General features: G+C 60.5%; 47 protein-coding genes and 9 pseudogenes (2 of these 56 running past the window's edge). 30 read left to right on the forward strand and 26 right to left on the reverse strand.

Annotated features, from left to right (window positions below; genetic code table 11):
• The 6 genes from AC3WS4_RS24390 to AC3WS4_RS24415 all read right to left on the reverse strand — a co-directional run.
• Positions 1-761 carry the 5' portion of a TraB/VirB10 family protein gene (locus AC3WS4_RS24390; protein WP_039575483.1) on the reverse strand. 532 nt of this gene lie to the left of the window's left edge, so the window shows 761 of its 1,293 coding nt (coding positions 1-761); the start codon lies at positions 759-761; its stop codon lies beyond the left edge, outside the window.
• Positions 758-1,522, reverse strand: a complete 765-nt coding sequence (locus tag AC3WS4_RS24395) for a type-F conjugative transfer system secretin TraK (protein ID WP_039575481.1) — start codon at positions 1,520-1,522, stop codon at positions 758-760. The genes AC3WS4_RS24390 and AC3WS4_RS24395 overlap by 4 nt, the downstream gene beginning before the upstream one ends.
• Positions 1,506-2,147 carry a TraE/TraK family type IV conjugative transfer system protein gene (locus AC3WS4_RS24400; RefSeq protein WP_039575480.1) on the reverse strand — a complete coding sequence of 214 codons (642 nt, stop codon included), beginning with the start codon at positions 2,145-2,147 and terminating at the stop codon, positions 1,506-1,508. Before AC3WS4_RS24400 ends, AC3WS4_RS24395 begins: the two co-directional genes overlap by 17 nt.
• 8 nt (positions 2,148-2,155) lie before the next feature.
• Complete coding sequence (locus AC3WS4_RS24405) at positions 2,156-2,422, reverse strand: type IV conjugative transfer system protein TraL (RefSeq protein ID WP_039575478.1); 267 nt, start codon at positions 2,420-2,422, stop codon at positions 2,156-2,158.
• 137 nt (positions 2,423-2,559) lie between these two features.
• Positions 2,560-2,874: a hypothetical protein gene (locus tag AC3WS4_RS24410; protein ID WP_039575476.1), complete on the reverse strand. Its 315-nt coding sequence runs from the start codon at positions 2,872-2,874 to the stop codon at positions 2,560-2,562.
• Positions 2,875-3,058: 184 nt separating this feature from the next.
• A complete protein-coding gene (locus AC3WS4_RS24415) occupies positions 3,059-3,895 on the reverse strand; it encodes a DsbC family protein (protein ID WP_081997359.1) in 837 nt (278 codons plus the stop codon).
• Positions 3,896-4,259: 364 nt separating this feature from the next.
• Between AC3WS4_RS24415 and AC3WS4_RS24420 the strand changes: the two genes are divergently transcribed.
• Positions 4,260-4,736 (forward strand): helix-turn-helix domain-containing protein, encoded by a 477-nt coding sequence (locus tag AC3WS4_RS24420; RefSeq protein WP_081997358.1) that lies wholly within the window; start codon positions 4,260-4,262, stop codon positions 4,734-4,736.
• 197 nt (positions 4,737-4,933) lie between these two features.
• Here the strand turns inward: AC3WS4_RS24420 and AC3WS4_RS24425 are convergent.
• Positions 4,934-5,282: pseudogene (locus AC3WS4_RS24425) on the reverse strand (integrase core domain-containing protein); the annotation flags it as partial.
• A 6-nt stretch (positions 5,283-5,288) separates the two neighbouring features.
• On the opposite strand from AC3WS4_RS24425, the pseudogene AC3WS4_RS24430 reads away from it, so the two are divergent.
• From AC3WS4_RS24430 to tnpC (AC3WS4_RS24445), 4 genes and pseudogenes are all read left to right on the forward strand, one after another.
• Positions 5,289-5,627: pseudogene (locus AC3WS4_RS24430) on the forward strand (transposase family protein); the annotation flags it as partial.
• An 84-nt stretch (positions 5,628-5,711) separates the two neighbouring features.
• On the forward strand, positions 5,712-6,116 hold the full coding sequence (tnpA, locus tag AC3WS4_RS24435; protein ID WP_081997356.1) for an IS66-like element accessory protein TnpA: 405 nt from the start codon (positions 5,712-5,714) through the stop codon (positions 6,114-6,116).
• The gene (gene tnpB / locus AC3WS4_RS24440) at positions 6,113-6,466 is read left to right on the forward strand and encodes an IS66 family insertion sequence element accessory protein TnpB (protein WP_039575474.1); all 354 of its coding nucleotides are present in this window, start codon (positions 6,113-6,115) and stop codon (positions 6,464-6,466) included. Before tnpA (AC3WS4_RS24435) ends, tnpB (AC3WS4_RS24440) begins: the two co-directional genes overlap by 4 nt.
• A gap of 70 nt (positions 6,467-6,536) precedes the next feature.
• A pseudogene (gene tnpC / locus AC3WS4_RS24445) lies at positions 6,537-8,119 on the forward strand (IS66 family transposase).
• A 335-nt stretch (positions 8,120-8,454) separates the two neighbouring features.
• On the opposite strand, the pseudogene AC3WS4_RS24450 reads toward tnpC (AC3WS4_RS24445), so the two are convergent.
• Positions 8,455-9,763: pseudogene (locus AC3WS4_RS24450) on the reverse strand (IS110 family RNA-guided transposase).
• 153 nt (positions 9,764-9,916) lie between these two features.
• Here AC3WS4_RS24450 and AC3WS4_RS24455 point away from each other — a divergent pair.
• A pseudogene (locus AC3WS4_RS24455) lies at positions 9,917-10,282 on the forward strand (integrase core domain-containing protein); the annotation flags it as partial.
• Between the two features lie 246 nt (positions 10,283-10,528).
• Here the strand turns inward: AC3WS4_RS24455 and AC3WS4_RS24460 are convergent.
• The gene (locus tag AC3WS4_RS24460; protein ID WP_039575467.1) at positions 10,529-13,465 is read right to left on the reverse strand and encodes a TonB-dependent receptor; all 2,937 of its coding nucleotides are present in this window, start codon (positions 13,463-13,465) and stop codon (positions 10,529-10,531) included.
• Positions 13,466-14,152: 687 nt separating this feature from the next.
• Between AC3WS4_RS24460 and AC3WS4_RS24465 the strand changes: the two genes are divergently transcribed.
• A complete protein-coding gene (locus tag AC3WS4_RS24465; RefSeq protein ID WP_039575466.1) occupies positions 14,153-15,475 on the forward strand; it encodes an Ivy family c-type lysozyme inhibitor in 1,323 nt (440 codons plus the stop codon).
• A gap of 413 nt (positions 15,476-15,888) precedes the next feature.
• Here AC3WS4_RS24465 and AC3WS4_RS24470 read toward each other — a convergent pair.
• A pseudogene (locus AC3WS4_RS24470) lies at positions 15,889-16,146 on the reverse strand (transposase); the annotation flags it as partial.
• Between AC3WS4_RS24470 and AC3WS4_RS24475 the strand changes: the two are divergent.
• Positions 16,051-16,287, forward strand: a complete 237-nt coding sequence (locus AC3WS4_RS24475; protein ID WP_310311254.1) for a hypothetical protein — start codon at positions 16,051-16,053, stop codon at positions 16,285-16,287. The pseudogene AC3WS4_RS24470 and the gene AC3WS4_RS24475 overlap by 96 nt on opposite strands.
• A gap of 101 nt (positions 16,288-16,388) precedes the next feature.
• Here the strand turns inward: AC3WS4_RS24475 and AC3WS4_RS24480 are convergent.
• The 4 genes from AC3WS4_RS24480 to AC3WS4_RS24495 form a co-directional block, all read right to left on the reverse strand.
• Positions 16,389-17,149 (reverse strand): IS5 family transposase gene (locus AC3WS4_RS24480; RefSeq protein WP_148309125.1). Its coding sequence is split into 2 segments (ribosomal slippage): positions 16,389-16,825 and positions 16,825-17,149, totalling 762 coding nucleotides; the frame shifts between segments, so codons are not numbered across the junction.
• 220 nt (positions 17,150-17,369) lie between these two features.
• On the reverse strand, positions 17,370-18,140 hold the full coding sequence (locus tag AC3WS4_RS24485; RefSeq protein WP_039581010.1) for an NUDIX hydrolase: 771 nt from the start codon (positions 18,138-18,140) through the stop codon (positions 17,370-17,372).
• A 64-nt stretch (positions 18,141-18,204) separates the two neighbouring features.
• The gene (locus AC3WS4_RS24490) at positions 18,205-19,794 is read right to left on the reverse strand and encodes an ABC1 kinase family protein (protein ID WP_039575416.1); all 1,590 of its coding nucleotides are present in this window, start codon (positions 19,792-19,794) and stop codon (positions 18,205-18,207) included.
• Between the two features lie 5 nt (positions 19,795-19,799).
• The gene (locus tag AC3WS4_RS24495; protein WP_052208277.1) at positions 19,800-20,288 is read right to left on the reverse strand and encodes a MarR family winged helix-turn-helix transcriptional regulator; all 489 of its coding nucleotides are present in this window, start codon (positions 20,286-20,288) and stop codon (positions 19,800-19,802) included.
• A 131-nt stretch (positions 20,289-20,419) separates the two neighbouring features.
• On the opposite strand from AC3WS4_RS24495, the gene AC3WS4_RS24500 reads away from it, so the two are divergent.
• The 7 genes from AC3WS4_RS24500 (at position 20,420) to AC3WS4_RS24530 (ending at position 28,322) form a co-directional block, all read left to right on the forward strand.
• A complete protein-coding gene (locus AC3WS4_RS24500; RefSeq protein ID WP_039581006.1) occupies positions 20,420-21,547 on the forward strand; it encodes an HlyD family secretion protein in 1,128 nt (375 codons plus the stop codon).
• Positions 21,544-23,115, forward strand: a complete 1,572-nt coding sequence (locus AC3WS4_RS24505; protein WP_148309124.1) for an MDR family MFS transporter — start codon at positions 21,544-21,546, stop codon at positions 23,113-23,115. The genes AC3WS4_RS24500 and AC3WS4_RS24505 overlap by 4 nt, the downstream gene beginning before the upstream one ends.
• Before the next feature lie 7 nt (positions 23,116-23,122).
• Complete coding sequence (locus tag AC3WS4_RS24510) at positions 23,123-24,586, forward strand: efflux transporter outer membrane subunit (protein WP_492740780.1); 1,464 nt, start codon at positions 23,123-23,125, stop codon at positions 24,584-24,586.
• Positions 24,587-24,941: 355 nt separating this feature from the next.
• Complete coding sequence (locus AC3WS4_RS24515) at positions 24,942-26,042, forward strand: MlaE family ABC transporter permease (protein ID WP_039575411.1); 1,101 nt, start codon at positions 24,942-24,944, stop codon at positions 26,040-26,042.
• On the forward strand, positions 26,039-26,806 hold the full coding sequence (locus AC3WS4_RS24520) for an ABC transporter ATP-binding protein (protein WP_039575408.1): 768 nt from the start codon (positions 26,039-26,041) through the stop codon (positions 26,804-26,806). The genes AC3WS4_RS24515 and AC3WS4_RS24520 overlap by 4 nt, the downstream gene beginning before the upstream one ends.
• On the forward strand, positions 26,806-27,714 hold the full coding sequence (locus tag AC3WS4_RS24525; RefSeq protein ID WP_039575405.1) for an MlaD family protein: 909 nt from the start codon (positions 26,806-26,808) through the stop codon (positions 27,712-27,714). The genes AC3WS4_RS24520 and AC3WS4_RS24525 overlap by 1 nt, the downstream gene beginning before the upstream one ends.
• Positions 27,711-28,322 (forward strand): ABC-type transport auxiliary lipoprotein family protein, encoded by a 612-nt coding sequence (locus tag AC3WS4_RS24530; RefSeq protein ID WP_081997347.1) that lies wholly within the window; start codon positions 27,711-27,713, stop codon positions 28,320-28,322. The genes AC3WS4_RS24525 and AC3WS4_RS24530 overlap by 4 nt, the downstream gene beginning before the upstream one ends.
• Before the next feature lie 18 nt (positions 28,323-28,340).
• On the opposite strand, the pseudogene AC3WS4_RS24535 reads toward AC3WS4_RS24530, so the two are convergent.
• The 8 genes and pseudogenes from AC3WS4_RS24535 to AC3WS4_RS24570 form a co-directional block, all read right to left on the reverse strand.
• Positions 28,341-28,613: pseudogene (locus AC3WS4_RS24535) on the reverse strand (integrase core domain-containing protein); the annotation flags it as partial.
• 12 nt (positions 28,614-28,625) lie between these two features.
• Positions 28,626-30,143 (reverse strand): IS66 family transposase, encoded by a 1,518-nt coding sequence (gene tnpC / locus AC3WS4_RS24540; RefSeq protein WP_039575396.1) that lies wholly within the window; start codon positions 30,141-30,143, stop codon positions 28,626-28,628.
• Positions 30,144-30,174: 31 nt separating this feature from the next.
• Positions 30,175-30,531, reverse strand: coding sequence for an IS66 family insertion sequence element accessory protein TnpB (gene tnpB / locus AC3WS4_RS24545; protein WP_039575394.1), 357 nt, complete (start codon positions 30,529-30,531; stop codon positions 30,175-30,177).
• On the reverse strand, positions 30,528-30,971 hold the full coding sequence (tnpA, locus tag AC3WS4_RS24550; protein ID WP_052208271.1) for an IS66-like element accessory protein TnpA: 444 nt from the start codon (positions 30,969-30,971) through the stop codon (positions 30,528-30,530). The genes tnpB (AC3WS4_RS24545) and tnpA (AC3WS4_RS24550) overlap by 4 nt, the downstream gene beginning before the upstream one ends.
• An 86-nt stretch (positions 30,972-31,057) precedes the next feature.
• Positions 31,058-31,744: pseudogene (locus AC3WS4_RS24555) on the reverse strand (DDE-type integrase/transposase/recombinase); the annotation flags it as partial.
• A gap of 98 nt (positions 31,745-31,842) precedes the next feature.
• On the reverse strand, positions 31,843-32,520 hold the full coding sequence (locus AC3WS4_RS24560) for a TetR/AcrR family transcriptional regulator (RefSeq protein WP_039575391.1): 678 nt from the start codon (positions 32,518-32,520) through the stop codon (positions 31,843-31,845).
• 171 nt (positions 32,521-32,691) lie between these two features.
• Positions 32,692-34,305, reverse strand: coding sequence for a long-chain fatty acid--CoA ligase (locus tag AC3WS4_RS24565; RefSeq protein ID WP_492740781.1), 1,614 nt, complete (start codon positions 34,303-34,305; stop codon positions 32,692-32,694).
• A gap of 214 nt (positions 34,306-34,519) precedes the next feature.
• Positions 34,520-35,533 (reverse strand): serine hydrolase domain-containing protein, encoded by a 1,014-nt coding sequence (locus AC3WS4_RS24570; protein WP_052208266.1) that lies wholly within the window; start codon positions 35,531-35,533, stop codon positions 34,520-34,522.
• A 133-nt stretch (positions 35,534-35,666) separates the two neighbouring features.
• Here AC3WS4_RS24570 and AC3WS4_RS24575 point away from each other — a divergent pair, with 133 nt between their 5' ends.
• The 5 genes from AC3WS4_RS24575 to AC3WS4_RS24595 all read left to right on the forward strand — a co-directional run bounded on the left by AC3WS4_RS24575 (position 35,667) and on the right by AC3WS4_RS24595 (position 42,949).
• A complete protein-coding gene (locus AC3WS4_RS24575) occupies positions 35,667-36,407 on the forward strand; it encodes a GntR family transcriptional regulator (RefSeq protein ID WP_052208263.1) in 741 nt (246 codons plus the stop codon).
• Positions 36,404-37,708 (forward strand): hypothetical protein, encoded by a 1,305-nt coding sequence (locus tag AC3WS4_RS24580; RefSeq protein ID WP_052208261.1) that lies wholly within the window; start codon positions 36,404-36,406, stop codon positions 37,706-37,708. Before AC3WS4_RS24575 ends, AC3WS4_RS24580 begins: the two co-directional genes overlap by 4 nt.
• Before the next feature lie 241 nt (positions 37,709-37,949).
• Positions 37,950-40,052 (forward strand): TonB-dependent receptor, encoded by a 2,103-nt coding sequence (locus AC3WS4_RS24585; protein WP_160292414.1) that lies wholly within the window; start codon positions 37,950-37,952, stop codon positions 40,050-40,052.
• A gap of 55 nt (positions 40,053-40,107) precedes the next feature.
• Positions 40,108-41,655 carry a carboxylesterase/lipase family protein gene (locus tag AC3WS4_RS24590; RefSeq protein ID WP_081997344.1) on the forward strand — a complete coding sequence of 516 codons (1,548 nt, stop codon included), beginning with the start codon at positions 40,108-40,110 and terminating at the stop codon, positions 41,653-41,655.
• 61 nt (positions 41,656-41,716) lie between these two features.
• Positions 41,717-42,949 carry a serine hydrolase domain-containing protein gene (locus tag AC3WS4_RS24595; protein ID WP_228383642.1) on the forward strand — a complete coding sequence of 411 codons (1,233 nt, stop codon included), beginning with the start codon at positions 41,717-41,719 and terminating at the stop codon, positions 42,947-42,949.
• A gap of 285 nt (positions 42,950-43,234) precedes the next feature.
• On the opposite strand, the gene AC3WS4_RS24600 is transcribed toward AC3WS4_RS24595, so the two are convergent.
• Positions 43,235-43,645 (reverse strand): hotdog fold thioesterase, encoded by a 411-nt coding sequence (locus tag AC3WS4_RS24600; protein ID WP_039575381.1) that lies wholly within the window; start codon positions 43,643-43,645, stop codon positions 43,235-43,237.
• On the reverse strand, positions 43,642-44,520 hold the full coding sequence (locus AC3WS4_RS24605) for an alpha/beta fold hydrolase (protein WP_039575377.1): 879 nt from the start codon (positions 44,518-44,520) through the stop codon (positions 43,642-43,644). The genes AC3WS4_RS24600 and AC3WS4_RS24605 overlap by 4 nt, the downstream gene beginning before the upstream one ends.
• 68 nt (positions 44,521-44,588) lie before the next feature.
• On the opposite strand from AC3WS4_RS24605, the gene AC3WS4_RS24610 reads away from it, so the two are divergent.
• Both AC3WS4_RS24610 and AC3WS4_RS24615 read left to right on the forward strand, forming a co-directional pair.
• A complete protein-coding gene (locus AC3WS4_RS24610; protein WP_228383640.1) occupies positions 44,589-45,086 on the forward strand; it encodes a MarR family winged helix-turn-helix transcriptional regulator in 498 nt (165 codons plus the stop codon).
• Between the two features lie 490 nt (positions 45,087-45,576).
• A pseudogene (locus AC3WS4_RS24615) lies at positions 45,577-46,559 on the forward strand (helix-turn-helix domain-containing protein); the annotation flags it as partial.
• Between the two features lie 197 nt (positions 46,560-46,756).
• Here the strand turns inward: AC3WS4_RS24615 and AC3WS4_RS24620 are convergent.
• Positions 46,757-47,083 carry a 2Fe-2S iron-sulfur cluster-binding protein gene (locus AC3WS4_RS24620; RefSeq protein ID WP_039580993.1) on the reverse strand — a complete coding sequence of 109 codons (327 nt, stop codon included), beginning with the start codon at positions 47,081-47,083 and terminating at the stop codon, positions 46,757-46,759.
• Between the two features lie 29 nt (positions 47,084-47,112).
• Entirely contained in the window at positions 47,113-48,375 is a 1,263-nt protein-coding gene (locus AC3WS4_RS24625; protein WP_039575372.1) for a cytochrome P450, read from the reverse strand.
• Between the two features lie 190 nt (positions 48,376-48,565).
• Between AC3WS4_RS24625 and AC3WS4_RS24630 the strand changes: the two genes are divergently transcribed.
• The 8 genes in view from AC3WS4_RS24630 to AC3WS4_RS24665 are tightly spaced (at most 57 nt apart) and all read left to right on the forward strand, a layout consistent with a single transcriptional unit that may run on beyond the window.
• A complete protein-coding gene (locus AC3WS4_RS24630) occupies positions 48,566-49,306 on the forward strand; it encodes a FadR/GntR family transcriptional regulator (protein WP_039575369.1) in 741 nt (246 codons plus the stop codon).
• Between the two features lie 44 nt (positions 49,307-49,350).
• The gene (locus tag AC3WS4_RS24635; RefSeq protein ID WP_039575366.1) at positions 49,351-50,493 is read left to right on the forward strand and encodes an NAD(P)H-dependent flavin oxidoreductase; all 1,143 of its coding nucleotides are present in this window, start codon (positions 49,351-49,353) and stop codon (positions 50,491-50,493) included.
• 24 nt (positions 50,494-50,517) lie between these two features.
• Positions 50,518-51,708 (forward strand): thiolase C-terminal domain-containing protein, encoded by a 1,191-nt coding sequence (locus AC3WS4_RS24640; RefSeq protein ID WP_039575363.1) that lies wholly within the window; start codon positions 50,518-50,520, stop codon positions 51,706-51,708.
• Positions 51,705-52,166: a Zn-ribbon domain-containing OB-fold protein gene (locus tag AC3WS4_RS24645; RefSeq protein WP_039575361.1), complete on the forward strand. Its 462-nt coding sequence runs from the start codon at positions 51,705-51,707 to the stop codon at positions 52,164-52,166. Before AC3WS4_RS24640 ends, AC3WS4_RS24645 begins: the two co-directional genes overlap by 4 nt.
• Positions 52,167-52,173: 7 nt before the next feature.
• A complete protein-coding gene (locus tag AC3WS4_RS24650; RefSeq protein WP_039575359.1) occupies positions 52,174-53,394 on the forward strand; it encodes an acyl-CoA dehydrogenase family protein in 1,221 nt (406 codons plus the stop codon).
• Entirely contained in the window at positions 53,394-54,485 is a 1,092-nt protein-coding gene (locus AC3WS4_RS24655; protein ID WP_039575356.1) for an acyl-CoA dehydrogenase family protein, read from the forward strand. Before AC3WS4_RS24650 ends, AC3WS4_RS24655 begins: the two co-directional genes overlap by 1 nt.
• Positions 54,486-54,542: 57 nt before the next feature.
• Positions 54,543-56,156 carry an acyl-CoA synthetase gene (locus AC3WS4_RS24660; RefSeq protein WP_039575354.1) on the forward strand — a complete coding sequence of 538 codons (1,614 nt, stop codon included), beginning with the start codon at positions 54,543-54,545 and terminating at the stop codon, positions 56,154-56,156.
• Positions 56,153-56,845, forward strand: the 5' end (the start) of a protein-coding gene (locus AC3WS4_RS24665) for a flavin-containing monooxygenase (RefSeq protein WP_039575352.1). It continues 942 nt past the right edge of the window; 693 of the gene's 1,635 nt are visible here — the first part of the coding sequence; the start codon lies at positions 56,153-56,155; its stop codon lies off the right edge, out of view. Before AC3WS4_RS24660 ends, AC3WS4_RS24665 begins: the two co-directional genes overlap by 4 nt.

Here is a 56,845-nt window from a genome sequence, read left to right on the forward strand (position 1 = left end):
TGGACGCGCGCAATCAGCGGTTCGGGGTTCGAGGTAGCATCGCGGCTCGCGAGCGCGTCGATCCCGGTCAGCAGCCGCGCTTTCATGAAACCAGGCGGCAAATAGATCGTCCGGGTCTTTTTTTTAGCGCCAGACTGTGCATTCTTGCCGTCGGCTGCGGCGCTTGTCCCGAGAGCGGTCACCGCGGTGCCGATCCCGCCGACGGCCTTTTCAACCGGGGGCGCAGGAGGAGCAGGGGGCGCCGCCGGTGGTGAAGGAGGTGGCGGGATCTCGCCTGTCGCGATTTCGGCATCGCCGGGCGCGGGTGGATAATCTGGTATCGCGCCCGGCAGAGCCGGGGGAAGCCCGGGGTCGCCGTCGGGAGGTGCGCCTGGCTTGCTGCCGGGCACGACCTTGCCCTCCTCGATCGCGGTGACGCGGTCGCCGAGCAAGGTCTGGCCATCGAGGATCTTCTTCAGGTCGCCTCGCAGCTTGGTCTCGAGGCTGTCGCCGCGCAGACCGGCGCCCATGTCGAGCTTGGTCGCCGCTGGCGCCTCGGGCGCCTTCTCATCTCCGCCTGTACTCGCCGTGTAGAGACCGGTTCCGAGCATCGCGACGACGCCCGCGACACCCAACTGCTTGGCGCGCAGCTTCTGTTTCGAACTCAGCGTCGCCCAGCGGTCCTTGAATGCGAGAAGAGCGGGGCCGCGAGTGGCCTCGGGCGGAAGCGGTTTGCCGACCTCGCCGAGATCGAGCGGCTCTTGTTCGGGCGTGTCGTTCATTCGCCGTCTTCCCGGCGGATCACGATCAGCCGCGCGTCTTCGCCCGCCTTGAGGCTCAGTCGGTCGAGCGTGACCGCGAAGATGTCGGTGCCGAGGGCGCGGTCTAAGAACTGCCGTTCCTCGAGAACGGCGTCGCTATCGCTGGCGAGACGATACTCGGAGACGGAAAGGCCGGAGCCTTCAATCGCGAGACGGCGCCGCTCGACCAGCTGCGCCGAAGGGATGGCGGCAATCGTGATCGTCCCCGACCGCGGCGCTATCTCGGTGAAGCTCGCCGGCACGCGGTCCTGAAGCATTGCCAGCGTGACCGACACCGCCCGCTCTTCTTCGACGAGCGGACCAAGCAGTTCCTCGTTCGCCCGCGCGAGCTGCGGCCGTCCGGGCGTAAGCGTGACCGTTTGCGCGGGAATCTCCGCGGGTTCGGCATAGAGCGGATAGATGGCGCCGTTGCAGTTGATGAAGAACTCCGAGGGCGTCGTCACATAGCTGCGCGTTACCATTCCCATGTCGTCGACCTCCTTGACGAGGAACTTGACCCATGCGTCGGAGCCCGCCCGCTCGACCGCGATCGCCTTTTCGGCCGAGAATTTCACATCCTCGATCTCGCCGCCGACGCAGACGATATGATTGACGTCGCGGTTTGAGAGGCGGATCGTGCTCATCTGGTCGGGAAGGACGGTGATGGCTTGCGCCGATGCGGGCGCGGGCAACAGCAGCGCGGCAACGGGCAGCGCCGCCGCGAGCCTAGCGAGGCTGGACATCGAATTTCTCCTCGGTGAGCGCGACGAGCCAGAAGCGGCCATTTTCGACGGCGTAGCGAATGCGAAGATCGCCGCGGAACTTGCGGATGACGCCGCCGATCACGCGAACCTTCTCGATTGGCACCAGGATGTCGCGGTCGGTCCACTGCACGGGCTGGTCGGGGCGGATGTAGGTCGCGATTGACAGCGTCGGATTGTTCGCGAGATCGTCCAATATGCTGTTCAGGCTGTCGCGCATGCTGTTGTACGCCGATGGGTGGACGATCGAGAGCAGTTCCTGGAACTGCCGGTCGGCCGAGTAGGCCGAATAGGTCCCGGCGAGCGCGACGATATTGCGCGTCATCGTGCGGATATAGGCGGCCGATGGCTTCGAGCCGGTCACATAGAGATCGCCGCCCGAACCGAACGGCACGACCACCGTGCGCTCTTTCTGGTCCGAGCTGTAAATCACCGCGCCAAGCACCGCGGTAATGCCGAACAGCCCGACGATCGCGAACTTGAGCAGCCGGTTCTCTTCGAAGAGGTTCGATGAGCCCTGAATGTAACGATGGATCCCGAAGCTGGCGGGTTTACCGAGCAGCGGGTCGACCGGCGCGCTTCGGGGTTTGCGATGACGCGAGAACATCTGCGGCCTCACTCGTAAAATCGGGTTTGGGTCGGACCCGGATAATGGCGAAAGTGAAGCATCCCCCAGCGCCATGCGAGATGGGCGAGGAAACCGCGCGGCTGCGCGCGCTTCCATGGCAGGAAAAGGAGAAGGGCCGCGATGAACGCCCAACCGACCAGTCCGCCGACGATGACGGCGACGAAGATGGTGGTGACCACCAACACGAACTCGTCCGATCCGAACCACAGGATCTGAACCGGCTTGTGCAGATATTGGGGCAAGCGTTCGTCCATCGACCCTTCTCCTCCTGCTACGGTCCTCACCAGCGAAGCAAATCGAAAGCGAGGACGAGGGTCCGGGAGCACTTCCTCCCGGTGACCGGAACGTGGGCGAGCGTGGAACCCGAATGCTTGCCCACGTTCCGATGCCGTCAGATCACCATGCCGAAGGTCTGAAGGATGCTGTCCGCCTTGATGAGGCAGACGGCAGCGACGATCGTCGGGATGCCGATCATGATATTGCTGAACAGTCGCGACACGCCGAACAGGAAGGCGGCGACACCCCCGACGAAGCCGAGCGGGCCTTTGACACCCTGGTTCACGACAATGTCGTAGATGTCGTAGCCGAGATCCCCCGCCACGGGCGCGGTAAAGGCGTGGACGCTTGCCGCGAGGAGCGACAGAAGCAGGACCGGTACGCCGACATCGGCGGCCGAAAGTACGGTTCTGGTAAGTTTTTTGACCATGGATGATTGCTTTCTTGGGCATTGGGCCGCCCTGAACTCTGCCTGCCGGCATCGATGGTGATCGTTGTCGGCCGACGGCGGTGCTGGACGGCCCGAAGGGGCGTCGCCGCCGGCATTCCGGTGCGTTGGGACCGAGAGCGATGATGCTCTCTGCGTCCGAGCAGCCGCCATGAAGAGATGGAATTCAGCGAGAAACACGGTTGGTCTTCGCCGAGGATAGGAATGCCTCGATCTCGGCCTGCTGAAATCCTGAGATGAGCTTGCCCCCCACGATCAAGGTCGGCGTCCCGCTGACGCCAGCGGCGCTGACCACTTTGGCGTGAGCTTCGACCTTTCCGCGGCCTTCAGCGCAGGTTCGCAGCGCTGTCGGGGCGGCACCCGAATAGATGGCTTTAAAGGCTACCGCCTTATCGACTGAGCACAGGATGTGCTCGGACTTTGCCGCGGCTTCCGGATGGATGCCGCTCACGAAGAATATGAGACGCCGGACCGGTTTTCCCTCGGCGGCCTTCGCTGCCCAATATCGATTAAGCGCGCGACAATAGGGGCAGTCGGGATCGGTAAATTCGATCACCGTCGGCGCATCCTTGGGGCCGATTTCAAGCGCCTGTGAGGAGTCTATCGATTTCAGACGGTTGGAGATGCCGGCTTCCTGCGCGAGGGCTGTCAGATTGACGCCGTTCTTGTCGAAGATCGACGCGAACAAGAGATGCTCGCTCTCGGGCGCATAATAGACGATCCGGCCGCCAGCACTCGCTTGATAGATCGCGCCTTTCACCGGCGCCGGTTCGAAATCATCGAACTGGAGATTTGTGAAGGTTTGCTTGAGTTGCTGCTCCGCCTCCGCTGCGGCTTTTGCCAGCAACACCTTCTCCGTCTTCTCTTGTGCACTAACGACCGGCGAGGCGAGAAGTGCGGCCGCCGCCAGTAAGACGGCAGGTTTCTTGAAGGGGCCGTTCGCCGATAATGACGATAACCGGAATCGAGGCGCAGCACGATCGTTCGCGGAATCGCATGACATGAGTCCTCCCTGGCGCGACGGCGCCCGTTCGATGTGGGTTGCGTGAACGTCCGATGAGGCAGCCAGTGATAAGTCAGCCGGTCGGAACGGAGGGATAGATGGACGCGCTGTGAGCCAGCGGCAATCGTGAGGGCAGGCGCGTTCCCCAAGGCGGCACGATTGTGCCGCAGCCGAGCATCGTGATTCCAACTTTCATATTGGAATCAATGAATTGAAGGGAATTGCGTCAGGCGCGACACAGACTGAAATCGTTGAAGATGAACGAAGCTAATAGACTGAAAGCATCTCTACTTGCTGTGTCGCTCAGCGATAGCCAGCCTCGCATGGAGCGCTAGCGCACCACATACTATTCGGACGGAAGCTCATGTCGGACACCAGGACATGCGAGAAGGGCGGCGTCGCTTCGCTGGATCAGCTCAAGGAGTTCTCTGGGCGGCGCATCGAAAGCGAGCGTCTTCGCCGTCGCTTGAGTCAGGAGCATCTTGCCCGCAGAGTTGGATTGAGCGTTCGTTGGCTACGAGAGATCGAGAGCGGTAACCCGGCCGTGGCGCTCGATGACCATTTACGTTGCGCAGCGGCGCTCCGTCTCGCGCCCGCGTTCGTCCTTCTTCCCTTGTTGGACCCTGACTACAGCCAAGCTTCGTCGATCGATCCAGCGCCATTCGAATGGGCCGACATCGAATATCTGATCTGGACTCATATCGGCAGACGAGCAGGATGGGCTGCACACCGCGGCGAATTTGAACGCGCCCAGGAACCTCTGCGCGCCGAGGTTCGAGTCCCTGCTGAAAATCAGTCAAGAACAGCACAATCTTTACCTGCTACTCAGGATAGGAGCTAAAATTGCTACTTCTGAAAATTTGTCAAGTGAACCAGGGACAAGGATTTGCGTACCCGAGTTGCATTGCGATCAGAACGACGAAGTTTGGGGCAAACCGACATCCCAGGATCGTCCAGAACTTGCCAAGATACTCGATGGCTTCTGAGCTGCTACCCGTTTCTGGACCGCCCTGCTGGCAGCCTTCCAGCGTGCTGACATCAGGGCGGGCCATGTGCCGCTGATGCCAACATGAGCGATATCGGTGATTTGTTCTCGATCGCGCTGTGCGGTCGTACCTCGTTGTAGTCCCTACGCCAAGCCTCGCATTTTCGCACCGCGTCATCCAGGCTCATGAACCAGTGGGCGTTAAGGCATTCCTTGCCGTTGAAGCTCTCGATGAACGCGTTGTCGGTGGGCTTGCCAGGCCGCGAGAAGTCGAGCGTCACGCCCTTCATGTAGGCCCACAGATCGAGCTCGCGGGAGATAAAATTCGCTGCCATTGTCAGCCCTGATCGAGGCGGGATAACCCACTTGCGCGCAGCCCCGTTCCAGCACCTCGAACACATCCGGTGTCCGGTGCAGGCGCGATTGCCGCTCGACGACGTGTTCATCGCGCTGAAGGACGTGATCCCACACCTGACACGCTCGTCGCTGCACCGTTGCCTGCAACGCCACGGGATCAGTCGGTTGCCCAAAGCCGATCGGGAGAAGCCGAAGAAGTTCAAGAAATATGAGATTGGCTACTTCCACGTCGATATCGCGGAACTGCGCTATGAAGGCGGAAGAGGCTTCCTCTATGTCGAAGTGGACCGCACCTCGAAGCTGGTGTTCGCCCGCATCTATCGCCGGGCGACCAAGCTTGCCGCGGCAGCCTTCCTGCGCGTGCTTATCAAGACGGTGCCATACAGGATCCGTAAGCGCTAATTTACCCCCACATTTTCGAATGTTCTGAGATCGTTATGTTGCGCGCCTTCTGTATCGGGAGCGTAACTAGCGATGGGCGATGTAACGACGTTCGAAAGTAGCTTCGAAAGCAACGGGAACGGTCGTGCTCGCCCGATGGAGGTGATCCCGGCGGGTCGCGAGCGTCGGCAGTGGACGCCGGAAGCGAAGGCCCGGATCATCGCCGAGAGTATGGCGCCGCGGGCGAACGTCGCGGATATCGCGCGCCGGAACGATATCCTGCCGCAGCAGCTCTACGCCTGGCGCCGGGAAGCGCGCGAACGGATGGAATCGGACGACGCGCCGGCCTTCGTTCCGGCGATGGTCGAGGAGCCGAAGGCGCAGGGCAGCGGCGCCGAGATCCGCATCAACATCAAGGGCATGACGATCCGCATTCCCGACGGCGTGACGGCCGACCATATCGAGCGGGTGCTGCTGGCTGTGCAGGTGTCGACATGATCATCCCGCCGGGACCGCTCAAGGTGCTGGCGGCGGTGAAGCCGGTCGACTTCCGCAAGGGAATGGTGGGCCTGGCGTCGCTCGTGCAGCACGAGCTGAACCGCGACCCCTTCTCCGGAATCATGTTCGTGTTCCGCTGCAAGCGCGCCGATCGGATCAAGCTGCTGCTATGGGACGGGACCGGCCTGGTGCTGGTGACGAAGCGGCTCGAGACGGGCACGTTCCGCTGGCCGCGCTTCGGCGACGGGGTGATGAGCCTTACCGCGGCGCAGGCTTCGGCGCTGATCGAAGGGCTCGACTGGGCGCGTGTTCATGCCCCGCGTGTGGCGCGTCCGGTCATGGCGTTATAGGCCGTGAAAATGACTCGTCTTGCCGCACAAAACGGGCAGAAAACCGCGAAATAATGTATCCATCCGCACCATGAGCGAGGGGGTGGAAGAGCTGCCCGACGACGTCGAGGCACTAAAGGCGATGATCATCGCCGAACGGCTCCGCTCCGCCCGGCTCCAGCACCTTCTTGATGTCCTCAATCGCATGCACTTCGGCAAGCGGTCGGAGAAGATCGACAGCGGCCAGCTCGCGCTGGCGCTCGAAGATCGCGACGTATCGATGGCCGAAGCTGAACTGCTGGTCGAACAGGGCGAGGAAGCCACCGGCATCGCGCCGCCGCGGCGCAAGCGTGCGGCGGACGAACCCGCGCCTCGCTGCCGGCGCATCTTCCGCGTCACGAGATCGAGATCGCGCCGGAGGCCGGCTGCTGCGCGGGCTGCGGCGGTGCGCTGCACCGGATCGGCGAGGATCGGTCCGAACGACTCGACATCATCCCCGCCCAATATCGCGTCATCGTGACGGTGCGGCCGAGGATGGTGTGCCGATCGTGCGGCGATAGCGTCGCGCAGGCGAAGGCTCCCGCGCATGTGGTGCCGGGCGGCCTGCCGAGGGAAGCGCTGCTCGCCGATATCCTCGTCAAGAAATACGCTGATCACCTTCCGCTCTACCGGCAGGCGCAGATGTTGGCGCGCCAGGGCGTGACGATCGATCGCGCGACGCTCGCGGGCTGGGTCGGCCGCGCGGCGGGCTATCTGAAGCCGATCGTCGACCGGCAGAAGGCGGAGCTTCTGAAGAGCGATCGCCTGTTCGTCGACGAGACCACCGCGAAGGTGCTGGCGCCGAGCAGCGGCAAGACGAAGACGGGCTACCTGTGGGCGATGGTCCGCGACGACCGCCCGCATGGCGGGGTCGATCCACCCGCGATCGTTTACAGCTACATGCCGGGCCGGGGCGGCATGTGGGCGGCGAAGCTCCTCGGCGAGTATCACGGCATCCTGCAGGTCGATGGCTATGAAGCCTATGGCTAGTTTGGCAAGGCGGGCCGTCCCGGCGGACCCTCGGTGCTGGCCTATTGCTGGGCGCATGTTCGCCGCGGCTTCTTCGACGCCGGCGGCAAGGGCGATGGCGCGCCGATCGCCACCGAAGCGCTGCACCGGATCGGGCTGCTCTACAACATCGAGCGCGAGATCCACGGTCGCACGCCCGAGGAGCGCCTTGCCGTCCGCTAGGCGCGGGCCAGCCCGATCGTCGACGAGCTGCATGACTGGCTCGACGCCAAGCGCCGGCGCATGTTCAGCGGCTCGCCGACCCTCAAGGCGATCAACTATGCACTGAGCCACTGGGCCGGGCTCGTCCGGTTCCTCGACGATGGCCGGATCGACATCGACAACAACCCGGTGGAGCGGTCGATGCGGCCGATCGCACTCCAACGGAAAAATGCGTTGTTCGCGGGCCACGAACTGGGCGCCGAGAACTGGGCGGCGATCGCGTCGCTGATCGAGACCTGCAAGCTGGGTGCGATCAACCCCGCCGCCTACCTGGCCGACGTCCTTGCCCGCATCGTCACCCGCGGCGACGGCGAGCCCATCGATGACCTGCTACCTGGGAACTGGGTCGATACAAAGGCCGCCGAAATGACGTTCGAAACGAGTGCCACCGCCAACGCCGCCTGAGCAAAGCACGATCGAAATTAGATACAACGAAATTAGGCGCCAGCTTCTAATCGAAGCCCGCGCCCGTCCGCCCCGCGTGGGGGAAAATTATCGCTTACCAGGATCCACACCATCCTGACAGATAACGTCCTATGTTAGGAAGGCGTAGCGGAAAAAGGCCAGCAGATCTCGTTGCGCCGAGGGTGATCGGCGCTGGTGATTTTATGATCCAGATGGCTTCCATCGTCAAGGAAAGCACTCTCGGCCATAGCAAACACAGGATCCATCGATTGTCGAGGTCGTGGTCCTCACCGTCCTTAAGATGAGATGCGCATGCCAGATGGAAGGCCCAAACATTATCTACAGGGTCGCGCCAAGAGATCTTGGCACGCCCTCACGGCACAGCAGAGAGGGGTCCTTCCATCTGGTGTCCGCCCGTTCAACGAACGGACGGTACTCGGTTCCCGTCTTGATGACGGCGTGCACGACGCGGGCCATCTTGGCGGTGAGAGCGGTCATCGCCTTGCGGCGTCGATCAGGATCGTCGGCATGCCCGGCAACATAGCGCCCGAGCTTGTCGCGGAAGCTGTTGTTGGGCTGCCGGATCGCAACCTGGGTCGCCATCCAGAAGGTGCGTCGCAATCGGGCGCTGCCGTACTTCGACAGCTTGGTTCGTCCGCGGAACAGGCCTGACTGTCGGGTGGCGAGATCGAGGCCGCAGAACTTTAGAAACTGGCGATGGTGGCCGAAACGGCGCAGGTCGCCGGCTTCCGCCAGGATCGTCAGGGCATTGATCGGGCCGATCCCCGGGATCATGCGCAGGAGTTGATAGTCGCGGTTCGCGGCCAGCGCATCATGGGCGATCCGCTCGATCTCGTTGCGCTGCCGAATAAGGGTGCGTGCCTGAGCGATGACCATGCGGAACATTTTGACGGCGGTGGAATCTTCGTCGATCGGCAGCGCCATCGACGCGCAGGCCGTCTCGTAAATGTCGTTGACCACCCGGGCCTTGGAAACCTTGCGACCGATCAGCGGCCAGACCTGTTCGGTGAAATCCTCGCGCCCGATCGAGGCGATGCTGCCCGGAGTCGGAAAGCGCTCGATCATTGCCAGGAACCAATCTGATCGGCTGTTCCCCGCGAAGCGCTCGATCTCCGGAAAATACAGCGGCAGATAATGCGTCAGAATCCGGTACCATGTCTGGGTCTTCGCCTTGGAAATGGCTTCGTGTGTCTTCGACATCTCCTGCAGATCGTTGATGCCCGCGGCCAGCGGATCGACATAGCGCTGGGTCGCGCCGATCCGCAGCATATGCAGGATCTCCTGCGCGTCCTTGGAATCATTCTTGTCCCAGCCATTGTGCAGGGCTTCTCGGGTCCGGGCCAAAGCAACCGAGGAAATCAGGCGCAGCTCGAAGCCGGCGGTCAGTAATCGATGCGCCAGCGTGCGGTGATAGTTGCCGGTCGCTTCGAATCCGACGATGACGGGCCGGCCGATTGCGGTCAGCTCGTCCGCGAGCCGGTCATAGTCCGCCTTCGTCGCCATCACGGTCATACGGCGACGGCGGCCGCCTTCCGGTCGCTCAAGGAGAATCTCCTGGCGGTGCTTCGCCATATCGATCGCTACCAGCACGGCATCGGGTGGAGTAGAATTACGCTTGGTCATGATCGGTCAGCCTCCAAAGGGTTGTGTCGACAACTTCTCTTTAGAGACCTGCTGGCCGATCATGGCTGCCTTGATGAAGCCGGCGGGCGCTACGCGCCCTTGTCTCCATCAAGGCATTGTGGCCCTTCGATAGGCCGCTTCCCAATGTGCTACGGCGTACAGTTCGTGCAGCGGGACCAAGGCGGCCCACTGGGATGGATCGGCCATATCTTCGGCCGTGTCTGCGAGCAGAACGGCATCGAGCATCGCCTCACCAAGCCCTATCACCCATGGACCAACGGCCAGGCCGAACGGATGGTGCGCACCATCAAGGAGGCCACCGTCAAATCCTTCCGTTACACGTCGATCAATGAACTGCGCCGCCATGTCCGCGACTGGCTCGTCGCTTACAACTTCGCCAAGCAGTTGAAGGCTCTGCGCTTCAAGACAACCTACGAGGCCATCGAAGAGCTCCGGAAATCCAAGCCAGATATCTTCAATATGAAACCACACCATCACATGCTGGGACTAAACACCTAACAGTCCACGCGGACCACTCGGTGGGGGCCGGTCAGATTCGAGGGGCAGGAGCCAATGTGCCTCCCATATCGCTCGCGCGAGACGCAAGTTTCCGCAGTGCGCACGCCGGACGTATCTCACACCAATTCCTCGCCCAAGACTGCAATTGGCGCATGAAATCGGCGTCGGAGGGCCTGCTACTGGCCCTCCGACGCCGCGATTTTCATGCGGTATAATTTTTCCCGATCGATTGGGACAGCTAAATCATTAGAATTTTGCGCCGATCGCGACACCATAACGCCGCGGATCAAGCGTGTAGATATTTGTAAAATTACCGGAAGATGCATCGGTGACATAAAGTCCGGTAACTGAGTTGCTATCGAAGATATTCTGAACGAACCCCCGGACAAACCAGCGCTCGTCGGCACCATTCAACTGCAAAACTGCATTAGCCTGTACGAAAGGTTGGATGCGATTAATCCTGCCGTTGAAGATATTGCCATATTGCTTTCCGGTCATGGAAATGTCGACGCGGGGGACGAGTGTCATACCATTCCCGACCTCTGCCGTGTACTGCACGCCCATCGAGACCTTGACATTCGGCGCTTGCGGCAATGTGTTGCCCTTGATGTTAACCTCGACGCCAGGACTCAATACCTGGATCCCGCTGTTCGCAGGGATAGCGCTCGCGAGGACACCGCAAATGCCGAACGCGCCGCTGGAGGCGATATTGCCGTCCGAAGGAAATTCCTGCGGTGCGCGAAGGCCGAGAGCCGCATTTACGCCCGCAACGAACGCATCAGCAACGCCAGGCGCAGGTCCCGTGACAGCGCAGTGCGCACCATTGCTGATGTCCTTGATAATCACGGCATCAGGATCCCCGCCGCCCGGATCACGCGGATTGGAGAAGAATTGATCGCCGGCGACCTTGGCATTGAGATAGCTGAAGGACAGATTGATAAGCCAGTTCGGGTCCGGCCTGATGACAGACTCCAGTTCGACACCCCAGATATTGGCGTCAACCGTGTCATTCACGGACGTTCTTGCCACGATGCGGCTGAGCTGCAGTCCACTATATTTGTAGTAAAATGCGGTGGCATTGAGTTGCAACGCGCCGTTTGCGAAGACGTTCTTGGAGCCGATCTCGAAGGCATCGATCGATTCAGAGCCGAAACTCTCGCTGACGGCGAAAATCGGAGAAAGCGGAGGATTGATCCCGCCGGATTTGTAACCCCTAGAATAAGATGCATAGAGTGAATTGTCCGGCGTAACCTCGAAGGCCAGAACTGCTCGTCCGGTAATTTCGTCGAAGCTTACTTCGCGAAACTGGGCGAGCTGTTGGCCCGGCGTCCCCGGGTCGGCATCGAAAAGCCCAGACGGCCCGGTGAGGGGCGTTATCGGGGTATCGAACGGATCTCCATCATTGGCATAAGGGTTCAGGAAACTGATCAGCGTCGTACGCGCCGTCACATCCTTCTTGTCATTGTTGTAACGCAGCCCCCCGGTCAACGTCAGCCGGTCGCTTAGATCGAAATAGACCTCGCCGAAAATGCCATAGCTCTCTAGATTCGATTCCAGCGAGTTGTTCCGATACATCGACGTCGCGAAATAGGATGGCGGAAGGCCGCCCGACAAGGAGCCGAATGAACCCAATACGGCACTGGCGTAATCGAGCGCAAACGAGTTCACATAATAGCTATTGTCGGTGGTTTTCGATTTCGCATAAATTCCGCCCAACAGGAAATTGAACGGCCCGTCGAAGTCACTCGTGAGGATGAGCTCTCCGCTCCACGATTCGCGTTGTTCCGAAGATCGATCGAAAGAAAGCGGCGTTTCGGAACACAGCGAGTTCCCTTCGAAAGCGCCTCTGCTTCCATCATCATTATCCGACGTGCACAGCACGCCCTGCGGACCGTCCGGGATTAGAGCGCCGGCAATCGGCGAAAAATAGGCCGAAGAGCCGGGAATGAAGGCTGGCGCCGGCGGAGCAAGACCTGTCGGTAATCCGTTAGCCGCAAAAAAGTCCAACGTATTGAGCGCCGGGGCGAAACCGGCACGGCTTTGAATTCCAAGAAAATAGTCCTGCCTGGAATCGACTTCAGTATCCTGATAAATGCCGGTGGCCGTCAGGGTCATCGCGCCGAATTTTTGCTCAAGGCGCGCCTGCACCTGTAGCTCTTCGGCAAAATAGAAAGGGGTATAGGCCGTGTTGACGACACGCACATCGCCAGGCTCCTGAAACCCGGAAAACCCATCAGGGCCATAAAGGCTGCCGAGGCCGAGCACGGCGGGAATGCCCTGAATGGCGAAGAACTCGGATGAACTGAGCGTCGCACCGACCGTTGAATTTGCGTTCGTGGTATCGAAATCACGTCGATTGTTCAGGCATCCGAGCACGCCCAATGGATCGCGTTGGCACGTTTGTTTCTGGTTTCTGAGGCGCGTGTCCTTTTCCCGGAAATAATAGCCCATGAGATCGATCGTCGTATCAGGACCGGGTTCGAAACGAAGGGAGCCTCGCAACGCATAGAGGTCCCGAGCGTCGATGTCCGATCCATCATAGAGATTCGTCGTATAACCGTCGCGGTTCACATATATGCCCGCCAGCCTCACGCCGATCATATCCCCGATCGGGACGTTGACCATGCCACGCGCTTCGATGCTGTTGAAATTGCCATACTCGAATTGCGCTTCAGCCTCGAAACGGGAGAGTTTGGGTTTCGCGGTCACAACATTCACGACCCCGGAGGTCGCATTCCGGCCGAACAGGGTGCCTTGAGGTCCGCGAAGGACTTCAATCCTTTCCAGATCGAAATATTCGGTCTCGAACAGGCGTGTTCCGAACAAGGGGGATCCATTGACATGGATTGCGGTCGCAGCATCGCAGGTGACGCCGACGCACAGGTCGCCAACGCCGCGAATAGTGAATGAAGCTGAGGTGAAATTGCCTTTCGAGAAAGATACATTGGGCAGCGTCAGCTGTAGATCCGAGGCATTTTCGATCTGCTGGCTTTCAAGCGCCTCAGCGCTGAATGCGCTGACAGCGATCGGTACGTCTTGCAAGCTTTGCGCCTGACGTTGCGCTGTCACGACGATGACATTGTCACCGCCATCTGGCTCTTCGGCTATGACTTCCTGAGCATTTGAGACCTGTGGCAACGCCATCACGACGGCGCTTGCCAACCAATAGGCTTTCTTATTCATCACCCTATCTCTCCCTGTCTCGATTTTTTCGTTTCTTGCGCGAACCCGTCCTTGTCCCCGATTGTCGATGTTCAAAAATGGGGCAGCTCGCCGAGCTGCCCCGAGTTTGAGGAGTGGCCAGAAGGAGATTTCCGGAGAGGAAAAGATTCTCGCCGCTCGGCTGGAAGATGAGCAGTTTTTCGGCATTTGGTAAAGAACTTTATTATGGCACTTTATTATTTTGCTCGGGGCGGTGGGAGGTGTGCCATCTCAGATCCGAAGATATCAGTTTATACATCCGATGCTTGCTGTCAGCGCTTCAGCCTTGGCGCGGTCGAGCGCGCGCCGACGACTTTTGGATGCGGCTGCGGTACGGCATGCCCGATCCGGAGCGCATGACCCGCGTGGTCGAAAGTTGGATAGCAGTGCAAAAGGCCGGGCTCTGATCCCGGCTGGTGGAAACCAGGGGGTCAGGTCAGTTCACCTATTCCTTCCCGTTCATTTTAGAGTCATCAAGATCGTATTAACCACGTCACGGTCCCTGCCGGGCAGGGCTTTCACGTGGGGGCATCCATGACCAGAACCAAACCATCCCTTAAGTCAGCTATCCTGTTGGCCAAATAGGATCAAGGCGACCGGCGCACCAATTTACCTCGTGACTGAGCCATGTGCGCGCGAAAACCGTCACCACTTCGATGGGGATTCGACATGACATTGCCATTTCACATGCCGTCCACAATCCGCCTTTCGGGTGTAGGTCTTGCCGCTTGTGCGATTGCCACGATTGCTGCCGCAAGTGCGCAGGCGCTACCACTATCCAGCTTCAAGGATCAGGGCGTCGACCATATCTTTGGCAGCTACGCCCCGCGCGGCGACTGCTCAAAGGAACCGCGCGTAACCATCGATGAAAAGGGCATGACGTTCCGCGCCAATGGTCGGGAAATAAAGCCCCCTCGGGTGGAATATGCTCTCACCTTCATGGGCCAGAGCTATGACGGCATCATGGCAGTATTTTTTCCCTTTCCAGTTAGCAGCAATGATTTTGGTCGGGTTCTCATGTATGTGAACGACGACGAGAAGCGCGGTGTCATCCGCTTTGAATCCGATCTGCCGCGCGGCCAACGCCCGGCTTCTTTCCATGCGGCCTTCACGGGTGGCGGCCCGTTCACGCTCTGCCAGGGCAGCGCTCTTGCTGGCACGCCACTGCCGCCACGGCCTGAGCCGGCGGTGGCCGTGCAAGGCATTCCAGCGGAATGGACCAATCTCGCCAGCCTCGTCGGCAAATATCCGGGAAGCTACGCCAAGGACAATATCGACCTGTTCGATAAGGGTACCTTGGCTGCGGCATTGAAGGCCCGGATGGGGCCGAAGATGGCTGCGCTGCGGACCAATCTCTCAGCCGTCTCGCCATTGCAGCGGGCTGGGAACTATTACTATCTTTCCGGCAATGCGCAGCATCAGGGCGGTGTGGAGCAGGCCTATATAATAATAGACCCGGCGCGCCGTGCGGTGCAGGTGGGCCTTTGGGAGCGCGGCAAGCTAACAGTTTATCCGTCTGCTTCGGGCGTTAGGCTGCCGATTGCGCCGGAAATCAAGACGCTGTTGGACAAAAGCCCGCCCGAAACGGCAGTGCCGCTTCCCGGTACACCCTGGGAAGTTGTACCGGTGCAAGGTCGCGCGCCCATGGCTTATGTGAGCGCCGCGGCATCGCCCAACATCGAAGCCCTCAGTCTCTATTGTGAAGGCGGAAAGCCCTACATGGCGATGCTGCTCAACAAGCCCTCCGCCGACAATGCGATGACGATGACGTGGAACTTCTCCGGTCGGCTCGTTAGCATATCCGTTCAGCGCGCCAATGCGAACGGCACTCAATGGATCGGCGGCGTGACGGGTACGCAACTTGTTCCCCTGCTCATGCAGCAAAGCGGGACGGTGATGCTACGTATCAACGGGCGGCTGGAAGGCGAAGCCTCGCTCAGCAATTCAATTGCAGTGCTGCGCGATACCCTGCGGGGATGCGTGCGGCTCTGACCTGTAAGAACGGCGCCGCCTCCATTTCAGGTGCTCTGCCACCTGAATTCTGGACCAGTTGCGGTTAGAGTTTTCCGCCGTAGATATCATTGGCTGGGCGAGGAGTTAGAGCGGGATGACATTTGGCTGATTCAAAGGGGATTCTTTTTTGGGCGGTTTTCTGATTCATATGTGGACGCCCCCTATGGCAAGGGCTTTGTGGTCGCGATGGCTTTGATCGGTTGCTTTCATATGTCCGGCCTGTTTGTGCGGCGTTTTGAGTGCCGCTGGCCTTGATGGAAATCCGCCGGTGAGGTCCCTAATCAAGTTGGCGCGCGGTTGAAGCGCATTGAATCAGACGGGTTGGTTTCACCATTGGCTCGATCGTTACTCATCATTGACTGCCACTGCCAATTCGGTTGTTCGGTATTCTGTTAGGTCGTCAGTTGATAGGGCCCATAGGCTTCCTTCCGGGTCAGCACGACCCAGGCGATCCGGGCCAACTTGTTGGCAAGCGCCACGGAGACGACCCTGAACGGCTTTTTCTCCGAGAGTTTCCTGATCCAGTCGGCCATGGGCGTTGGCTTATCCTTGATGTGGCGCATGACGGCGGTGGCGCCGACGACGAGCAGTCGGCGCAGATATCGGTCTCCCTGCTTCGAGATGCCATGCGGCCCGTTTCGATCACCGCCCGCTCGATTGGACCGTATCGCTCCAGCATCATGGCGATCGCCTCCGGAGAGCTCTCCACTTTCTCCGACACGACCTTCCGACCATTGTCATCAACGATGCAGACCTGCGTGGATTCCATCGACAGGTCCAATCCGGCATAGTGCTTCATGGCTGCTTCCTTCCTTCAGGATTCGACAACCAGAAGTGTGCGCCTCAACCAAGGTCCGAGGGAAGCAGCCGCAATTACACGATGACTCATTGATCAGAGCCAGAAGATGACGGTTGCGGCGAGTGCGACGGCGGAGAAGAAGGCCTTCGGGCAGCGATCGTAGCGTGTTGCGACCCGCCTCCAGTCTTTGAGGCGGCCGAACATGATCTCGATGCGGTTACGGCGTTTGTAGCGGCGTTTGTCGTACTTTACGGTCGTGTTCCGGATTTTTCGGCCCGGGATGCAGGGCGTGATACCCTTCTCCTGCAGGGCGTCGCGGAACCAGTCGGCATCATAGCCTCGGTCGGCCAGCATCCATTGCGCGTTGGGCAGACTGTCGAGCAAAGCGGCCGCGCCAGTGTAGTCGCTGACCGGTCCGGCGGTCAGGAAGAAGCTGATTGGACGACCATTCGCATCACTCACGGCATGAAGCTTGGTGTTCATGCCGCCTTTCGTCCGGCCGATCAGGCGTCCTGGACCCCCTTTTTTACCCGCAGGCTCGACGCCGTGCGGTGCGCTTTAAGATAGGTCGCGTCGATCATGATCGTCTTGCGCTCGGGAGCCTGAGGTGTCGCCAGGCCTTCCATCATGCGGATGAAGATGCCTTTGTCGCTCCACCGCTTCCAGCGATTGTAGAGCGTCTTCGCCGGGCCGTATTCCCTCGGCGCATCGCGCCACCTCAGCCCATTGCGGTTGACGAAGATGATCCCGCTCAAAACGCGCCGATCATCAACGCGCTCGCGGCCATGGCTCTTGGGAAAATAGGGCTGAAGCCGAGCCATCTGCTCGTCCGTCAGCCAGAATAAATCGCTCAAATTCAGGCTCCTTCGCAGCCGCCTGAATCACAGCCATCAGCGCAAATCAATGGGTCCTGACCCTAAGGCAAGAGCAAGTGAATAATATCCTTCTGAAACATATGTCTATGGTGAAGAAATTTTAGACTATGCGACAAGAAATACTGGGATAAAACAAGCCATTCCCCCAGTTACCCGGCTACGGATCGTAAGAGTTTGCGCCCGCTTGCTTGCTTCTATCTCAGCTGATAACTTCGAAGGCTGTGCCGTATCCCACGTCGGCGGGGATAGTGAGGATGTTCTTGCCGTCTCGCTGGATGACTTCTGGAAGGACCGGCACGATTTCGCGAGCCTTGGCCCGCGCGACGCAATCGTCTGCGCTCGCAGCTTCGGCTAGCAGTTGCAGGTTCAATCGCGTGGGAAAGATGATCGTTCGTTCACCGCTGACACCCAGTTTCAGGGCTTTGCTTGGCGAAAGCCATTCCGCATCAACGGTTTCATATCCATCACATGCTGCGATCTGGCGCTCTGGGGCGCGAACGACGAAGAAATGAGTGTCGAAGCGCTTTTGCATAAAGCTGGGCGTGATCCACCGCGCGAACTCGCTCAGGCGATCAAGGCGCAGTTGCACATCGGCCTCGCGCACAATGTCGAAAAATTCGCGCTCGCCTCGCTCGACGGCTTTGCGGCTTTCAAGATCGCAAATATCCTCGAACTCGCTACCGTCGCGATGATCGGCCAGCAGGATGCCTGCTTCCTCAAAGGCTTCACGAATCGCGGCAATCCGAAGGGTGCGCTGCGTAGGATCTAGCGTTTTCCAGCCCCTGCAATAATCGGCCCATTCAGGCGCTTCATCGGCAGCAGAAGGCTTTCCACCGGGAAAGACCAGCGCGCCGGATGCAAAATCGATCTGGTGATGCCGCATGACCATCAGCACCTGGAACTCCGGCTCGTCGCGAAGCAACAGCATGGTGGCTGCGGGGACCGGATCGACTGGCTTCTGCAGTGTCATCATAAACTCCAGTTCTCAGTTGGCCTGATATTGGACGCTGGCCCGTTCAAGCTGAGCAACGATCTTATCGCCATTTGCGCAGAAGAACCAACCCGGCAAGAGCCACTGCAACACTTGCAAGCACCCAGGATTGATTCGCAAGCAGCGCCGCGGAGACGATAAGTGCGGCCGCCACAGGACCTTTGACAGGCTGGCTCGCGCGGCGAATGGCTGCGAGCTTCTCAAAACTTGCCGGATCAATCTGGACAGGCACATGCCCGGACTTGGCTATAGCGGCGGCGTTATCGAGAAGGTCAGGCATGATCGCCGCTAGGGCGAGGAGTTGTCGGCGAACTTTTTTTAAATTGGCGCGATTCCTGCCAAGGGAGAATCTTTCTGCGAACAGCTCCAACATGATGGGGCGTGTTTCCTCCCCGATATTATAGTCAGGCGCAAAGGAACGCGCAAACCCTTCCGCCGTGAGCAATGTTCGAAGAAGGATCGCCAGATCAGGCGGAAGTGCGAGCTGATAGTCTCGCAGGAGATCGAACACGCGGCTGAAAATATGCGAGAACTCAATCCCCGAAAGGACCGTTCCCCTGAACTCACCGATCAGCTGGTCCAAATTCTGGGTGAGCCCATCACGGTCAACTTTCGGATCTCCAGCCCATTCGAGCAACACGTTCGCGACGTCTGCTGTGTCTTCGTCGGCTATAGCCATGACAAGTCGTACCAGTTCCTCGCGCCTCGCCTTTGTGAGAGTGCCGACCGATCCGAAGTCGATAAAGCCCACATCCTGTTCCCCGATAAGGAAAACATTGCCTGGATGCGGATCGCCATGAAATTCGCCATTCAGAATGATCATGCGCAGGACTGCATTCGCATATTGTCTCGCGAACGCCGCCACGCGTGGGTCGGTCGATTCGGCCTCGATCGCAGACGCGGGCGTTCCATACAGCCGCTCCTGGACGTTGACCCGTATCCCCGTCAGTTCCCAATGAATTGTTGGAGTCTTGATCCCAAGCGTATCAAGATAGCCACCGATACGCTCGCATGCACGAGCTTCTGCTGCCAGATCCATTTCCCAGGCAAGATTTCTGCCAAAGGTTCGCAGGAACTCTACGGGGCGATAGCGGGCGATTTCAGGGGATCGATCCTCGGCAACGGCGGCGAGGCGCGTCAGGAGCCGCACATCGGCCTCCATTCGCGCAGCAGTGCCCGGACGCCGCACCTTTATGATAACGTCGGCGCCGTCGAGCAGCGAAGCAGAGTAGGTCTGCGCTACCGAAGCCGAAGCCAGTGGTTGTTCATCGAATTGGGTGAATTCCCCTCGCCAGTCAGCTCCCCAGCTTGCGGCAAGGATGGGCTCGATTTCTTCGAATGGCACCGGAGAAACCTGATCGTGGAGCGTCGCGAAGGCAGCAATCCAGGACCTGGAAAACAGATCGCTGCGCGTCGCCAGCAGCTGTCCAAGCTTTATTCCGACCGGACCAATGTCGCGCAGGAGTGCGACGACCGCCGCCGGCCGCAATTCACCTGGATCGATTGACTTGGCCGGATGCGGAATGACTCCGAGAGCGCCCGCCAGGCTTTTGGCGCCGTGCCGGACAAGAATCTGTCCTATCTCGGCGGCGCGTGCGATGTCTCCTATCGGTTTATCTCGGAACCCAGGCATATGTCCTATTCCGCATCGGTCCGGCTCTGATCGAGATTCGACGCAATCCGCACAAGAATGTCCAGCAACGTCCGTTTTTCGTCGCGCGTGGCGTTCCGCCATAGGACCCTATGCAGCCCGTCCGCGGATTCTCTCAGTTGGGGCAACAACCTGTCGAGCTCCTGGGTCAGGATGAGCTGCCATGCCCGGCCGTCCGTTTTGGCTCGTCGCCTTTCCATCAATCCTTTCCCACAAAGGCCAGCGACGGCTTGACCGATCGTGGCGGATTCCAACTCTAGTCGCTTGGCAATTCCGGCCTGCGTCAACGATGGTTCGCGGAGAAGTTGTCCGATGATGCGCCACTGCGTCTGATTGAGGCCAATCTTGGCAATCCGTGCGTCATAAGCGCGCCTCGCCCCCCGACTAATCTCGTCCATCAAATATAGCATACGGTCGTCGTCGGTGAGGGCGCCTTCGCGAAGCCGTGGCGGCATTGTGTCGAGATTTGCGTTCATACCGCTGCCTAGTCCGTTTCGTGGGAATGCCAAAACGCAAATTACTAAACGATTTTACTAACCGGATGGAACGGTCTACGCCACGCCATGAAGCGACTTAGCACATGTCCAAAATCCTTCGAAAGAGGCAGATGACCGACGAACCAAATGAGCGGGAACAGGATCGCGCGCCCGCATCCAGCCTGAAATCGCAACCCAAATTTCGCCTCATCCTCATCATAGCCATCACTGCTGCGCTGATTGCAGGTGGTGGGTGGTATTACAGGCATGTCACCTATGGGCAGTACATGCAGTCGACCGACAACGCCTATGTCGCGGCCGACAGCGTTGTGGTTTCATCAAAAGTGGCCGGATACGTGGACGCGGTGCTCGTCTCTGAGAACGGGCGGGTCAGTCCCGGCGAGGCGCTCGTGCAACTGGATGTGCGAGATTATAGAGCCCAGGCGCAACAGGCGCGTGCGCAAATTGCGGCGACGCTGGCCGGCGCCGACACAATCCGCTCGCAAGTAACCGAACAGGACTCATCGATTCGGCAGGCGCGGGCCCAACTCGCCGCCAAGCGCGCGGCGCTCGACCTCGCCAATGAGCAGCTAGCGAGGTATCGCCCCCTTGCCGCGACCGGTGCGGAGCCGCGAGAAAAGCTTCAACAATATGAGACACAGGCGCAGCAAGCGCACGCCGACTTTGTTGCTGCCCAGGCAGCAGTCTCTGCTGCCAACGGTCGGAGGGCCACCTTGTTCAAACAGATCGACCAGACCGAAGCCCAAGCTGACGCGGCTCGCGCGCAGCTGGAAGCGGCCGACCTAGATGTCACATCGACTCTGCTGCGAGCCAGCAAGGGAGGTCGCGTTGGCGATCTAACAGTAAGGGTCGGCCAATTCGTTCAGCCCGGTCAGCGATTGATGACCGTGGTTCCGGTAAACGAAATCTACGTCATCGCTAATTTCAAGGAGACGCAGGTCGGCCTTTTGCGGGCGGGGCAACCGGTCAGGCTCGAGGTCGATGCTCTTCCCGACTTTGAGATTGCTGGACGCGTTGAGAGCATCTCGCCCGGAACCGGAGCAGAATTTTCGATCCTGCCGCCCGAAAACGCCACAGGGAATTTCACCAAGATTGTTCAGCGGATAACGGTTCGTATCGCGATAATAGCCTCGCCCAAAGTGCGTCGTCTGCTCGTCCCGGGCATGTCGGTTGTGGCAGTTGTCGACACGCGAAACGCTGCCGGAGAGCTGAAAGAGATCTCGAGTACCGACAAATGACCGCCGAGTTGGCATCGAACAGCGCCTCTGGTACTCCGACTGCAGAAAGGCGGAATGCCGATATCACCGCGTGGATAGCGGTCGCAGCGGGTGCACTTGGCGCCATGCTCGCAACACTCGATATCTCTATCGTCAATTCCGCGCTTCCGGTGATCCAGGGCGAAATCGGAGCCAGCGGCACCGAGGGCACTTGGATTGCCACCGCATTTCTCGTTGCCGAAATTGTGGTAATTCCGCTTAGCGCCTGGCTTGAACGCCTTTTTGGACTGCGAAACCTGCTCATCATTGCGGTTTCCGCGTTCACCGGCTTCTCAATTCTTTGCGGTATGGCGACCGACCTCACGACCATGATCATCGGTCGCACGGGTCAGGGTTTCATGGGTGGTGCGCTGATACCAACTGCGATGACCATCGTGGCGAAAAGATTGCCGCCCCATCAACAGCCGATCGGCATGGCGCTGTTCGGCATGACAGTGATTCTGGGTCCGGTCATGGGGCCGCTGATCGGTGGCTGGCTGACCGAAAATTTGAGCTGGCACTATGCCTTCTTTGTCAATGTTCCAATCTGCGCCGTACTGCTGCTGCTGCTATTCGTCGGGCTTCCTCACGAAGAGCCGAAGTGGGAGTATCTGACCGATGCTGATTGGGCGGGCATTGCCGGCCTGATTCTGGGGTTGGGCGCTTTGACTGTGTTGCTTGAGGAGGGGCATCGCGAGGAATGGTTTGAATCCGCTCTTATTCGCTGGCTGGCACTCATTGCCGTTATCGGTTTCGCTTCACTCATATACGGGCAGCTGAACGCGTCGAAGCCCGTCCTGAAACTCCGCCTCCTTCTCAATCGCCAATTCGGAAGCGTTGCGGTGATGGCTCTCGCCCTGGGAATGGTCATGTATGGTTCGACCTACGTCATTCCCCAATTTCTTGCGATCATATCCGATTATAACGCTTTTCAAACCGGGCTCGTTATATTTTGGATGGGTATTCCGGCTTTTGTGCTTATGCCGATCCTGCCCTTCATGATCCGCAGACTCCACATTCGCATTGCCGTCGGTGTCGGAATGCTTCTGATGGCGGCCAGCTGTTTCGTCAGCATAAGCCTCACCGCGGAATCTGGGGGCGCCGTATTCATCGAAAGCCAGCTTATTCGGGGTGTTGGCATGATTCTGGCCATGATGTTCCTGAACCAGGCTACCGTAGCCTCGGTGGCAAAGACAGATGCTGGCGATGCCTCCGGTATTTTTAACGCCGCTCGAAATCTCGGAGGATCTTTCGCTTTGGCCGGACTGGCTTCGTTTCAGGACAAGCGGATCTGGCACCATAGCCGGCGCATGGAAGAGACGCTGAATGCCAACAGTGCTTCACTCCAGATTTATCTTGATGAACTCGCGAAAAGCTTCGGCGGGATGGAGGGTGCCATGTCGATGCTAGGCCGGACCATCCAGCGGGACGCGTTCGTAATGACCTACAATGATGTATTCTTGGTGATGGGCGTCCTGACCTTGATGACCGTTCCTTTGGTCATCTTTTTGAAGCCGCTTCCCAAGAATGTTTCCCTTTCGATGCACTGAGCCTGACATGATAAGAAAATCTGTAATATCGCTTCTCGCCTCGTTTCTGCTGGCCGGTTGTGTTGCGGGCCCAGACTACGCCGGGCCTCCAGAAGTATTCTCGGCGAACCGAAATGACGGCTTTGTCCGTGCCGGCGGTAACATCATCGATACCGAGCCCGAGCTGGCAGAGTGGTGGCTCCTTTTGAACGATCCGGAATTGACCAGGCTTATCGAGGCTGCGTTATCGGACAATCCTTCGCTTCAGGCTGCGCAAGCGCGGATTGCGCAGGCGCGGGCATCCGTGAGACAGGAGAAGGCCGGAAGATTTCCGACGCTTGGAACCCAGGCGACGGCTATTCAGGGCCGCTTGCCGGGCCTTGATATTCAGAACAGTGCCCCGCCTTCGGCGAGCGCGCCTGTTAGTCCGCAGGGACAGGCGGATGATAGCCTCAGTGTCTACAATCTCGGGCTCAACGCTAACTGGGAGCTGGATTTCGCAGGAGGAACGCAGCGACGGATCGAGGCCGGCAACGCTCAGGCCGCGGCAGCGGTTGCCAATGTGGAGGATGCCAAGGTCCAGCTGACCGCCGAAGTTGCCAATGCCTATGTCAACCTGCGCGAGGCCCAGTTTCGAGCCAAAGCGTACCGAACCGAGTGCGAGTTGCAGCAGCAAACCCTCTCGCTAACCTATCAACGGTATCAGCAAGGCGTGTTGCCCCTGTTCCCTCTCGGCAATGCAAATGCCGAGCTCGAGCTGCTCAAGTCTCAGCTCGCCGAGGCCGAAGCTGACACGGCGGTATTGCTCGATGCGCTTGCCATTCTAGCTGGACAGATCCCAGGGACAACGGACGAAGCGCTGAAACAGATCTTCGATGTTCCCCTCCCGCCGGAACAGGTCGCCGTGGGCGACCCCTCCAACCTTGTCGCACGTCGGCCCGACATCCGCGCGGCCGAACGCAGCCTGGCGGCAGCAACGGCTCGGATCGGTGTTGTGGAGGCTGCACGATTTCCGAAGCTGTCATTCATGGGAATCTTGGGACTTGGCGGAACGTCGCCAGACGATCTCTTTGATGTGAGCAATCCGTCAATTCTCGCCATTCCACAGTTGCAGTGGAACTTCCTCGATTTCGGAAGGGTCGATGCCTCGGTCGATCAGGCGAGCGCCGTCCGTGCCGAGGCAGTTGCCAACTATCGAAAGACGGTGCTTTCTGCACTTCAGGACGCCGAGCGCGCGTTGTCGCGCTTTAGCCAGCAGCGCTCTGCCCTGGTGGCGTTCGCGCAGATCAAGTCCCAGGCAGATGGCGCAGCCGATCTTGATCGACAACGATTTGCCGGCGGAGTGATCTCGCGCGCCGACCTAAATCGCACGCTTCGCAAACAGCAGCAGGCGGCAACCGACCTCGTCCGGGGAAAGGCGGCGCTCACGCTGTCATGGATCGCCCTGCAAAAATCACTCGGCCTGGGATGGCAAGTGCAAGCAAAGATTTAATGTCACCTACGAGTGTCGTTAATATGAACTCTAAGGTGCGATATCGGTTCAGAAAGAATCTCATAGGGATTTCAACTGACAATTTTATCTAACCTTAGCAAGAGTATCCTGTGCTTATTCAAACGATCTGTCGGCCGATTTGTGCGCAGCATACTCCTTGCAAGCGACCTGATATAACGCTACGGTGACGTTTACATAATGCCATTGAGGCAAGGCGCGATGTGTGGATCGGCATGGTTAAATGTGTGGGGTCAGTGGTCCCGCTTGCTGGCATGATCCGCTCGATGACGGGTTATGGGAGAGGGAGTTGCCACGGTCGATCCGCTCTCCCGACACCGGTTGGAGACTTGCTGCGATGAATGCGCGCACAGCACCGAACATCTTCGTTCGCGAAGGAGATGGCATTTCAACGTTGGTCGTTGAAGGTGACTGGACAGCGATGTCGATCGCAGGCCTTTCCGGGCATGTTCTGAGTCCCTCGAACCTCTCCTTCTCAAGCGACTTCGGAAACCTGGGAAGGATAGACAGCGCAGGCGCGCTCGCCATCCTGACTCTCGCACCCAATGCGGCATTTACCGCAGACCTGCCCGCCAATCTTGCTGATCTGTTCGCGCTGGTGGGCTCGGCCATGGCCGACCGCGATGTCCCGCCAATCAAAACTCCCCCATTTCACGTGCGTCTTGGCCAAAAAGTTTATCGAGCTGTCCAGGAAATCGGCGCAAGCGCTCGATTTCTCGGCCAACTTGAGGTGGCGCTCATGAAATCTCTTGCACATCCCAAAAGGATGCGATTGATCGCACTGGCGTCGTCAATTCAGAAGGCCGGCTTCGATGCGCTGCCACTCATAGCGATCATGACATTCTTTATCGGCGCAGTGGTGGCTCTCATAGGAAGCGATCTGCTCAAGACATTGGGTGCATCGGAACTGGTCGTCGAACTGGTTGGCATATCCGTCCTCCGCGAGTTCGGCGTCCTCATTCCCGCGATACTACTTGCCGGTCGGTCCGCTTCCACTTTCGCGGCCCAGATCGGCGCAATGCGAATGAATCAAGAGACGCAGGCAATGAAGGTGATGGGCATCGACCTGTTCGACGCGCTGGTTGTGCCACGCGTATTGGCATTGCTTGTAATTATGCCCCTCCTGGCGATTGTTGCCATGCTGGCTGGTTTGGCCGGCGGGCTTGTCGTCAGCTGGGGCATACTCGACGTGAGCCCGACATATTTCGCCGAACGACTCTCGGCTGCGGTCGATATCCGACACTTCTGGGTTGGAATGGCAAAAGTACCGGTGCTGGCCATTGTGATTGCGCTTGCCGGATGTCGCCACGGCCTTTCGGTACGCGGAGATGTTGAGGATCTGGGCGGGCGGGTGACCGTCGCCGTTGTCCAAGCGCTATTCGCAATCATCCTTCTGGATGCCGCCTTTGCAATTCTCTTCAACGTGCTCGAAATATGATTTGCGATCCGGACATCGTTATTCGGGTGGAGAATCTTAAAACCCGATTTGGCGATCACATTATCCACCAGGATTTGAACCTAGAAGTCCATCGTGGCGAGATTCTTGGTGTCGTCGGAGGGTCCGGTAGTGGAAAATCCGTCCTGATGAACACCATTTTGGGCCTGATTGCGCCTAGCCATGGGACAATCGAAATCTTTCAGAAAAAAATTGGGAGTCGCTTTGATCGTACGGAAATTGATCACCGAATTGGCGTCATGTTTCAAAATGGCGCGCTTTTTTCTTCTCTTAGTGTGCAAGAAAATGTCGAGGCTCCTCTCATCGAACATACCCGTCTTAGAGAGCCGTGGCTCGAGGCCGTGGCTCTGATGAAAATCGGCCTTGTCGGACTCGATGCCGAGGTGGGCCGGCAAATGCCCGCTGAACTTTCAGGCGGAATGCGAAAACGTGTAAGCGTAGCGAGGGCCTTGGCGCTCGATCCAGAATTGCTGTTCCTTGACGAACCCACTTCGGGCCTCGACCCGATCGCCGCCGCCGAATTTGACCAGCTGATACGGACGCTGAGCGACACGCTGGGGCTTACTGTCGTGATGGTGACCCATGATCTCGACAGCCTGTATTCCATCAGCGACCGCGTGGCCGTGGTTGCGGATCAGAAAATTGTCGAGGTTTCGCCAATCGCGGAACTTGAGAGGTCTGACCATCCTTGGATCAGGGCGTTTTTGGGAGGGCGGGCGGAGCGCGCCAAGGAAAGGAACCGTTAATGGAACGCGACGCGAACTACGGTCTGATTGGGGGCCTGACGCTGGCTCTGCTAGCGGCGGCTTTCGGCTTCATCCTCTGGCTCGGTCAATCCCAATTCGCCCGTAATTTCGACGAGTATCGGATCATTTTCGATGGTCCCGTCCGCGGTCTTAGTGAGGGAGGCGAGGTGCAGTTCAACGGAATTCCGGTGGGAGAAATCACGCGTATTAGTCTTGATCCCAGAAATCCAAACAGGGTGCTTGCAGGGGTGCGCCTGCGCGAGGATACGCCTGTGCGCGTCGATTCTACCGCCGCGACGGAGTCGCAAGGCATAACCGGCGGAAGCTACATCCAGATCAGTGCGGGGACGCCCTCTAAGCCGTTGTTGAAGGAGGTTTCCAAGGAAACGCTCCCAGTGATTAAGGCGGAAAAAAGTTCGCTACAATCCCTGATGGATGGAGGTGGCGCATTGTTGGCGGACGCTTCGCAGGCCCTGGAAAGGGTCAACCGGACCTTGTCCGACGAGAATATCGAAAATGTTTCGGCTGCTATTGCGGATGTAAGAGCTACCACGGCGGAATTGCGATCTAGTCGCGGAATGTTCAGCAAGGCTGAACAAGCGTTTGCACGCCTGGACCGGGCGGCGGCCGATATCGAGGCCGCGGCCGCATCGGCGCGCACGGCGATCGATGGCGACGGTCGCAAGACGTTTGCCGATGTCTCGGCAGCTGCTCGAGATCTTCGAGAGGGGATCGCCGAGGCGAGGGTGGTCATTCACAGGCTTGATGACGCCGCGAGTGGATTGGCGGCGCCCGACGGCTCCGGGATTGCTGCAACTTTGAAATCGCTCGATAGCGCGGCGCAGGAAATCGAGCAGCTCGCCGGCCAGCTACGACGGACCCCTCGTGAAAGGAAGCTCTCCCAATGAAAACGATCTCTGCAAGAATGTTTTTGCTGACGGGCGCGCTAATTTGCCTTTCTGGTTGCGGGAATATTCTGGGAACTGGCGGCAAATCGACGTTGTACCGGATCAGCAGCACGCCCGTACCGGAGCGTGAAATTGCACGACAGTGGATTCCGGTGTATATTACGCGACCGACGCTTCCGCCTGGGGCCGATGGAGACAGGATCCTCACGATCGAGAATCGCGAAGTCACGTATCTGGCCAAAGCACGGTGGATGAGGCCTGCGCCCGAGATGATCCGCGAGGCTATTGCCGGAAGCGTAGCGCGCAAAATCGATCACGCATATATCCCTGTCCAGAGCGTGGCTTCCGATCATTACGTCCTATCCGCACGGCTTTCTTCTTTTGCAGCCTATTACGAGCAGGGGCCCGACGCGGCCCCGATCATTCGCATCGCCGCGCAAGTGGAACTAAGCCGATCCAAAGAATCGGAACCACTGGCAGTCACGCGCATCGTCCTTGATAGGACAGCAAGCGCAAACAGCGTTTCGAGTATCGTCGAAGCCTTTGATCGCGCGAGCCTTGAAATGGCCGACAAAATCGCGAGTTGGACGGCTGCGGTGATCAATTAGCGGGTAGCCAATGGAAACTTAGGTGTTTAGTCCCAGCATGTGATGGTGTGGCTCCATATTGAAGATATCCGGCTTGGATTTCCAGAGTTCTTCGATGGCCTCATAGGGTGTCTTGAAGCGCAGTGCCTTCAACTGCTTGGCAAAGTTGTAAGCGACCAACCAGTCGCGGACATGGCGGCGCAGCTCGTTGATCGACGTGTAATGGAAAGATTTGACGGTGGCCTCCTTGATGGTGCGCACCATCCTTTCGGCCTGACCGTTGGTCCATGGGTGATAGGGTTTGGTGAGGCGTAACCGGTGTTTTCAGGCTACGACGGTCCATGGCATGAGATCACCGACGCTGTTGGCGGGATAACCGTTGGCGAGGCTGGTGAGGGTTTCGGTCAGCCATTGGTGGGGGTTGATGGTGCTGAGCTTGCAACATTCGATGAGCGTGGCGATCACCGCCCAGTTGTCGCCGCCCTCGTCGGAACCGGCAAACAGGGCATTTTTGCGATTGCGAGCCAGCGGCCTGATCGATCGTTCGACGGTATTGGAGTCGAGGTCGATGCGACCGTCATCGATGAAGCGTGAGAGGCCGTCCCAGCGGGTGAGTGCGTAGCGGATCGCTTCGCCGAGCTTGCTCTTGGCGCTGACCTGGCGGCCACGGGCGGCAAGATATTGGTGAAGATCGTCGATGATGACGCGGCTGCGTCCGGCCCGAGCGGCACGACGCTGCTCGGCCGAGAGGCCGCGCACATCGTCCTCGATGGCGTAAAGCAAGGCGATGCGGCGCAGCACCTCGGTAGCGACCGGGGATGTATCAGCCAGTTCGTAGAATTTGCGACGCACATGCGCCCAGCAGAAAGCGAGCCTGATCTGCTGGCGCCGCCGGGCGAGCGCGGCGTAGCCGCCATAGCCATCGACCTGTAGGATGCCCGCAAAATCACCAAGATGGAACTGGGGACGCTCGGCCTTGCGATCTGGCGCATAGACATAGGCGACGATCGGCGGATCGCAGCCGCCCCATGGTCGGTCGTCGCGGGCATAGGCCCAGAGCTGGCCGGTCTTGGTCCGCCCGCGTCCGGGATCGAGCACCGGGGCGGTCGTCTCGTCGGCGAACAGCCGCTCGGATCGTCGTAGCTCGTCGAGAATGTGGTCACGCAAGGGGCGCAGATACCAGGCCGCTCGCCCGACCCAGTCGGCCAAAGTGGATCGGTCGAGCCGGATGCCCTGCCGGGCGTATATCTGGGCCTGCCGGTAAAGCGGCAGGTGATCGGCATACTTGGATACCAGCACCTGGGCGATCAGTGCCTCGGTCGGAATGCCGCCCTCAATGATCCGCGCCGGCGCCGGCGCCTGCACGATCGCGCTCTCGCACGAACGGCAGCCATAACGCGGCCGCCGGGTGACCACGACGCGGAAGGTGGTCGGCACCACATCGAGGCGCTCGGCGACATCCTCGCCGATCTGGTGGAGGGCGCCGCCGCAGCAGGGGCAAGCATTGCTCTCGACGTCAACGATCTGTTCGATCCGCTCGAGATGCGCGGGCAGCGAACCGCGGTTGGTCTTGCGCACAGGATCACTGCGAGGCCGTCCGGCCTTCGCTTCGCTGGCGGCCTCGGCTTCCGCGAGCGCCGTCTCGGCATCCTCAAGGCCCAGCTGCAACTGATCCTGATCGAGCTGCTCGGAACGGCGGCCGAACCGATGACGCCGAAAAGCCTCGATGATCGCCCTCAGGCGTTCGGCTTCCGCGTCGGCACTCTCGAGCTTGCGGGCCTGTTCGAGGACGAGCGCGCGTAACGCGTCAACATCGTCCGGCAGGTCCGCTTCCATGAGCATGGGAGCAGTGAATCAGTCTGGGAACGCCCCGTCAACAGGCAATCTGCGGGGCCTGCGGGCGGCGCCCGCCATGCACCCGGCGCCAATCCAGACCCTCCAGAAGCGCGCCGAGTTGCGCTGAGGTCACACGCATCACGCCGTCCTGGATGCCCGGCCACCGGAAGCCGCCGGACTCCAGCTTCTTGGCCATCAGGCACAGGCCAGTGCCGTCCCACCAGACCAGCTTGATCCGGTCAGCACGCTTTGCCCGGAACACGTAGATCACGCCTGAATATGGGTCGCCGCCATACTCGGCGCCGACCAGCGCGGCCAGGGCGTCAGGTCCCTTGCGAAAATCCACCGGACGCGTCGCCACCATCACGCGCGCGCCAGCGCCAGGTCCGATCATCGCGTTGCCTTGAGTGCTTCAATCACCGCTGCGATCACAGCCGCATCGGCCCCGCGTCCGATCTTCACCGCCACGCCGTCAATCTCCAGCTCGACAGCACTGACTGTGGGACGCCGACGGCGACGGCCGCGCCTGGCGACAGGGGCTGGATCACCCGAAGGGAGCGGTTCGATCACCGCCGGCACGAACGCAGGCGTCGCTGGAAGCGTCAGCCCTTGGTCCTCCAGCTTCTTGCGCAGATCCCGGCGCCAAGCGAATAGTTGCGACGGAGCAAGCCCATGACGGCGCGCCACCGCGCAGGCCGTCTCCTGACCCGAATAGCTCTCCGCGACGATCGACGCCTTTACCTCAGGCGACCACTCCCGACGCTGGCCCGCACCTGTGAAAACCTCAAAACGCCGAACCACGCTGGTGCCAGCATCATCACATGTCATCATCATAGCATCAGCATCCTCCAGCCTGATCGGGCTAGCGAAAATCGACGCCACGCTTCACTCCCGCAAGGTGGCAGGGAAACACCGGTTACGGTGAGGCGATGCTCGATGCCGTTCTGCTCGCAGACACGGCCGAAGATATGGCCGATCCATCCCAGTGTGCCGCCCTGGTCACGCTGCACGAACTGCACGCCGTTGTCGGTCAGGATGGTGTGGATCCTGTAGGGAACCGTCTTGATCAGCACGCGCAGGAAGGCTGCCGCGGCGAGCTTGGTCGCCCGTCGATAGATGCGGGCGAACACCAGCTTCGAGGTGCGGTCCACCGCGACATAGAGGAATCCTTTGCCGCCTTCGTAGCGCAGTTCGGCGATATCGATGTGGAAATAGCCGATCTCGTACTTCTTGAACTTCTTCGGCTTCTCGCGATCCGCCTTCGGCAATCGGCTGATCCCGTGCCGCTGCAGGCAGCGGTGAAGCGACGAGCGCGTCAGGTTCGGGATCACGTCCTTCAACGCGATGAAGACGTCATCGAGCGGCAGCCGGGCCTGCACCCTGAGCGCCACGATCGCGGCTTCTTCCATCGGCGACAGCACGGTGCTGCGCCGTTCCTTCGGCCCCACCGGCATGTCCTCGACCGACGGCCGGCTGCGCCACTTGATCACCGTCTTTTCGTTGATCCCGTACCGCTTCGCGAGCTGCGCGACCGGAGCTTGCGATCGCTGTAGCTCCGCTCGAACGGCGTGCGTGGTCTTGGCGCTGCCGTGTAGAAGCTGGCCCATAATCCCTCCCGCTGTGACGATGACAAGCTTACACCATCACATGCTGGGACTAAACACCTAGTCGTGACAACTGCCCAGCCCGAGATGAAGCGGGAATGTTATGGATGGCTCCCCTTCTGGGAGGGGCGGCAGCCGTACACAAATAGATCCACAGCTTGCCTCATTCGGGCTGAAGAGGTTTCATTGTGACTGGTCACTCCCACTCCAAGAGCGGCCCGACGAAAAGGTGACAAAATGACGCTGGATATAAACTGCTCCGCAGCAAAATTCGCGTCTGACACCCTGATTTCTCCCCTCTCCTCGGCTTTGCGCAAAACCTCTGCCACCAATCTCGTCGTGCGTCCTACGCCGAATTCGTAAAGGTTTCGCGCTAAAGCGGGAAAACGTGCAGCCTCAGCCATTACAACGCGTTCCAACGCGACATGAATGTCGGTAAGCATCCAGGATAGCAGTTCATCGGACAGCTCTTCAAGCTCGGGCCGAACGTCGCCATGTTCGGGAACGTGCTGTTCGAGGAAGGAGAGCCGATCCTCGATTTCCCTGAGTATTACCGCCTCGAAAAGCAGCTTTTTGCTCCCGTAACGGGCGTACAAAGTGCGCTTGGAGATGCCTGCTTTTGCAGCAATCCGTTCCGCCGTTGAACGACCGAATCCGTCGGCAAAGAAGACATCGCGGGCGACACGGAGAATTTTCCTCGAAAGTGCTTGCGAGGCTTGTCGAGTAGGCCTCCCTGTTCGTCCGGAAGCTTGTTCTTTGGTTTTTTGGGTCGACGTCATGCCTCATCTTGGCCATACCTTGTCCGCGCTGCAAGCGTAGAACGCTTTGCATTGTATAGCCCGCCCCCGCGAGATTGCCCGGGCTTATGCAAGACCCACGAGGCCCGCTGAACTTTGCCTGCCTGAAAGGATCGCTGCCGTTCGCAGGGAATGGACGCAGTGTGATCTCATCTAGGCGAGTTGGTTACGATACGCTTCGCGTAAGGCCTTTTTGTCGATCTTTCCCGTTGCAGTGAGCGGTACTGTCGCGAACAGGATGTCGTCCGGCAGCCACCAACGAACAACCTTCGTCTCCAGATGCGCGCGAATTGCGTCGGCTGTGACGGCTTGACCTTCATGCGTTTCAATCACGAGAAGGGGTCGCTCTTCCCATTTTGGATGATATACGCCAACGACCGCGGCGACCCGGACGCCGGGGTACCCAACCGCCGCATTCTCGATATCAATCGAGCTGATCCATTCGCCCCCGGACTTGATCACGTCTTTCGCGCGGTCGGTCAGCCGGAGAAAGCCGAAGCGATCGATCGTACCTATGTCCCCGGTGTCGAACCAGCCATCGCTCCCGGCGCCCTCAAAATCGGGGAAATAGCGATCGACGACCCACGGTCCGCGGACCTGGAGCGCACCCGCCTGCTCACCGTCCCAGGGGAGCGGCGTGCCATCGCCGTCGATAATGCGCAGTTCGATGCCAAATTGCATGCGACCCTGCTTCGTCAGCAGGAGATCGTTCGCGAAATCCTCGCCTTCGGCCATCAGGAGCGGGGAGGGCGTCGAAATCACGCCGAGAGGATTGGTTTCGGTCATGCCCCAGAGCTGGAGCACAGTGACACCATATTTGGCGCGGAATGTCTCGGCCATCGCCCGCGGGACGGCCGAGCCGCCAATCACGAGGCGCTTGAGATTGCCGACCCCCGTCCCCGTGGTGTCGAGATGAGCGAGGTACATGGTCAAGATCGTGGGCACACCGCCCGAAAAGGTGACGCCCTCTTCGTTGATCAGATCGGCGAGACTGGCACCGTCCATCCTGTCGCAAGGAAGCACTAGCTTGCAGCCGTTAATCGCTGCCGTGAACGGAAGTCCCCATGCCGTCGCATGATACATGGACGAGCAGGGCATGATGACATCAAAAGCGCTGAACCCGAAGGCACTGCTCAGACCGGCCGCCATCCCGTGGAGAACGATTGATCGGTGGCTGTATAGGACGCCCTTGGGGTCGCCCGTCGTCCCCGAAGTGTAGCAAAGAAATGCGGCTGCCTTTTCATCGAAGCTCGGCCAGGTGAGGGCCCCGTCCTGGCGTGCCAGCAACGCTTCATAGTTCAACGCGTCAGCAACATCTGGCGCGGTCGCTCCGCGATCCGCGAGAAGGACATAACGCTCGATACCTGGAAGGAGAGGGCGCAGCCGTGCGACGAGCTCGGCTAGATTGGGCTCGAAGAAGAGAATGCGGCTGCCTGCATGAGCGATAGTAAAGGCGATTTGCTCGTCGCTGAGACGCGGGTTGGCAGTGTGCAATACAGCGCCCATGCCCGGCGCCGCATAGAAGAGTTCGAGGTGGCGGTGCGTGTTCCAGGCGAGCGACGAGACGCGGTCGCCCGTTGCAATCCCGAGGACACCAAGGGCCTGCGCAGCCTGACGCGCACGCTGATCGCAGCGGTGCCAGTCATACCGCCAAACCGGCTCATCGACAGCCTTCGAGACGATCTCCCTCTCGCCGTGCGCGCGCGCGGCATATTCCAATATTCCGCTGATCAGCAGCGGCGCGTCCTGCATCAATCCCCGTAACATGCTGCATCCTTCTTCGCCCCACTGCGGCGTCGCGTGCAAGGTTCCGCCCCTCGGGTATGATTGCCGCGCGGGCTGTCAATAACCGTCATCATTTTGGTCCAGCGGCAAACTCCACGTGCCGCGTTTCCATTCGGCCAGCAATTCTCAATGATCATATTGCAGCGGCACGGCCTAGGTTCGATCGGCCCCGACATGTTTTCGGCCGCGTTTCAAATTAGTCACTCGCCGCTTTCAGCAACAGTGACAGGAACCGCCAATCGGACCAATCGCCTTTTTCCCCCGCCGCCAAAGCCGCCAGATCGAGTTTCGCCTGCCTAACGATTGTAAGCCGAAGCGACGGAATGATATAGAGGCGTTGATCGCCCGCGCCGGCGGCGACGACCATATCCGCCGGGAGTTCGTTGGCATGACTGGTGATATCGGTGGACCGGGTAACAATATCGACAGCCGGCGTGCTACGGGGCAACCACCAGGTGAGACCGTAGGCCGGATTGGCCTGGCTACCCTTGAACAGCTCGGCGAACGCCAGTTCATCGACAAGCGGCTTGCCGTCGAGCTTCCCACCGCCGCGGACGAACTCGCCGATCTTCGCCCACTCGGACGCTGCCAGCACGAGGCCCTGCGGCATGAGCGGTGCGCCATCGGGGCCGCTGCGCCAACTGCCTATGGTAACCCCAAGCGGAGTGAGAATGCGCCGCTCCACATAATGGCGAGCGTTGCCGTCTTGGCCCTTGGCAACGAGCTTGCGCCGCATGATCTCTCCAAAGATTTGCATCGGGGCGGGACCATATTGGAATTTGCTGCCCGGCGCCGCCGTGAGCGGTGCCTTCACCGAGTCCAGATACCCTTGGGCCCTGCCGACGGTCGATGCCTGGCCGCCCGTCATCGACAGCAATTGCCGAAGCGTGATCTGTTCCTTTTTGGGGTCGCCCCTCCATTCAGCGAGTGTCTCCGATGCCCGCTCGTCGAGGGTTAGAAGTCCATCCTGTGCGCCCGCCGCCGCCATCAGCCCGACAAGGCTCTTGGTGCCCGACCAGAGTTCCTGCGGCGTCGCGATGTCTGCCGATCGGCAGCGCACTTTGCCATCTTCAAGTATCAGCAGCGCAACGCCGGAATTAGCCTCAGAATAGGCGATCGCTTCGGCACAGCCGGGAAGAGGGGCGGGTTCGCCTGCCGCGGCTGGCTGTGCCGCAACCGCGGCTGCGAAAAAGAGGATGGTGCGCTTCAAGATCCGACTCCGATTTTCCGATGCTTGTCATTCTCCATATTATCGATAATAAATTCATTCGCAATCATCGATTGCTCGTGTGCGCTGCCCGATTAGGATGGCGCCGCGAGCAGGGAAAGCCGAACGGAGAGACATGGCCGCGACGAAGACCGACGACGACAGCGCGCCGACGCAGGACCGCGTGATCGCGCGCCTTTTGACCGACGACATCGTCGAATGGCGGATTCCGCCCGGATCGTGGCTGCGCGAGCGCGAAATCGCCGCGCGCTTCGGAGTGAGCCATGCGCCGGTGCGCGAGGCGTTCCGGCATCTCGCGCGGATCGGGCTTGTCAAGGTCGTGCCGTGGCGCGGCACCTATGTGATCGACATCGACGAGCATGCTGCGAACGAGGTCTATGAACTGTGGAAATCGCTGTTCGGCGTCGTTTGTCGCCTTGCGGCCGCCGAAATGACCGACCGCGACGGGCGCGAACTGATGCACCGGCTTGTCGAATATAAGGATGTCACCCAGCGCACCGACAATACGTTCGAGCATATCAAGGTCTCGAACCGCATCGGTCGCTTTATCGCCAAACGCAGCAATGCGCCGCTCGCGCTCGAGCTCCTCGATCGGGTCGCGCTGCTCGCGCGCTGGCAGCACAATGTCTATACTGACAGCTATATCGAGACGCATGGCAACGAGGCGGCGAAGCGATCGGCCATCCTCTACGACGCGCTTTGCCGCCATATCGTCGCGCGCGATGGCGATGCCGCCGATGCGGTGGCGCGCGATCTGATCGGGGTTACTCAGAATAGTTTTGGGCGCGCACTCGAGGAATATAAGGCCCGCCACGCAAAGCCTAAGCCCAGCCGCCGCCGCGCAAAAGTGACATGAGCCGTCTCCTGACCGACCGCCGCACCTTGCTTAAGGCGGGCCTCGCGGCGCCGATCGCATTGCAGGTTGACTCCGCTGCCGCTGTATCCCTGGATTTGACCATGTTCGGCCCCGAACGCCTCTTCGCCGACGTCCAAAGCTATGCCGAGGCCGGCAACAAGCAGTCGGGCGGCGCGGGCGATCGCTGGACCGCCGACTGGACAGCGAAGCGGCTGTTCAGTGCCGGATTCGAAGTGGATCGCCAGACGTTTGACGTGCCTTGGTTCGAGGCGTCGCATTGCGAACTTACGCTCGGCGACCACACGATACCGCTCGTCGCACAGCCGCTCGCCGTCGAAACCGGCGAGGCCGGTCTCGCTGCGCCGCTGCGCCTCGCAGAAATCCCTGAACGCCTCGACGGCGCGATCGCCGTCGTGCGCCTGCCTTTCCGCCGCTGGTCGAGCCTCGTAGATCGTGCAGTGCGCGAGCCGCTCGCCGATGCGCTTGCGCGCGGTGCGAACGGGGTCATTCTCATTACGACTGGGCCGACGGGCGAGGCCTTGCTCCTCAATGTCCCGGCCGGTCATCCTGTATCGGACAAGCCACTTGCCTTGCTCGCGCCGCGACTCGCCGCCCCGGTGATTGAAGCCGCGCGCCACGGTGCCGCGGCGAAATTAGCGCTTCGCGGGCGCGGTGGGATTCGGGCAGCGCAGAATATAATCGGGCGACGCGTTCGCTCCGGTCGCCCTTGGCTCGTCGTCTCTACGCCGCGTTCAGGCTGGACCGATTGCGCCGGCGAGCGGGGGCCGGGTATCGCGATGTGGCTCGCGCTTGCCGACTGGATGCCCCGAGCGTTTCCGCAACACAGCCTGCTCTTCCTGTGCAACAGCGGGCATGAATATGAGAATCTCGGTGCGAGCCATATCGCCGACAAGGTGGGTCCAGCCCCCGGCGAGACCGCTTTCTGGTTTCATCTCGGCGCCAATGCGGCAGCACGTGACTATCAGGAAATGCCGGGGCGCTTGCTGCCGCTGCCAAGCGCCGATCCCTATCGTTTTCTCATGACATCGCCCGAATTCGTGACGTGTGCGCGCGAGATATTCAAAGGCCAGCCGGGGTTGGAAATGGCCTATCCTTCGGCGGAAGGCACAGCGGGCGAACTCTCGGAAGTGATAAAGGCCGGCTACGTGCGTCATGCCGGCATCTTTGGCGCACACCGTCATCACCACGCTGTGACCGACGATTTATCGACGGTCACACCTGACCCCCTTGCCGCTACGGCGCGGGGCGTCCGCGACCTGCTGAGCGCCGTCGTCTCTTAGACCAGCGAACCACCTGCAAAGACATTGCGCTTTCCGGCTTGACTTGCCGACGGTTTTGCACAAAATTATCGATAATAATTGCGATAACAAGATGGGGAGAGTGACCATGGGACGCAGAGCGAACCTTCTTTTCTGCACGGCCGCGATTTGGGTAGCCGTCGCTCCGCCTGCTTTCGCTCAAGACGCACCGTCCGAAGCTCTTCCGGACGCGGCTGAAGCGGATGATGACGGCGCCATAGTCGTGACGGCGCGCCGCCGCGAAGAGCGGCTGGCCGATGTGCCGACCGCGGCGTCGGTCATCGATATCACGTCGTTCACCGATCGCGGCGGCGCCACGGGCAGCGGCGAACTCCTCGCCGATCAGCCAAGCGTTCGCTTCAACAATCTGAACTCGTCCGTCACGTCGGAGATCTCGATCCGCGCTTCGTCGACCGCGCGTGCCACCAATGGCGACCCGAGCGTCGGGCTCTATCGCAACGGTGCCTATATCGCCGGCGGTCCGGTGGGCGGTCGCAACTTCACGCGGCTCGACCTGCTCGACATCGGCCGCGTCGAGGTTCTGCGCGGGACGCAGGGCGCGCTGTACGGCCGCAACGCGGTCGGCGGCGCGATCAATATCATCTCGGCCGAGCCCGAATTCGATCTCTCGGGCTGGGCGAGCGCGCGCTATGGCTTCGAGAACAACAGCTTCCAGACGCAGGGCGCGATCAATGTCCCGCTCGCCGATGGCCTGGCGATCCGCATCAGCGGCGATCTCGTCGAGCAGGACAAGGGCTTCTTCTACAATCCCGACAACGACGTCTATTTCGACCAGCAGAAGGGCCACGGACTGCGCGGCCAGATCCGGCTGAAGCGCGGGCCGGTCGACGCGATCATCACGGCCGAGACCCAGCGGCTGACCACGCCGACGATCCATTACCAGATATCCATTCCCGCGGGCACGCCAGGCTTTCCCGGCGGTTATACGCAGGATCGCTTTCGCTACCCCTGGAACACCGCGCCGCGCGCCAGCCAGGACGTGGACGGCCTTCAGGCGCTCGTCCGCGTGGATCTGGGCGGTGCCGACCTGACGTCGACAACCTCCTTTCGCAAGCGCACGTCCGAATATGATCTCGACAATGACGCGATCAGCCCCGCCGAGCTGGCGCGTGCGCGCGCCGCGGGGCAGATCGGCGCTCTCACGCCGCTCGATGCCAGCACCGCGTCCTACGTCGTCGACACGACCGACAATTTTTCGCAGGATATTCATGTCAGCGGGGCGAGCGATCGCTTCACATGGCTGGTCGGCGCCGAAATGCTGTTGCTCGACAGCGATTTCTCGGTGGCGACGACGCGCACGCCGACGCTCGCCAATCCGTCGCCGGGCAATATCGCGCCCGCGCGGCTGCATTTCGAAAGCTATGCGGCCTATGGCTCGCTCGGTTTCGACATCACCGACAGCCTCAACCTGACCGGCGAACTGCGCTATACCCGCGACAGCCGGAGCATCTCGGCGCGGCTTTACGATTTGGGGACTGGCCTGCCCACCGGCGGGCCATCGCGGATCATCGACGACAGCATCAACGCCGACAATCTCTCCTACAATGCGACCCTCTCGTACAAGCTCACGTCGAACATCCTCGCCTATGGCAAGGTCGGCAGCAGCTACCGCGCCGGCGGGTTCAACACGCGCCTCTCCGATCCGCGCGCGCCGAGTCCTGTGCAGGTGCTGTTCGGCAACGAAAACAGCACGTCTTACGAAGTCGGCATCAAGGGCAGTCCGATCCGCCGCGGCTATTTCGCAATCGCGGGCTATTACACCGAGCTTGAAGACCTGATCGCGCAGGTCGACGATGGCTGCGCGCTCACCAATCCGGCGTGCCCGATCGCCGCGGTCGCCTATCTAACCAACGCAGGCGATGCGAAAAGCTGGGGTATCGAGGCCGAATATAGCCAGGGCTTCGATCTCGGCGAAGGCAATGGCCGCCTCGCCTTGAGTGGCTCGCGGCAAGAGGGCAAGGTCAAGAGCGGCCGCTATGACGGGCTGGACCTTGCGCAGGTTCCCGACTGGCTCGCCTCGGCCAACCTCAATCTGCGCTACCCGGTCACCAAGGATGTCGCGCTGACCAGCAATGTCCTGATCAGTGGTCAATGGGGCGGCAAACAGGAGCTGACAGCGACCTCGGTCGACCTCGATGATTATGTCCTCGTCAATCTTCGGGTCGGCGTCGACTTCGGCAAGATCAGCGTCAGCGCGTTCGCGAACAACGTCTTCGACAAGGTTTATTTCGTCGCGCAGGCGCCGACGATCAACCGGTACAGCCAGCCTCGCGTCGTCGGCGTCGAAGGACGCATTTCTTTCTAGGTCGCGCTCCCGTCCGCGGCCTCCAGCCGCTGGTCGGGAAGGGTAGGAGGGCGCAATGCGGCATTTGGTGATGGCAGCACTGTTCGGTGCCGCGATGCTGACCGGATCGGTGTCTGTCGCGGCGGCGGAGACGGCCCCCGCGGCGACAATCGCGCAGGGGCGCCTTGCGGGCGCGCGCACGGGGGACGTCGAGCGCTTTCTTGATATTCCTTTCGCCGCCGCACCGGTCGGCGCTCTTCGCTGGCGGGCGCCGCAGGCACCGCCGCGCTGGCGGGGCGTCCGCGATGCCGCAAAACTCGGCCCGGCTTGTCCGCAGACGGTGCGCCCCGCACTTGTCGCGGGCGGGGTAGCCGAGCATCAGTCTGAGGATTGCCTCCAGCTGAACATCTGGCGCCCGGCGGGGGCGCGAAAGCTGCCAGTGATGGTCTGGATCCATGGCGGCGCCCATGTGGTCGGTTCGGGCACCTTCCCGGTTTTCGACGGCACCGCCTTCGCGCGGCAAGGTGTGGTTTTGGTGACGATCAACTATCGGTTGGGCGCGCTCGGTTATTTCGCCCATCCCGCGCTCAGCGCGGCCAAGCCGCGCGGCGAGGCGCTCGCCAATTACGGCCTGATGGACCAATTGGCCGCCCTGCGGTGGGTGAAGAAAAATATCGCCGCATTTGGTGGCGATCCGCGCCAGATCACCTTGTTCGGCGAATCCGCCGGGGCGATCGGAGTGACGACGATCCTTGCCCAGCCCGAAGCCAAAGGCCTGTTCGCCAAGGCGATCGTTCAGTCGGGCGTTGGTCTCCTCGATCCGCGCCCGCTTGGCGAGCAAGAAGCGCTAGGCGCGGCGTTGGCAGCGCGCGCAGGTGCGCCGCCTTCAGCATCGCTCGACGCGCTTCGCGCGCTGCCCGCCGCCGCGCTCGTTGCCGCTGGCGAGGTCCGGACGCCGGGCGCGATGACCGGCCCCATCCTCGACGGCGACCTGGTACGCGAAGCGCCTTGGCGCGTCTTTGCGCGTAGCGAGCCGATCGACGTTCCGCTCCTCGTCGGCGCGAACAGCAACGAGGCGAGCGTCATCCTTGCCATGGGCGTGCCGCCATCCGCCGCGCTCGCCTATCTAGGGCGCGACCAGGCGGCGGGCCGGGCCGCCTATGGCATGGGGCTGGCCGATGATGAACTGGCGCGCCAGGTGTTGGGCGACGCCTGGTTCGTCGCCCCGGCGCGCTGGCTCGCGGCCCGGACGGCGGGGGGCGCGCCGTCGTATCTCTATCATTTCGACTATGTCGCAGCGGCGCGGCGCGACCGCGCCAAGGGCGCCGCGCATGGGTCTGAAATCCCCTATCTGTTCGGGACGCTCGACTATTTCGCGTCGGTCGCTGGCGCCGTCGGTGACGAGGATCGCCGCTTCGGCGAAGGCATCTCCGCCTGCTGGGTTGGCTTCGCCAAGACGGGCGTTCCTGGCTGCGCACTCGTTCGCGACTGGCCGCGTTACGATGCGGCAAGCGACCGTCTCGCAAAATTTACGCCCGAGTCTGGCGTCGTCGCCGGCTTTCGCAAGGCGCAGCTCGACCATCTGCTCAATGTTCACTTCGGGAACGGCCAGTCCAGGCCCTAGCCCGTCTGGCCGCGCTAGGCCCTCCGTTTCGACAATGTGCAACGAAGCTGGGAGAGAGAAAATGGCTGGAAGAATGAAATGGATGTCGCTTGCCGCCGGTGCAGTAATGGTTGGGGCTGCGGCCTTTGCGGCGCAGGGCGGGTTCGTGGGCAACGGCGGCGGCGAGGCGCGTCCCATGGTGCAGCTTCCGCCTGCGGCGCCCGCTGCTAAAGCGTCGACGTCGGCGGCATCGGCGCCCGCGGCCGCCAGCCTTTCGGCCACCGTCGGCGGATATACCTATGACTGGACAGCGTTACAGGCGGCAATCGACGCCGATACCGAGGTCGATAACGGCTATTTCATCGTCGGGAATGCTTCGGATCCCGACTATCTCTTCGCCTATGAGAAGGGCAGCTTCGGTATCGATCGGGTGACCCCGCTTGCGTCGGCCTCCAAATGGTTCGCCGGCGCGCTGGGGATGCGCATGGTGCAGGCGGGCATCGCGACGCTCGACGATCCGATGCGGCCGCCGCTTGCCTTCTGGACGACGATCGGAACGAAGAAGGATGTCAAACTCAAGCACGCGTTGTCGATGACGTCGGGCTTCAACGCGAGCCCGCTCGTTGGCGGATGTCAGCTGCTTCCGGCCATGACGCTCTACAATTGCGCGAAGAGCATCCACGATCTGCGTTACGACATTCTGCGCCCGGGTAACGCGCCCGGCGCGCAATATAGCTATGGACCGCATGGCCTTCAGGTCGCCGCTGCCTATCTGGAGGCAAAGGATATAAGCATCGCGCCCGGCACGTCACCGGCACGCCAGCGCAATTTTCACGAACTGTTCGCGCAGCATGTGACGACCCCGCTCGGGATGACGAGCACGACCTGGTATGACCCTGCGGGAAGCGCTCCCACCAACCCGTGGGTCGCGGGCGGCGCCTATTCGACGCCGCGCGACTATGCGAAACTTCTGCGTGCCTTCCTTGGCGGCAGCTTTATTACCGATATGACAAGCTTCACCCAGCAACGTACCGCAGGCTTGCCGCGCGTTTTCGTGCCGGCGAGCGCGGGCAATTGGGAATATGCGCTCGGCTCCTTTGTCGAATGCGACACGCCTTCGGCCTGCGCGACGTCCAAGATCAATTCCTCACCGGGTGCCTATGGTTGGACCGGCTGGATCGATCGCGAGACCGGCTATTACGCTTTGATCGCCACCGAAATATCGAGCGGAGGCGACCGGAAAGGCGTCGAGCTCGAACAGGTCATGCAGGATCTGATCGAGGATGCGATCGCGAATCGCACCCCGGCGCCCTGACCTGACCCAGCAGTCTAGTCACGCAGCACAGGAGAACTTGATCTCCATGCGCTGCGTGGCTGGCCTGTCGGACTAGGCAAAGTCGACGGCTCAAAGGCGAGCGGCCAAACCCGCGTGTGACCGGCAGGGAGCCGATTTGACTGAATGGCCGATGCGCGGCCGTCCGGTCGTGGGTTCGGCCTAGGGACACGTCGCCAAAAAGCGTGTCGCTGCCGCCACTGCCTCGGCTCCGAAAGCTGCTGGGCATGCATCTGGCCGCGCAGATTGGCTCGCCTCGGGCGGTTATCAGGCGACGTAGGCCCCTCTACCACTCGCCACCAAGGTTCCGTCTGCGGCTAGGATCCGGGTAGCCGCGACGTTTATCTGCCGCCCTAATTTCACCGGGCTGCCGATCGCGCGAAGCGGCCCCAGCTTGGCCGGTCGGTGAAAATCCACATGGAGGTCCGCCGTCGCCCGCGCAGCACCCCCCATCGCGATGATCGTATAGAGGCCGGTCAGATCGATCAAAGCCGATACGATGCCACCATGCGCCGCGCCGACCGTCGGATTTGAGATGATTTCGTCTCGCCAAGGCATGGAGATCACCAACTCGTTGGCGCCGACCTCAGCGATGCTGAGCCCGAGCCAGCGGTGAAAAGGGGCCAGCGCCAATAGGTCACGTAATTCCTCAAGCCCCGGGACGGCGGGGGCATTCATGATTTCATTTCCGCTTCATGGATGCCGAGCAAAAACTCTAGGATCGATTGCCCGAAAGCGTCGTTCTCGTCCCCCACCACCATATGAGTCGCATTCGCAATGTCGCTATACGCCATATGAGGGACAAGGCCCTGGAAATGCTTGACGGCTTCCAGCGAGACGAGATCGCTTGACCCGCCGCGGATCAGATGCACCGGCAAGGTCAAGCAGGCAGCGGCCGCGCTGAGCTCGGTGCGGCCATGGTCGCTGGAAACGCCGCCGCCCTGCTGCGTCACTCTTTCGATGAAGGCGGGGTCCCAGTGCCAATAGAAGCGTTCATCGTCCTTGCGGCGCAGATAGTGTGCTAGCCCGGCCGAAGCCTTCCGGCTGGGGCGATGGGGCAGATAGTCGGCAATGACCTGTGCGGCCTCTTCCACCGACGCAAAACCATCGCGCGCATGCGCCGCCATGAAACCGACCACGCGGGCGACGCCGCTCGGTTCCATCTGAGGTGTGACGTCGACCAGCGTCAGCGATCCGAAACTTCCCGGTGCGCATTTTCCCTCGGCGATGATCCCGGCCAGGCCACCAAGCGACGCGCCAATCAGCGCCGGTTTGCTCGCCGTCGCCGCAGCGATCTCGACGAGATCGGCCGCAAAATCGGAGATATCATAGGCTCCGTCGCTGGCCCATGCACTCTCGCCGTGCCCGCGCATATCGACTGCGATGGTCCGGAAACCATGGCTCGCGAGCCGGTGGGCTACCGCCCTCCATGCCCTTCGGGTCTGTCCGCCGCCGTGCGCGAGGATTACCGGTAATCCGAGTTCCGGGCCATCAACCGACGCTGCGATTTCATGGCCCGCTTTCCCGGCAAGCGTGATCGACTGATCAATCATTCCACGATCATACTATATCATATCTTACAGTAAAGGGTTTTCAGAATATGATGTTGGCTCTACAGTCCATGACGATGGTTGAACCTCGCAATACAAGCGGCTCTCCCGCGAAAAGTCTTCTGACGGCCTCAGACGAGTTTGTCTTTCTCATCGAGGAAGTGCCCCGCAAACTGCGTCGGATGTTTGATGCCTCAACGGCGCGCTTCGGATTGACGCGAACCCAGTGGCGCGCGCTCGTCTATATCTATCGGACCCCGGGCATGACCCAAACCGACCTCTCCAAATGCCTCGAACTGGAGCGTGCCAGCGTTGGCCATGTTGTCGACCAGCTGGAAAGAATGGTGCTCGCGGAACGGCGCGCTGCCAAGGGCGACCGGCGCGTCTGGGAACTTCATCTTTTGCCCCGAGCGATCGAAATCCTGCCTCAGCTGCGCGCCGAAGCCGACATGATCTACGCGCGACTGCTCCATATGATTTCCCCAACTGAGATACGCGCGATGCGCTCATTGCTGACGAAAATGTCCGGCAATCTCGAAAGCGGATCGGAAGACATGCCTCCTCGATAGGAGCCGTGGAAGATTTGAAATGGCCGACGCCATTCATCGTCAGCAAGCCGATATCCCCAACTGGCACCGCTCGCGTCTGAGGCGGCGCGCCGCGGCCGTTCTGCCCCCGCTGCATCAGGTTGCCAGCACTGACGGCTAACGAATTGCGAATATCGCGGCACGGAGCCCTACCTGCCTCCCGCCGTGTTGCAGAATAGTCCGATCGAGCCGGCAATCGTTCGGCGGTGAGCGCCCTCCCGCGAGGCGGGCCGCTCTTGGCTTCGCGTGCCAGCGCCAATTGACCGACGAGCTATTTCGTGCAACGAGTTGTCTACCAAGAAACGAACCTCTGCGTGGAGACCGACATGGCTCAACCCGAGCGCTTCATGTGAGGGCGGATTGCCGGTGCTGTCCGCCGTCAGCACCAATGGCACAGATTTGAGGTTGTGATTTAAGGAGGATTTGGGCTTCGTCGTAGTGACTAAGGAACGAGGATGAAGCCCAATCCTCCTTGAAAAAATCGGCGCCGAAGGCCCCTGCTGAGCGGCTGGTGAAGGACATACGGCGTGCGACGCGCCGGCACTTCTCTGCAGAGGACAAAATCAGGATCGTGCTGGAAGGCCTGCGCGGCGAGGACAGCATCGCCGAGCTGTGCTGCAAGGATGTCATCGCCCAGAGCTTGTATTACACGTGGTCGAAGGAGTTCATGGAGGCGGGCAAGCGGCGCTTGGCGGGCGACACCGCCCGTGCCGCGACCACCGGCGAGGTGCACGACCTGCGCCGCGAAGCCCGTGCCCTTAAGGAATGCGTGGCCAATCTGACGCTGGAAAACCGGTTGCTCAAAAAAAGCATGATCGCGGATAGGGCCGACGACGAATGAGGTAACCCGCATCCGAGAAGCTGGAGATCATTCGGATCGTCGAGCAGTCGCACCTGCCGGCCAAGCGCACGCTGGAGCAGTTGGGCATCCCGCGCCGGACCTTCTAACGCTGGTACGACCGCTACCTCGAGCGCGGGCCGGAGGCGCTGGAGGATCGGCCATCGGCCCCGAGGCGGGTGTGGAACCGCATCTGCGATGATATCCAGCAGCAGATCATCGACATGGCGTTGGATACAACCGACCTGTCACCCCGCGAGCTCGCGGTGCGCTTCACCGACGAGAAGCGCTACTTCGTGTCGGAAGCCACGGTTTACCGTATGTTGAAAGCCCATGACCTGATCGCCAGTCCGGCCTTCATCGTGATCAAGGCCGCCGACGGGTTCCACACCAAGACGACGCGGTCGAACGAGATGTGGCAGACCGACTTCACCTACTTCAAGATCATCGGCTGGGGCTTGGTGTACCTGTCGACCGTGCTCGACGACTTCTCCCGTTATGTCATCCTTTGGAAGCTGTGTACCACCATGCGGGCCGGGGATGTCACCGACACGCTGGAGCTGTCCCTCGAAGCTTCCGGATGCGCGTCGGCCAGGATGATCCACAAGCCGAAGCTGCCAATGGGCCCGGCCAGCATATTGCCCGCGCCCCTTAATTCGTCAGGGAAATGGGCGGCGAGGAATTGCCGCATTTCGGTGCGAAATGCGTCTTCGCTCGTCTAGACATCAGGTTCTAGCTGAGTTGGCACTGAAACCTCCGTTCAAAACTGAATTTGCGACGCCGCACGCGCACGACAGGGCTGCGCTCTGTCTGGTCAGTATTGCTGCTCGGGAACGTGCAAAATCAAACCTTCCACTCCTTCCACCATGGGTATCTGGCAGGCGAGGCGACTGTATTCGTTGGCACCTTCGGCAAATTGCAGAAGCTCTGCCTCCGCTGCCCCTTCGACCAGGCGACCAACCCTGTCGATCCAGGCCGGATCGACATGGACATGGCAGGTCGCACAGGCGCAGACACCGCCGCAATCGCCGTCGATGCCCGGTACATCATTGAAGAGCGCCGCCTCGCGTGCGGTTTCGCCCTCGGCAATTTCGACTTCCCGCCGCGTTCCATCGCTGGATACGAACGTCACTTTGACCATCATACACTCCGTATTTCTGCTTCAGCAAATCAGCGCGCGTGCAGCCGCACCGGCAGATTGGTGATCCCGCGCACAAGGTTTGAGAAAAGGCGCTCGGGCTCGCCGGTCACTTCGACCTTGGCGAACCGCTTGTGAATTTCTTCCCAGATGATCCGCAACTGCAGTTCTGCCAGCCTGTTACCCATGCATCGATGGATGCCATAACCGAATGACAGGTGATGGCGCGGATTCTTGCGGTCGATGATGAACCGGTCAGCCCGGTCGATGACCGTTTCGTCGCGGTTGCCCGACAGGTACCACATCACGACCTTGTCGCCCTTCTTGATCTGCTTGCCGCCAATCTCCCAGTCCTGCAGCGCAGTGCGGCGCATGTGAGTCAGCGGCGTCTGCCAGCGGATGATTTCCGGCACCATGCTGGCGATCAACGAAGGGTCGTCATTCAGTTTGCGATATTCATCGGGGTTCTGATTGAGCGCCAGCACACCGCCGCTTATCGAATTGCGCGTGGTGTCGTTGCCGCCCACGATCAGCAGCAGCAGGTTACCCAGAAATTCGAGGAAGGGCATATCCCGTGTCGCCGGGGAATGCGCCATTATGGAAATCAGATCGTTCTTCGGTTCTTCGTTGATGCGCTGCTCCCACAGTCCTTTGAAATACATCGCGCACTCGATGAGTTCTTCACGCCTCGCTTCGTACGATTCGACGATGCCGGTTTCAGGGGCGGCCGTTGTGACGTCGGACCAGCGCGTGAGCTTGCGGCGTTCCTCCCACGGGAAATCGAATAGGGTAGCAAGGGTCATCGTGGTCAATTCAACTGAGACCTTGTCAACCCAATCAAATTCCTCGCCTATCGGCAGATCATCGAGAATCTGACACGCTCGTTCGCGGATTGTCGGTTCGAGCAACAGCAAGTTGGACGGCGCTACAGCGGGGGTGACGGCCTTGCGTTGCTGGTCGTGCTTTGGAGGATCCATAGCGATGAACATTTCAAGTTCGAGCGCGCCTTCCACCGAATGCATGTCCTGAATGGCGATACCGCCGAGCTTTGCCTCCGACGAAAAGACTTTGTGGTTGGTGTCGACAGCCATGATATCGTCGAACTTGGTGATCGACCAGTAAGGCCCAACATAGCTTTCGCGGCAATAGTGGACCGGCTCCTCTTTGCGCAGCCGGTCAAAATACAGGCCGATCGTGTCCTGCTGAAAAAGACTCGGCCGTGCGACATCAATTTCGTCGATCGGAATGGCTGCAACTTTTCCGGCAGTATCCAGCTCCATCGTGTCGATGCTCATGTCTCGTCCTCCATCCCAGGCAAGCAGACTCACCTTGCTATCAAACAGGTAGATGTTTCGCAGGGTATGGTCAATAAAGCTTATAAGGATTGTTGCGACATTTGACCGCACTGCAGACTTCATAGACTGATGCTGGACATGTCATCCGATAAACTCTTATAAGGTTTTATCAGAGGAGCGATTCCCAGAGATGCAACCGAAGGTCGATGATTCGAGGAAAGCCAAGCGTGCGCTCACGCTTGCGCAGGATATCGTACGCGATATCGAAGCCGGGGCGCATGTTGCGGGCGACAGGTTGGCGCGCGAGGACGAAATGCTTGCGCGATACGATGTCGCCCGAGCGACCTTGCGCGAAGCGCTTCGCTTCCTTGAACTTCAGGGCGTTATCCATCTTCAGTTAGGTCGCGGTGGCGGGCCGGTGGTCGCACGCCCGCAGACTGGCGACTTCGCGAACAGCCTCTCGCTGATCCTGCATTTCATGGAGGCGGACTTGAGGGGCTTGCTCGAATTGCGCGAAGCGATTGCGGCGGATGTTGCAGCCTATGCCGCCCAGCGCGCGACCACGGGTGATCTGAGCGCACTTGCCGATTGCCTCAAAGAGCTGGAGCGAAACGAAGCGAGCAGCCAGTTCGAGGAACTGAATCGCCGTTTTCACGATATGCTCGGCTGGGCCAGCGGCAATCCGCTTTTCGGCCTTCTGACTTCCGCGTTGCATATGCTTACCCGCGAATTCTCGCTCTCGCTGGGGTATTCGGCGCAAGAGCGTGCGGTCCAGTTGCGTTTCTTGCGCCGCGTCCTTGAAGCTGTGCGCAAGGGCGATGCCGAAGGAGCGCGGCAGGCTATGGCGCGTCTCGTGGCGGGCTCCGCCTCCTATCTCGCACAGAGAAGCCCTGAGCTTGTGTCCCAGAAGGTCAGGTGGGGACAGACGTAAAAAACGGGCGCCGGTGGGTGGCGCTGGATGGAGAGGGTATTACGATGGCACTCAAGAGCCGCATATGCGAAATTCTCGGGATCGAATACCCGATCCTTCTGGCCGGAATGGGCGGGGCGAGTGTCCCCGCGCTCGCGGCCGCAGTATCGAATGCCGGGGGACTTGGCGTTCTTGGCGCTGCGGCCTGCTCGCCAGACCAGTTGCGCAGCTGGATCCGCCAGACCCGCGAACTGACCGATAAGCCATTTGGGGTCGACACCCTTCTGCCTGCCTCCGTCAGGCGCGGTTCGGCACCGCAGAGCGGCGCCTCGCCCGAAAACCCGATGGCACTGCTTGGCGAATATCAGCAGTTCACCCGCGATTTCATGGAACGCGAGGATCTGCCCGAAGTGGATGCCGCAATGGCCATGCGCGCGGCTGGCGCGCCGGAAATGGGCAAGGGCGGTCCGCAGCTGTTCACGCGGGAGTTTTTCGAGGCGCAGATGGAAGTGGTAATCGAGGAAAAGGTGCCAGTCTATGCCGCCGGCCTCGGCCATCCCGGACCGTGGATGGACCGCCTTCATTCCAATGGCACCAGGGTCATGGCGGTGATCGGCAAGGTCAAGCACGCCCAGCAGGTGGTCGATTACGGCATCGACATGATTGTGGCGCAGGGCCACGATGGCGGCGGGCACAACTCCCCGATCGGAACCTTCTCGCTGATTCCGCAGGTAGTCGACGCGGTGGGCGATCGGGTTCCCGTGATCGGAGCAGGTGGAATCTCCGATGGCCGCGGAGTCGCCGCAGCGATGATGCTGGGCGCTCTGGGCGCGTGGGTCGGAACGGCGTTCCTGGCAACCGAAGAGGCAGGGATTGAACGGTTCCAAAAGGAAGCAATAACCGACGGCGGCGATGCAGATACCGTCGTTAGCCGTTCGTTGACCGGCAAGCCTGCGCGCATGATCCGCAACAAATGGGCCGATGCTTGGGTTGCGGCGGGCAAGGAGCCGCTTCCGATGCCTTACCAGTCGATGATTTCAGGGCCGGTCATGGCTTCGGGCATAAAGGCTCAGCGCAAGGATATCATGCCCGGCTTCGCGGGGCAGGGAATTGGATTGATCCATTCGATCCGTCCAGCGGCAGAGGTCATGCGCGATCTTGTCGAAGGGGCCGAAAGGGCGCTGGCCGATGCCAGATTCTATTCCTGAATTGCGGCAAGACGGGTACGCTGTATGAACGCTTCGCAGACCTTATCCTTTGCCGACAAGGCCGCCATAACCGGTGTGGGCGAAACCGCATTCGTCAAGGGCACCGAACGGACTGCGGTGGACATGATGCTGGAAGCCTCGCGCCGCGCAATCTCAGATGCCGGGCTGAAACCTTGCGACATCGACGGCATGGTGCCGCCGCCGATCTATACGACCTCGGAGGAAATGGCCGCCAATCTCGGCATTGATGTGCTGCGCTATGCGGCCACCGTTCACATGGGCGGCGCCAGCCCGACGACGGCGCTGCAGAACGCGGCAATGGCGATCGCCAGCGGGCTTTGCGATCACGTGCTGGTGACGCTCGGTTGGAACGGCTATTCCGCCCTCAGGCCCAAGCCGGGTGCCCCGCCCACTCGGGCGATGAACATGAACACGCTGACCAATACCATCCAGGGCTATTACATCCCCTATGGTGTGTTCCTGCCGGTGCAGATGTATGCTTGGCTGGCGACGCGTCACTCGAAGCTTTACGGCGTGGGCGCGGATGCGATGGCAGCGGTAGCGCTAGCCTGCCGGCGTCACGCGCAGTTGAATCCGCGCGCCTTTACCTATGGGCGCGAACTCGACGCGGAAACCTATCATTCGGCGCGCTGGATATCCGAGCCCTTCCGCCTTTACGATTGCTGCCTTGAAACCGATGGGGCTTGCGCGGTTGTCATATCGCGAATGGATCGGGCCAGGGATATGCCGCATGTGCCCGTCAGCATCGCCGGTGCCTCGGAAGGTCACCCCTATCCTGCCGACGACATCCCCTCGCGGCCCGATCCCTTCAAGATTGGCCTCAGCTATGCTGCCCCGCGCGCTTTCGACATGGCGGGCGTCAAGCGCGAGGACATGGATTTCCTGCAGATCTACGACTGCTTTACCTATGTCGTTTTGCTGCAACTGGAAGCGATGGGGTATTGCGAACCGGGAGCACAGGCCGAATTCGTAGCCAATGGCCAGATTGAGCTGGGTGGCCGCTATCCGATCAACACCCATGGCGGCTTGCTCAGTGAGGCGCATGTCTGGGGACTCAACCACGTGGTCGAGGCAGTGCGCCAGCTTCGTCACGACTGCGGCGAGCGCCAGGTGCTGGGAGCCCAAACTGGTCTTGTGACCGGCTGGGGTGACCTTGGCGATGGAAGCATTGCCATTCTCAGGAGGTTTGCATGAGCAGCGAGAGCGATCTGCCTCCCAAAATGCGGCCCTCCGCGCAGGTTGCGCCGCCCAAACCGCGACCTCGCCCGCAAGACCCGGTTGAGCAGGAATTCTGGAAGCGGTGCCAGGACGGCAATCTCTATTTCCAGCGCTGCAGTGGTTGCGGCTGCTTCCGCCACCTGCCGCGCTATATGTGCGCAAAGTGCGGCGCGCCGGAATTTTCCTGGGAACGCAGCAGCGGCAAGGGCACACTGTTTTCCTGGACCGTTACCCACCAAGCCCTCCACCCGGCTTTTGCCGCCGAAATTCCCTTCGTGGCGGCGGTGGTGGAATTGGAAGAGGGCGTGCGCATGGCCACGCGCCTGATTGGTTGCGATCACGAGCGCCTGGCGCTCGATCTTCCGGTGGAAGTGGAGTTCGAACTGATCGGTGAGGACTTCCGCCTTCCTGTTTTCCGCCTGCGTGAAAGTTAGAAGCGTTATGGATCTTGATTACGGGCCCGAATACGATGTCTTCCGCAAGCAAGTGCGGGCTTTCATCGAAGCGCATAGCCATCTCGCGCCGCCTTCTGCTGACCGGGCGGCCCGACCTTCCTCCAAGGCGGTCGAATGGCAGAAGCTGTTGATCGAGCATGGGTATGCCGCGCGAACGATCCCGCAGGAGTATGGAGGCTATGGAGCCGAGCCGGACATTCTCCAATCGCGCATCATCGCAGAGGAATTTGCGCGGGCCAGGGTGGCGGGCGGGCTTGCTAATCAGGGAATCTCGATGTTCGTGCCGACCCTGCTCGAACTCGGCACCGAGGAACAGAAACGGCGCTGGATCGAACCCACGTTGAAAGGCGATATTGTCTGGTGCCAGGGCTATTCCGAACCCGGTGCCGGGTCGGACCTCGCCAACCTCAAGACCAGCGCGCACATCGAAAACGGCGAGTTTGTTATCAATGGCCAGAAGATCTGGACCAGCACCGCCAAGCAGGCAGACATGATCTTTTGCCTGGTCAGGACCGAGCCTGACGCACCCAAGCATGGCGGCATTTCCTACCTGATCTTTTCGATGGGCACGCCGGGCATCGAGGTTCGCCCCTTGAAGACGATGACCGGTCACGCCGAGTTCAACGAGACGTTCTTCACCGATGTGCGGGTCCCGATGCACCATATCGTCGGCCAGCGGGGCCAGGGCTGGTTCGTCGCGAATGCAACCCTTGGCCATGAGCGCGGAATGCTGGGCGATCCCGACGCGCTCGAAAACCGGCTGCAGGCGCTGATCGCACTGATGCAGGAAGAGCGTTTGGGCCAGGGTCGCGCGATCGACAATCCGGTACTGCGCGACCGGTTGGTGGCACTTCAGGCCGAAGTGGCGGCGATGAAATACAATGGGATGCGGATCCTTTCGAACAGCCTTAGGGGAGAGCCGGGCGGCATGGCGAAGCTGATCGTCAAGCTGCAAAGCTGTGAACTCGCTCACCAGATATCCGCGCTGGCAATCGACGCCATGGGCGAACTGGGCATACTCTATCACCACAGCCCGCGTGAGCGGGACGGCGGGGCGTGGCAATGGAGCTATATGTTCCAACTCGGTCTTATCATCGGCGGCGGGACCGCTCAGATCCAGAAGAACATCATCGCCGAACGCGGCCTTGAAATGCCACGTGAGCCGAACCCCGCGGACATGGCGCGTCAGAAGCAGGGAGCAGACTGATGGACTTTGGACTTTCGCAGGACCAGCAGATGTTGCGCGACGCCGTTTCGCGGTGCCTCGCCGATACCAGCCCGCTCAGTCACGTCCGCGAATGTGCGGAGCGGGACAATCCGTTGAGTGACCAGGTGTTGCGCGCCCTCCACGATCTGGGCGTTGCCGGAATGCTCGTCCCCGAAGAGCATGGCGGGCTCGGCATGACCTTGCTCGACGCGGCGGTGGTGGCGGAACAGCTTGGCTATGCGGTCGCACCGGTGCCGTTTCTCGCCAGTCAGGTTCTCGCACCGATCGCCTTGCGCGAAGCTGGCAACGAGGAGCAAAAGGCCCACTGGCTGCCAAAGATAGCGAGCGGCGAGGCGCGTGTCGGTGTCGCGATTTCCGAGACGATCGAGGTACGCGACGGCGCGGGAGTTTCCTCTGCCGGCGGGAAGCTCAACGGCACCGCCCTGTTCGCGCTCGATTTCGAAGGAGATGATGCCTACATTGTCGCCGATTCCGGTGGCAGGCTGCACCTTGTCGGTGCCAAGGCGTCGGGCCTGAAGGCTATCGCGTTGACTACCATTGATCGCACCCGCAGCGTCGGGGAATTGCGGTTTGACGGGGCCGAAGCGGAACCACTGGCTGATGATGGGGGAGTTGCAACGGCCCGGTTGCGTGATGCAGGCCGTGTTATCCTGGCCGCCGACAGTCTTGGCGCAGGTCAGGCGATGATCGAAAAGGCTGTCGATTATGCTGGCCAGCGCGAACAGTTCGGCCGCCTGATCGGCAGTTTCCAGGCCGTAAAGCATATGTGCGCCGAGATGGCCGCGCGTCATGAACCGTGCCGTTCGCTCGTCTGGTACGCCGCCCACGCCTTCGACGCGGTGCCGAACGAGGCATCGCTGGTCGCCTGCCATGCGAAATCGCACACGGCCGAGGTCCATCGATTTGTCGCACGCACTTCCACCGAAGTACACGGCGGAATGGGATTCACCGACCTGCTTGGCCTGCACTACTGGTTCAAACGGATCGGATTCGACCGGCAGGTCTTGGGTGGGCCAGAAGCGGTCCGGGCGGAGGCTGCGGCACTTCAGGGCTGGACCAAAGCTGCGTGATATTTCTTCCGGGGATAGCGCACGCCAGAGCCGCCCCGTTCGCAGAGGAGAACTGATGTGACCGACTGGAATCTCGGCGACATTCTCGACGCTTTCGAGCCTGTCATGCCAAAGGATGCGCCAGCCCTGATCCACGGTGACCGGATCATTACCTGGCCCGAAATGTCCGGACGTTCGAACAATGTCGCCCGCGCGCTTCGGCAGCGCGGAGCCGGCAATGGGGCCAAGGTTGCCTTTTATATGCGCAACCGACCCGAATACGGCGAGTTGATGGCAGCCTGCTTCAAGGGGCGCCTGATCCATGTGAACATCAATTACCGCTATGTCGCCGAGGAGGTCTTCTACATCTTCGACGATTCCGATAGCGAAGTGATCGTCTACAGTTCGGAATTCCGCGACTGTATCGTCGAGCTCAAGGATCGGCTCGAGAAAGTTCACACCTTTGTGGAAATTGGCGAGGCTTCGCAAATCGCGCCTTTTGCGATCCCTTACGAGACACTCGCGCAAGAAGGCGACGGATCGGCGCTCGGCATAGTGCGCTCTCCCGAAGATCAGCTCTTCATCTATACCGGCGGCACGACGGGCATGCCCAAGGGCGTGATGTGGCATCACGACCAAATGCGCAAAGCACAGCTCGAGGCCCAGAAGCTGCTCGCCCCCGTTCCTCAGACACTCGAAGAACACGTCGCGTTGATCACAAGTCAAGGGCCCGGCAACCGCACCCTGCCATCCTGCCCGATGATGCACGGGACCGGCTTCATCACCGCGATCGGCACACTTATGTCGGGCGGCGCCATCGTTACACTTGCAGACCCGTCCTTCGATGCGACGGAATTGTGGGAAACGGTTGATAAGCACAAGGTGCAAAGCATCGCAATTGTGGGCGATGCATTTGCCAAGCCGATGCTGCAAGCGCTGGACGAGAATCCCGGCCGCTGGGATACCAGCAGCCTCGTTACCATCGTTTCATCCGGCGTGATGTGGAGCAAGGAAGTCAAGGCTGGACTGTGCAAGCATATCCCCCAGGTGGTGCTGATGGACAGCTTCGGCGCTTCCGAAGGGCTCGGCTTCGGCCGCTCCATCACAACCGCGCAAGGGGGCACCAACACCGCAAAATTTGCGATTGGCGAATTCTGCGATGTCTTTGACGAAAACGACCGGAAAGTGACGCCGGGAAGCGGCGTACCGGGATTTATCGCTCTCATGGGGGCGATCCCGGCGGGATATTACAAGGATCCCGTAAAATCCGCCAAGACGTTCCGCACAATCGATGGGGTCCGCTATTCGATTCCCGGCGACTGGTGCATGGTCGAGGCCGATGGCAGCCTGACCTTGCTGGGCCGTGGCAGCGTCTGCATCAACACTGCTGGCGAGAAAGTTTACCCCGAGGAAGTCGAGGAGATTCTCAAGACCCATCCCGCCATTGGTGACGCGCTGGTCGTGGGCGTGCCGAACGAGAAATGGGGCCAAGCCGTCACCGCTGTTGTCCACCTCAGCGTCGACGCTCCGTTCGACGAGCAAGCCGTCAAGGATCATGTGCGGGGGCAGTTGGCAGGATACAAGACGCCGAAGGCCATATATCCAACGAATACCCCCCTGCGCGCATCGAACGGCAAGGCCGACTACGCAACGGCGAAGGCAATTGCCGAGAGCCTGACTGCCGCATCATGACGACCCAGACTTCGCCCGATTACGACGCCGTGATCGTCGGTGCCGGCTTCAGCGGGATCTACCTGCTCCACAAGTTGCGTGACGCCGGGTTCAACGTGCTGCTGGTCGATGCGGCGGCCGATCCGGGCGGCATCTGGCACTGGAATTGCTATCCCGGCGCACGGGTGGATTCGCAGATTCCGCTCTATGAATTCTCGATGCCCGAAGTGTGGCAGCCATGGACCTGGAGTGAGCGCTTTCCTGGCTGGGAAGAGCTCAGGGCCTATTTCCGTCATGTTTGCGATACGCTGAACCTTTGGCCGCTGATGCGGATGGGGTCGAGGGTCGAATGCGCCGACTTTGATGCGGGGGCGGGGCTATGGCACATACAGCTTGAGGGCGGGCAAACCATATCGACACGCTTCCTGCTGCCTGCACTCGGCTTCGCGTCGAAGCCGTATGTCCCGGACATCCCAGGCATTGAGGATTTCGAGGGCGAATGGTGCCACACGGCGCGCTGGCCGCAGGAAGGTATTGATCTGGATGGGCGCAAAGTTGCCGTGATTGGAACAGGAGCAAGCGGAGTGCAGGTTGCGCAGGAAGCAGCCAAACGTGCTGCGACGCTGACCCTGTTCCAAAGAACCCCGATCCTGGCCCTGCCGATGCGGCAAGAGCGGCTGACGCGGGAGGATCAGGAACGCGAAAAGCAC

This window comes from Sphingopyxis sp. EU05-FHT14B03 (genome assembly GCF_058790875.1).

What these genes read in the sequence shown, in the direction of transcription:
- AC3WS4_RS24395 (WP_039575481.1), bottom strand. Translation starts at nt 1,522, where the DNA reads ATGTCCAGCCTCGCTAGGCTCGCGGCGGCGCTGCCCGTTGCCGCGCTG.
- AC3WS4_RS24400 (WP_039575480.1), bottom strand. Translation starts at nt 2,147, where the DNA reads ATGTTCTCGCGTCATCGCAAACCCCGAAGCGCGCCGGTCGACCCGCTG.
- AC3WS4_RS24405 (WP_039575478.1), bottom strand. Translation starts at nt 2,422, where the DNA reads ATGGACGAACGCTTGCCCCAATATCTGCACAAGCCGGTTCAGATCCTG.
- AC3WS4_RS24410 (WP_039575476.1), bottom strand. Translation starts at nt 2,874, where the DNA reads ATGGTCAAAAAACTTACCAGAACCGTACTTTCGGCCGCCGATGTCGGC.
- AC3WS4_RS24415 (WP_081997359.1), bottom strand. Translation starts at nt 3,895, where the DNA reads ATGTCATGCGATTCCGCGAACGATCGTGCTGCGCCTCGATTCCGGTTA.
- AC3WS4_RS24420 (WP_081997358.1), top strand. Translation starts at nt 4,260, where the DNA reads ATGTCGGACACCAGGACATGCGAGAAGGGCGGCGTCGCTTCGCTGGAT.
- tnpA (WP_081997356.1), top strand. Translation starts at nt 5,712, where the DNA reads ATGGGCGATGTAACGACGTTCGAAAGTAGCTTCGAAAGCAACGGGAAC.
- tnpB (WP_039575474.1), top strand. Translation starts at nt 6,113, where the DNA reads ATGATCATCCCGCCGGGACCGCTCAAGGTGCTGGCGGCGGTGAAGCCG.
- AC3WS4_RS24460 (WP_039575467.1), bottom strand. Translation starts at nt 13,465, where the DNA reads ATGAATAAGAAAGCCTATTGGTTGGCAAGCGCCGTCGTGATGGCGTTG.
- AC3WS4_RS24465 (WP_039575466.1), top strand. Translation starts at nt 14,153, where the DNA reads ATGACATTGCCATTTCACATGCCGTCCACAATCCGCCTTTCGGGTGTA.
- AC3WS4_RS24485 (WP_039581010.1), bottom strand. Translation starts at nt 18,140, where the DNA reads ATGACACTGCAGAAGCCAGTCGATCCGGTCCCCGCAGCCACCATGCTG.
- AC3WS4_RS24490 (WP_039575416.1), bottom strand. Translation starts at nt 19,794, where the DNA reads ATGCCTGGGTTCCGAGATAAACCGATAGGAGACATCGCACGCGCCGCC.
- AC3WS4_RS24495 (WP_052208277.1), bottom strand. Translation starts at nt 20,288, where the DNA reads ATGAACGCAAATCTCGACACAATGCCGCCACGGCTTCGCGAAGGCGCC.
- AC3WS4_RS24500 (WP_039581006.1), top strand. Translation starts at nt 20,420, where the DNA reads ATGACCGACGAACCAAATGAGCGGGAACAGGATCGCGCGCCCGCATCC.
- AC3WS4_RS24505 (WP_148309124.1), top strand. Translation starts at nt 21,544, where the DNA reads ATGACCGCCGAGTTGGCATCGAACAGCGCCTCTGGTACTCCGACTGCA.
- AC3WS4_RS24510 (WP_492740780.1), top strand. Translation starts at nt 23,123, where the DNA reads ATGATAAGAAAATCTGTAATATCGCTTCTCGCCTCGTTTCTGCTGGCC.
- AC3WS4_RS24515 (WP_039575411.1), top strand. Translation starts at nt 24,942, where the DNA reads ATGAATGCGCGCACAGCACCGAACATCTTCGTTCGCGAAGGAGATGGC.
- AC3WS4_RS24520 (WP_039575408.1), top strand. Translation starts at nt 26,039, where the DNA reads ATGATTTGCGATCCGGACATCGTTATTCGGGTGGAGAATCTTAAAACC.
- AC3WS4_RS24525 (WP_039575405.1), top strand. Translation starts at nt 26,806, where the DNA reads ATGGAACGCGACGCGAACTACGGTCTGATTGGGGGCCTGACGCTGGCT.
- AC3WS4_RS24530 (WP_081997347.1), top strand. Translation starts at nt 27,711, where the DNA reads ATGAAAACGATCTCTGCAAGAATGTTTTTGCTGACGGGCGCGCTAATT.
- tnpC (WP_039575396.1), bottom strand. Translation starts at nt 30,143, where the DNA reads ATGCTCATGGAAGCGGACCTGCCGGACGATGTTGACGCGTTACGCGCG.
- tnpB (WP_039575394.1), bottom strand. Translation starts at nt 30,531, where the DNA reads ATGATCGGACCTGGCGCTGGCGCGCGCGTGATGGTGGCGACGCGTCCG.
- tnpA (WP_052208271.1), bottom strand. Translation starts at nt 30,971, where the DNA reads ATGATGATGACATGTGATGATGCTGGCACCAGCGTGGTTCGGCGTTTT.
- AC3WS4_RS24560 (WP_039575391.1), bottom strand. Translation starts at nt 32,520, where the DNA reads ATGACGTCGACCCAAAAAACCAAAGAACAAGCTTCCGGACGAACAGGG.
- AC3WS4_RS24565 (WP_492740781.1), bottom strand. Translation starts at nt 34,305, where the DNA reads ATGTTACGGGGATTGATGCAGGACGCGCCGCTGCTGATCAGCGGAATA.
- AC3WS4_RS24575 (WP_052208263.1), top strand. Translation starts at nt 35,667, where the DNA reads ATGGCCGCGACGAAGACCGACGACGACAGCGCGCCGACGCAGGACCGC.
- AC3WS4_RS24580 (WP_052208261.1), top strand. Translation starts at nt 36,404, where the DNA reads ATGAGCCGTCTCCTGACCGACCGCCGCACCTTGCTTAAGGCGGGCCTC.
- AC3WS4_RS24590 (WP_081997344.1), top strand. Translation starts at nt 40,108, where the DNA reads ATGCGGCATTTGGTGATGGCAGCACTGTTCGGTGCCGCGATGCTGACC.
- AC3WS4_RS24595 (WP_228383642.1), top strand. Translation starts at nt 41,717, where the DNA reads ATGGCTGGAAGAATGAAATGGATGTCGCTTGCCGCCGGTGCAGTAATG.
- AC3WS4_RS24600 (WP_039575381.1), bottom strand. Translation starts at nt 43,645, where the DNA reads ATGAATGCCCCCGCCGTCCCGGGGCTTGAGGAATTACGTGACCTATTG.
- AC3WS4_RS24605 (WP_039575377.1), bottom strand. Translation starts at nt 44,520, where the DNA reads ATGATTGATCAGTCGATCACGCTTGCCGGGAAAGCGGGCCATGAAATC.
- AC3WS4_RS24610 (WP_228383640.1), top strand. Translation starts at nt 44,589, where the DNA reads ATGACGATGGTTGAACCTCGCAATACAAGCGGCTCTCCCGCGAAAAGT.
- AC3WS4_RS24620 (WP_039580993.1), bottom strand. Translation starts at nt 47,083, where the DNA reads ATGGTCAAAGTGACGTTCGTATCCAGCGATGGAACGCGGCGGGAAGTC.
- AC3WS4_RS24625 (WP_039575372.1), bottom strand. Translation starts at nt 48,375, where the DNA reads ATGAGCATCGACACGATGGAGCTGGATACTGCCGGAAAAGTTGCAGCC.
- AC3WS4_RS24630 (WP_039575369.1), top strand. Translation starts at nt 48,566, where the DNA reads ATGCAACCGAAGGTCGATGATTCGAGGAAAGCCAAGCGTGCGCTCACG.
- AC3WS4_RS24635 (WP_039575366.1), top strand. Translation starts at nt 49,351, where the DNA reads ATGGCACTCAAGAGCCGCATATGCGAAATTCTCGGGATCGAATACCCG.
- AC3WS4_RS24640 (WP_039575363.1), top strand. Translation starts at nt 50,518, where the DNA reads ATGAACGCTTCGCAGACCTTATCCTTTGCCGACAAGGCCGCCATAACC.
- AC3WS4_RS24645 (WP_039575361.1), top strand. Translation starts at nt 51,705, where the DNA reads ATGAGCAGCGAGAGCGATCTGCCTCCCAAAATGCGGCCCTCCGCGCAG.
- AC3WS4_RS24650 (WP_039575359.1), top strand. Translation starts at nt 52,174, where the DNA reads ATGGATCTTGATTACGGGCCCGAATACGATGTCTTCCGCAAGCAAGTG.
- AC3WS4_RS24655 (WP_039575356.1), top strand. Translation starts at nt 53,394, where the DNA reads ATGGACTTTGGACTTTCGCAGGACCAGCAGATGTTGCGCGACGCCGTT.